The organism is Acidovorax sp. K2F (assembly GCF_025246485.1).
GTDB classification, from domain to species: Bacteria; Pseudomonadota; Gammaproteobacteria; order Burkholderiales; family Burkholderiaceae_C; genus Acidovorax; species Acidovorax delafieldii.
Genome location: NZ_JAOBSQ010000012.1, coordinates 56,164 through 111,962 on the forward strand (window position 1 = coordinate 56,164; position 55,799 = coordinate 111,962).

General features: G+C 62.8%; 56 protein-coding genes and 2 tRNA genes (1 of these 58 running past the window's edge). 34 read left to right on the forward strand and 24 right to left on the reverse strand.

Annotated elements, in window-relative coordinates; genetic code table 11:
• The 5 genes from N4G42_RS05015 to tatC all read left to right on the forward strand — a co-directional run.
• A protein-coding gene (locus tag N4G42_RS05015; RefSeq protein WP_116749031.1) for a patatin-like phospholipase family protein crosses the window boundary here: on the forward strand, positions 1-58 show its final stretch. 980 nt of this gene lie to the left of the window's left edge; 58 of the gene's 1,038 nt are visible here — the last part of the coding sequence; the start codon falls outside the window, past its left edge; the stop codon is at positions 56-58.
• Between the two features lie 236 nt (positions 59-294).
• Complete coding sequence (locus tag N4G42_RS05020) at positions 295-651, forward strand: histidine triad nucleotide-binding protein (protein WP_108497079.1); 357 nt, start codon at positions 295-297, stop codon at positions 649-651.
• 106 nt (positions 652-757) lie between these two features.
• Entirely contained in the window at positions 758-1,000 is a 243-nt protein-coding gene (gene tatA, locus N4G42_RS05025) for a Sec-independent protein translocase subunit TatA (protein WP_056060256.1), read from the forward strand.
• Between the two features lie 52 nt (positions 1,001-1,052).
• Positions 1,053-1,517: a Sec-independent protein translocase protein TatB gene (gene tatB / locus N4G42_RS05030; protein WP_056060260.1), complete on the forward strand. Its 465-nt coding sequence runs from the start codon at positions 1,053-1,055 to the stop codon at positions 1,515-1,517.
• A gap of 59 nt (positions 1,518-1,576) precedes the next feature.
• Positions 1,577-2,371, forward strand: a complete 795-nt coding sequence (tatC, locus tag N4G42_RS05035; protein WP_056060263.1) for a twin-arginine translocase subunit TatC — start codon at positions 1,577-1,579, stop codon at positions 2,369-2,371.
• Positions 2,372-2,726: 355 nt separating this feature from the next.
• On the opposite strand, the gene N4G42_RS05040 is transcribed toward tatC, so the two are convergent.
• Positions 2,727-3,875 carry a trypsin-like peptidase domain-containing protein gene (locus tag N4G42_RS05040; protein WP_056060267.1) on the reverse strand — a complete coding sequence of 383 codons (1,149 nt, stop codon included), beginning with the start codon at positions 3,873-3,875 and terminating at the stop codon, positions 2,727-2,729.
• Positions 3,876-4,015: 140 nt separating this feature from the next.
• Here N4G42_RS05040 and N4G42_RS05045 point away from each other — a divergent pair, with 140 nt between their 5' ends.
• Together N4G42_RS05045 and pdxA are read left to right on the forward strand one after the other, a co-directional pair.
• On the forward strand, positions 4,016-4,789 hold the full coding sequence (locus N4G42_RS05045) for a Nif3-like dinuclear metal center hexameric protein (RefSeq protein WP_099731104.1): 774 nt from the start codon (positions 4,016-4,018) through the stop codon (positions 4,787-4,789).
• 124 nt (positions 4,790-4,913) lie between these two features.
• A complete protein-coding gene (pdxA, locus tag N4G42_RS05050) occupies positions 4,914-5,942 on the forward strand; it encodes a 4-hydroxythreonine-4-phosphate dehydrogenase PdxA (RefSeq protein ID WP_260666399.1) in 1,029 nt (342 codons plus the stop codon).
• 184 nt (positions 5,943-6,126) lie between these two features.
• Here pdxA and mscL read toward each other — a convergent pair whose 3' ends face one another.
• Positions 6,127-6,555: a large conductance mechanosensitive channel protein MscL gene (mscL, locus tag N4G42_RS05055; RefSeq protein ID WP_056060276.1), complete on the reverse strand. Its 429-nt coding sequence runs from the start codon at positions 6,553-6,555 to the stop codon at positions 6,127-6,129.
• Between the two features lie 145 nt (positions 6,556-6,700).
• Between mscL and petA the strand changes: the two genes are divergently transcribed.
• The 6 genes from petA to N4G42_RS05085 all read left to right on the forward strand — a co-directional run bounded on the left by petA (position 6,701) and on the right by N4G42_RS05085 (position 10,933).
• Entirely contained in the window at positions 6,701-7,300 is a 600-nt protein-coding gene (gene petA, locus N4G42_RS05060; RefSeq protein ID WP_056060279.1) for a ubiquinol-cytochrome c reductase iron-sulfur subunit, read from the forward strand.
• 11 nt (positions 7,301-7,311) lie between these two features.
• Positions 7,312-8,727: a cytochrome b gene (locus N4G42_RS05065; protein ID WP_015012702.1), complete on the forward strand. Its 1,416-nt coding sequence runs from the start codon at positions 7,312-7,314 to the stop codon at positions 8,725-8,727.
• 17 nt (positions 8,728-8,744) lie between these two features.
• On the forward strand, positions 8,745-9,506 hold the full coding sequence (locus tag N4G42_RS05070; RefSeq protein ID WP_099731102.1) for a cytochrome c1: 762 nt from the start codon (positions 8,745-8,747) through the stop codon (positions 9,504-9,506).
• 101 nt (positions 9,507-9,607) lie between these two features.
• Entirely contained in the window at positions 9,608-10,219 is a 612-nt protein-coding gene (locus tag N4G42_RS05075) for a glutathione S-transferase N-terminal domain-containing protein (protein WP_005794209.1), read from the forward strand.
• A gap of 52 nt (positions 10,220-10,271) precedes the next feature.
• The gene (locus tag N4G42_RS05080; RefSeq protein WP_260666405.1) at positions 10,272-10,808 is read left to right on the forward strand and encodes a ClpXP protease specificity-enhancing factor; all 537 of its coding nucleotides are present in this window, start codon (positions 10,272-10,274) and stop codon (positions 10,806-10,808) included.
• A gap of 49 nt (positions 10,809-10,857) precedes the next feature.
• Positions 10,858-10,933 (forward strand) — tRNA-Thr (locus N4G42_RS05085).
• A gap of 43 nt (positions 10,934-10,976) precedes the next feature.
• Here the strand turns inward: N4G42_RS05085 and N4G42_RS05090 are convergent.
• Complete coding sequence (locus tag N4G42_RS05090) at positions 10,977-11,276, reverse strand: hypothetical protein (protein WP_056060290.1); 300 nt, start codon at positions 11,274-11,276, stop codon at positions 10,977-10,979.
• Between the two features lie 32 nt (positions 11,277-11,308).
• Between N4G42_RS05090 and N4G42_RS05095 the strand changes: the two genes are divergently transcribed.
• From N4G42_RS05095 to N4G42_RS05115, 5 genes are all read left to right on the forward strand, one after another.
• Positions 11,309-12,292, forward strand: coding sequence for a M23 family metallopeptidase (locus N4G42_RS05095; protein ID WP_108498321.1), 984 nt, complete (start codon positions 11,309-11,311; stop codon positions 12,290-12,292).
• A 137-nt stretch (positions 12,293-12,429) separates the two neighbouring features.
• On the forward strand, positions 12,430-15,186 hold the full coding sequence (secA, locus tag N4G42_RS05100) for a preprotein translocase subunit SecA (RefSeq protein ID WP_056747269.1): 2,757 nt from the start codon (positions 12,430-12,432) through the stop codon (positions 15,184-15,186).
• 96 nt (positions 15,187-15,282) lie between these two features.
• Complete coding sequence (argJ, locus tag N4G42_RS05105) at positions 15,283-16,512, forward strand: bifunctional glutamate N-acetyltransferase/amino-acid acetyltransferase ArgJ (RefSeq protein WP_260666407.1); 1,230 nt, start codon at positions 15,283-15,285, stop codon at positions 16,510-16,512.
• Between the two features lie 62 nt (positions 16,513-16,574).
• On the forward strand, positions 16,575-17,447 hold the full coding sequence (locus N4G42_RS05110; protein ID WP_192418211.1) for an ATP-binding protein: 873 nt from the start codon (positions 16,575-16,577) through the stop codon (positions 17,445-17,447).
• On the forward strand, positions 17,437-17,895 hold the full coding sequence (locus N4G42_RS05115; RefSeq protein WP_099732210.1) for an NUDIX domain-containing protein: 459 nt from the start codon (positions 17,437-17,439) through the stop codon (positions 17,893-17,895). Before N4G42_RS05110 ends, N4G42_RS05115 begins: the two co-directional genes overlap by 11 nt.
• Before the next feature lie 117 nt (positions 17,896-18,012).
• On the opposite strand, the gene N4G42_RS05120 is transcribed toward N4G42_RS05115, so the two are convergent.
• From N4G42_RS05120 to N4G42_RS05155, 8 genes are all read right to left on the reverse strand, one after another.
• Complete coding sequence (locus N4G42_RS05120; protein ID WP_082522383.1) at positions 18,013-18,231, reverse strand: DNA gyrase inhibitor YacG; 219 nt, start codon at positions 18,229-18,231, stop codon at positions 18,013-18,015.
• Positions 18,232-18,320: 89 nt separating this feature from the next.
• On the reverse strand, positions 18,321-19,076 hold the full coding sequence (zapD, locus tag N4G42_RS05125; protein WP_056060302.1) for a cell division protein ZapD: 756 nt from the start codon (positions 19,074-19,076) through the stop codon (positions 18,321-18,323).
• Between the two features lie 85 nt (positions 19,077-19,161).
• On the reverse strand, positions 19,162-19,782 hold the full coding sequence (coaE, locus tag N4G42_RS05130) for a dephospho-CoA kinase (protein ID WP_260666408.1): 621 nt from the start codon (positions 19,780-19,782) through the stop codon (positions 19,162-19,164).
• 9 nt (positions 19,783-19,791) lie between these two features.
• Entirely contained in the window at positions 19,792-20,664 is an 873-nt protein-coding gene (locus N4G42_RS05135; RefSeq protein WP_260666409.1) for an A24 family peptidase, read from the reverse strand.
• Entirely contained in the window at positions 20,664-21,884 is a 1,221-nt protein-coding gene (locus N4G42_RS05140; RefSeq protein WP_099731095.1) for a type II secretion system F family protein, read from the reverse strand. Before N4G42_RS05140 ends, N4G42_RS05135 begins: the two co-directional genes overlap by 1 nt.
• A gap of 20 nt (positions 21,885-21,904) precedes the next feature.
• The gene (pilB, locus tag N4G42_RS05145) at positions 21,905-23,644 is read right to left on the reverse strand and encodes a type IV-A pilus assembly ATPase PilB (RefSeq protein ID WP_260666410.1); all 1,740 of its coding nucleotides are present in this window, start codon (positions 23,642-23,644) and stop codon (positions 21,905-21,907) included.
• Positions 23,645-23,779: 135 nt separating this feature from the next.
• Positions 23,780-23,856, reverse strand: a tRNA-Pro gene (locus tag N4G42_RS05150).
• Positions 23,857-23,895: 39 nt separating this feature from the next.
• Positions 23,896-24,825: a polyprenyl synthetase family protein gene (locus N4G42_RS05155; RefSeq protein WP_260666429.1), complete on the reverse strand. Its 930-nt coding sequence runs from the start codon at positions 24,823-24,825 to the stop codon at positions 23,896-23,898.
• Between the two features lie 235 nt (positions 24,826-25,060).
• Here N4G42_RS05155 and rplU point away from each other — a divergent pair, with 235 nt between their 5' ends.
• The 4 genes from rplU (at position 25,061) to proB (ending at position 28,118) form a co-directional block, all read left to right on the forward strand.
• Entirely contained in the window at positions 25,061-25,372 is a 312-nt protein-coding gene (gene rplU, locus N4G42_RS05160; protein ID WP_005794184.1) for a 50S ribosomal protein L21, read from the forward strand.
• 15 nt (positions 25,373-25,387) lie between these two features.
• Entirely contained in the window at positions 25,388-25,645 is a 258-nt protein-coding gene (rpmA, locus tag N4G42_RS05165) for a 50S ribosomal protein L27 (RefSeq protein ID WP_005794180.1), read from the forward strand.
• A gap of 169 nt (positions 25,646-25,814) precedes the next feature.
• On the forward strand, positions 25,815-26,885 hold the full coding sequence (cgtA, locus tag N4G42_RS05170) for an Obg family GTPase CgtA (protein ID WP_056747278.1): 1,071 nt from the start codon (positions 25,815-25,817) through the stop codon (positions 26,883-26,885).
• A gap of 90 nt (positions 26,886-26,975) precedes the next feature.
• On the forward strand, positions 26,976-28,118 hold the full coding sequence (gene proB / locus N4G42_RS05175) for a glutamate 5-kinase (protein ID WP_056060322.1): 1,143 nt from the start codon (positions 26,976-26,978) through the stop codon (positions 28,116-28,118).
• 106 nt (positions 28,119-28,224) lie between these two features.
• Here the strand turns inward: proB and N4G42_RS05180 are convergent, their stop codons facing one another.
• Positions 28,225-28,902: an RNA pyrophosphohydrolase gene (locus N4G42_RS05180; RefSeq protein WP_108498332.1), complete on the reverse strand. Its 678-nt coding sequence runs from the start codon at positions 28,900-28,902 to the stop codon at positions 28,225-28,227.
• A 93-nt stretch (positions 28,903-28,995) separates the two neighbouring features.
• On the opposite strand from N4G42_RS05180, the gene N4G42_RS05185 reads away from it, so the two are divergent.
• The gene (locus tag N4G42_RS05185) at positions 28,996-30,738 is read left to right on the forward strand and encodes a proline--tRNA ligase (protein ID WP_260666412.1); all 1,743 of its coding nucleotides are present in this window, start codon (positions 28,996-28,998) and stop codon (positions 30,736-30,738) included.
• Positions 30,735-31,442: a lytic transglycosylase domain-containing protein gene (locus N4G42_RS05190; protein WP_121943689.1), complete on the forward strand. Its 708-nt coding sequence runs from the start codon at positions 30,735-30,737 to the stop codon at positions 31,440-31,442. The genes N4G42_RS05185 and N4G42_RS05190 overlap by 4 nt, the downstream gene beginning before the upstream one ends.
• A gap of 37 nt (positions 31,443-31,479) precedes the next feature.
• Here the strand turns inward: N4G42_RS05190 and N4G42_RS05195 are convergent, their stop codons facing one another.
• From N4G42_RS05195 to hemA, 6 genes are all read right to left on the reverse strand, one after another.
• Positions 31,480-32,823, reverse strand: coding sequence for a hemolysin family protein (locus N4G42_RS05195; protein ID WP_260666413.1), 1,344 nt, complete (start codon positions 32,821-32,823; stop codon positions 31,480-31,482).
• Between the two features lie 172 nt (positions 32,824-32,995).
• Positions 32,996-34,003, reverse strand: a complete 1,008-nt coding sequence (locus tag N4G42_RS05200) for an AAA family ATPase (protein ID WP_260666414.1) — start codon at positions 34,001-34,003, stop codon at positions 32,996-32,998.
• 156 nt (positions 34,004-34,159) lie between these two features.
• Positions 34,160-34,483: a Grx4 family monothiol glutaredoxin gene (gene grxD, locus N4G42_RS05205; protein ID WP_056060339.1), complete on the reverse strand. Its 324-nt coding sequence runs from the start codon at positions 34,481-34,483 to the stop codon at positions 34,160-34,162.
• A gap of 60 nt (positions 34,484-34,543) precedes the next feature.
• On the reverse strand, positions 34,544-35,389 hold the full coding sequence (prmC, locus tag N4G42_RS05210) for a peptide chain release factor N(5)-glutamine methyltransferase (RefSeq protein WP_260666417.1): 846 nt from the start codon (positions 35,387-35,389) through the stop codon (positions 34,544-34,546).
• A gap of 72 nt (positions 35,390-35,461) precedes the next feature.
• On the reverse strand, positions 35,462-36,550 hold the full coding sequence (gene prfA, locus N4G42_RS05215) for a peptide chain release factor 1 (protein WP_260666419.1): 1,089 nt from the start codon (positions 36,548-36,550) through the stop codon (positions 35,462-35,464).
• A gap of 113 nt (positions 36,551-36,663) precedes the next feature.
• Positions 36,664-37,995, reverse strand: a complete 1,332-nt coding sequence (gene hemA / locus N4G42_RS05220) for a glutamyl-tRNA reductase (RefSeq protein WP_260666420.1) — start codon at positions 37,993-37,995, stop codon at positions 36,664-36,666.
• A 72-nt stretch (positions 37,996-38,067) separates the two neighbouring features.
• Here hemA and N4G42_RS05225 point away from each other — a divergent pair, with 72 nt between their 5' ends.
• On the forward strand, positions 38,068-38,346 hold the full coding sequence (locus tag N4G42_RS05225) for a hypothetical protein (protein WP_056060351.1): 279 nt from the start codon (positions 38,068-38,070) through the stop codon (positions 38,344-38,346).
• A gap of 173 nt (positions 38,347-38,519) precedes the next feature.
• The gene (locus N4G42_RS05230) at positions 38,520-39,488 is read left to right on the forward strand and encodes a Bug family tripartite tricarboxylate transporter substrate binding protein (protein ID WP_260666421.1); all 969 of its coding nucleotides are present in this window, start codon (positions 38,520-38,522) and stop codon (positions 39,486-39,488) included.
• Positions 39,489-39,597: 109 nt separating this feature from the next.
• Here N4G42_RS05230 and ugpQ read toward each other — a convergent pair whose 3' ends face one another.
• From ugpQ to ugpB, 6 genes are all read right to left on the reverse strand, one after another.
• Entirely contained in the window at positions 39,598-40,359 is a 762-nt protein-coding gene (ugpQ, locus tag N4G42_RS05235) for a glycerophosphodiester phosphodiesterase (RefSeq protein WP_260666422.1), read from the reverse strand.
• Positions 40,356-40,724 carry a bleomycin resistance protein gene (locus tag N4G42_RS05240; RefSeq protein WP_146869849.1) on the reverse strand — a complete coding sequence of 123 codons (369 nt, stop codon included), beginning with the start codon at positions 40,722-40,724 and terminating at the stop codon, positions 40,356-40,358. Before N4G42_RS05240 ends, ugpQ begins: the two co-directional genes overlap by 4 nt.
• 4 nt (positions 40,725-40,728) lie before the next feature.
• Entirely contained in the window at positions 40,729-41,739 is a 1,011-nt protein-coding gene (locus N4G42_RS05245) for a sn-glycerol-3-phosphate import ATP-binding protein UgpC (protein ID WP_056060362.1), read from the reverse strand.
• A gap of 61 nt (positions 41,740-41,800) precedes the next feature.
• Positions 41,801-42,652, reverse strand: coding sequence for a sn-glycerol-3-phosphate ABC transporter permease UgpE (gene ugpE, locus N4G42_RS05250; protein ID WP_056060366.1), 852 nt, complete (start codon positions 42,650-42,652; stop codon positions 41,801-41,803).
• A gap of 2 nt (positions 42,653-42,654) precedes the next feature.
• Positions 42,655-43,536, reverse strand: a complete 882-nt coding sequence (ugpA, locus tag N4G42_RS05255) for a sn-glycerol-3-phosphate ABC transporter permease UgpA (RefSeq protein ID WP_015012736.1) — start codon at positions 43,534-43,536, stop codon at positions 42,655-42,657.
• Positions 43,537-43,656: 120 nt separating this feature from the next.
• Positions 43,657-44,970 carry a sn-glycerol-3-phosphate ABC transporter substrate-binding protein UgpB gene (gene ugpB / locus N4G42_RS05260; protein WP_056060369.1) on the reverse strand — a complete coding sequence of 438 codons (1,314 nt, stop codon included), beginning with the start codon at positions 44,968-44,970 and terminating at the stop codon, positions 43,657-43,659.
• 300 nt (positions 44,971-45,270) lie between these two features.
• Between ugpB and serA the strand changes: the two genes are divergently transcribed.
• From serA to ubiB, 8 genes are all read left to right on the forward strand, one after another.
• Entirely contained in the window at positions 45,271-46,500 is a 1,230-nt protein-coding gene (serA, locus tag N4G42_RS05265) for a phosphoglycerate dehydrogenase (protein WP_260666423.1), read from the forward strand.
• Positions 46,501-46,599: 99 nt separating this feature from the next.
• Positions 46,600-50,514 (forward strand): FAD/FMN-binding oxidoreductase, encoded by a 3,915-nt coding sequence (locus N4G42_RS05270; RefSeq protein ID WP_260666424.1) that lies wholly within the window; start codon positions 46,600-46,602, stop codon positions 50,512-50,514.
• Positions 50,514-50,945 (forward strand): HIT family protein, encoded by a 432-nt coding sequence (locus N4G42_RS05275; protein ID WP_108498343.1) that lies wholly within the window; start codon positions 50,514-50,516, stop codon positions 50,943-50,945. Before N4G42_RS05270 ends, N4G42_RS05275 begins: the two co-directional genes overlap by 1 nt.
• Before the next feature lie 79 nt (positions 50,946-51,024).
• On the forward strand, positions 51,025-51,447 hold the full coding sequence (locus N4G42_RS05280; protein ID WP_099731079.1) for a gamma-butyrobetaine hydroxylase-like domain-containing protein: 423 nt from the start codon (positions 51,025-51,027) through the stop codon (positions 51,445-51,447).
• A gap of 215 nt (positions 51,448-51,662) precedes the next feature.
• Positions 51,663-52,394 (forward strand): bifunctional demethylmenaquinone methyltransferase/2-methoxy-6-polyprenyl-1,4-benzoquinol methylase UbiE, encoded by a 732-nt coding sequence (ubiE, locus tag N4G42_RS05285; protein ID WP_056060384.1) that lies wholly within the window; start codon positions 51,663-51,665, stop codon positions 52,392-52,394.
• Between the two features lie 36 nt (positions 52,395-52,430).
• Positions 52,431-53,468 carry a Tim44 domain-containing protein gene (locus tag N4G42_RS05290; protein ID WP_056060388.1) on the forward strand — a complete coding sequence of 346 codons (1,038 nt, stop codon included), beginning with the start codon at positions 52,431-52,433 and terminating at the stop codon, positions 53,466-53,468.
• A gap of 61 nt (positions 53,469-53,529) precedes the next feature.
• The gene (locus tag N4G42_RS05295) at positions 53,530-54,168 is read left to right on the forward strand and encodes a hypothetical protein (RefSeq protein WP_056060391.1); all 639 of its coding nucleotides are present in this window, start codon (positions 53,530-53,532) and stop codon (positions 54,166-54,168) included.
• Positions 54,165-55,730 carry a ubiquinone biosynthesis regulatory protein kinase UbiB gene (gene ubiB / locus N4G42_RS05300; RefSeq protein ID WP_056060393.1) on the forward strand — a complete coding sequence of 522 codons (1,566 nt, stop codon included), beginning with the start codon at positions 54,165-54,167 and terminating at the stop codon, positions 55,728-55,730. Before N4G42_RS05295 ends, ubiB begins: the two co-directional genes overlap by 4 nt.
• Positions 55,731-55,799: the final 69 nt, after the last annotated feature.

The window sequence follows — 55,799 nt, forward strand, 5'->3', positions numbered from 1 at the left end:
CGCGCACCGCAAGGACGTGGGCGTGCGCCCCAGCATCAAGATCGCTGACAATGCCTAGGGATGTCCTGCATAACTCCCTGCGGTCTGTGATAGCGCGGTCTCGGGCGGTCCGCTGCGTTGTTTTTTTGGCCAATAGCACAGCTATTGGCTGCAAAAAGACGCCTTGTGGCCCATCCCTATCCGCACTCCCACCGACTCGCGAGGGTTATGCATGACATCCCTCGCTCACGCGCGAGGCGCCCTCAGGGTTGATCCGCGCCTGTACCCCTGATTCCTTTTGCTCCGATCCCTCCCATGCACGATCCCAACTGCCTTTTCTGCAAAATCATCGCGGGCCAGATCCCTTCCAAGAAGGTTTATGAGGACGAAGAAATTTTCGCCTTCCACGACATCCACCCGTGGGCGCCAGTGCATTTCTTGATGGTGCCCAAGCTGCATATCCCTTCCATGGCACAGGTCACCCCGGAGCATGCCGGGGTGTTGGGGCGCATGATGGCGCTGGCGCCAAAGCTGGCACTGGAGCAGGGCTGCAACCCGTACCCGGATGGTGGCTTTCGCGTCGTGGTAAACACGGGGCTTGAAGGTGGGCAGGAAATTCACCACCTGCATATCCATGTCATGGGCGGCGCCCGTCCGTGGCTCAAAGGCTGAACCAGGCTGACGATCGTGCCATGTTGAGAGGTGTCGGCTTGCCCCGGCACTGAACTCCTGTCACGCCCCCCGTCTAAAATGATTGCAATTCGTTAGGAGATATTTCATGGGCTCTTTTTCCATCTGGCACTGGCTGATCGTGCTGTTGATCGTTGTGATGGTGTTCGGTACCAAGAAGCTCAAGAACATGGGCTCTGACCTGGGCGGCGCCGTCAAGGGCTTCAAGGACGGCATGAAGGATGGCTCGTCTGACGCACCTGCTGCTGCCACGCCCCCCGCTGGCCAGGTGGCCAACAGCCAGGCCGCCGACAAGACCACCATCGATGTCGAAGCCAAGCAAAAGAGCTGAGCTGGTGCTGCTGACCCGCTGCCTTGGCCTGCATTGCGCTGGCGCCTGATCCATGATTGATATTGGCCTGTCCAAAATGGCGCTGATTGGCGCCGTGGCGTTGATCGTCATCGGCCCCGAGAAGCTGCCCCGTGTGGCCCGTACCGTTGGCACCTTGCTCGGCAAGGCGCAGCGTTACGTGTCCGATGTGAAAGCGGAGGTCAACCGGTCCATGGAGCTCGATGAGCTCAAGAAGATGAAGGACACGGTGGAGAACGCCGCGCGCGACGTGCACAACACCATCCAGACCAGCGCCAGCGAGTTCGAGAAAGACTGGACCGATGCCATCGATTCCAGCAACAACGCCGACCTGCGGGAGCAGGCGGCCGTGGTGCCTGCCTACAAGCACCCCGGCAAGAACTGGCGCCTCAAGCGTGGTGCGGTGCCCCAGTGGTACAAGGCCCGCAGTGGTGTGCGCACCAAGGCACAGTCTGGCGCAGCCCGCGTAGCACGTTACCGCCCCCAAAAATTCCACTGACGCAGCCTGCGGCGCCCCGTGCGCTGCATGGGCGGCCCTGACGCCCACGAAAACCCACCATGTCCGAAACCCCCACCAAAGAAGACGAACTGGCCGGCACTGAGCAGCCGTTCGTACAGCACCTCATGGAGCTGCGCGACCGGCTGGTCAAGGCCATGATCGCCATCGCCATTGCGGCAGCGATCCTGTTCTTCTTCCCGGGTCCCGGCGCGTTGTATGACTTTCTGGCCGCCCCTCTGGTAGCTCACCTGCCCAAGGGGGCCACGCTGATCGCCACTTCGGTGATTTCGCCGTTCATGGTGCCGCTCAAGATCTTGCTGATGTCGGCGTTCCTGCTCGCGCTGCCTTTTGTGCTGTGGCAGATCTGGGCTTTTGTGGCGCCCGGCCTGTATTCGCACGAGAAAAAGCTGGTGCTGCCGCTGGTGGTGTCCAGCACGCTGTTGTTCTTCATCGGGGTGGCGTTTTGCTACTACCTGGTGTTTGGCCAGGTGTTCGCGTTCATTCAGAGCTTTGCCCCCAAGAGCATCACGGCCGCCCCCGACATCGAGGCCTACCTGAGTTTTGTGCTGTCCATGTTCCTGGCGTTCGGCATGGCGTTTGAAGTGCCGATTGCCGTGGTGGTGCTGGCCCGCATGGGCATCGTGAGCGTGCAAAAGCTGCGCGAGTTTCGCGGCTACTTCATCGTGCTGGCCTTTGTGGTGGCCGCCGTCGTGACACCTCCCGATGTGGTGTCGCAGCTGTCGCTGGCCGTGCCCATGTGCCTGCTGTACGAGGTGGGCATCTGGGCCGCTCAGATCTTCATCAAGCACACCCAGGCGCCCGAAGAGCCCGGGGAATCCGCTTCCGCATCCTGACCTGCCAGCCCCGCAGGCTGGCGGGGTTGCCTGGGGGGTGATGCGCAGATCGCGTCCGTGAGACTCTGCCTGGGCGACGAGAGAGAAAAAACAATAAAAATAGCTGCAAGCGCTAGTGAGATATGCGCTGGCAGCTATGTTTTTTATAGTGCTGTGAGGGCTGCAGCCCTTCAGCGGAAGGGACACTCCTCACCCGCATCTGGCCCCTTCCGGTTGGCCTGTTCTTCACCCCGGCTTGGCCCTGCAGAGGGGCTCCAAAGCCGACGACCTTCGCCTGCTTCGCCCTCGATCGGCAATGGTGACGGCTTGTACCCGCCCGGCGATGACCGGGCAGGGCCGGGCTCGCTGAAGGTGCTCAGCGCCTCACATTGCGCTGTGGCCGGGGGCGCACGCCTGGGTTGATGCTCAGCTCCACGCGCTTATCGGCCCGTTGCACATCAAACGCCGCAGCCTGGCCCGGCTTGAGTGCCGCCACGGCCGTCAGCAGCTGCGACACATTGCCCACGCTCTTGCCGTCCACGCTCACGATCACATCCCCCGGGCGCATGCCAGCCTGGGCGGCGGGGCCGTCCTGCAGCACGCCGGTGATGATCACGCCCTCGGTGGCCTTTTTGACGCCAAAGGTTTCTGCCAGTTCGGGCGACAGCTCGTTGGGCTCCACGCCAATCCAGCCGCGTGTGACCTGGCCGTCCTTCACGATGCCATCGAGCACCATGCGGGCTGTGGACACCGGAATGGCAAACCCGATGCCCATGCTGCCGCCCGAGCGCGAGTAGATCGCGGTGTTGATGCCCATGAGGTTGCCGTTCACATCGACCAGCGCACCGCCCGAATTGCCGGGGTTGATGGCCGCGTCGGTCTGGATGAAGTTTTCAAACGTGTTGATGCCCAGCTGGCTGCGGCCCAGCGCGCTCACGATGCCGCTGGTCACGGTCTGCCCCACGCCGAAGGGGTTGCCGATGGCCAGCACCTGGTCGCCCACATCCAGGGCGTCGGAGTTGCCCAGCACGATCACGGGCAGCTTGTCCAGTTCGATCTTGAGGATGGCCAGGTCGGTGTCGGGGTCGGTGCCGATCACGCGCGCACGGGCGCGGCGGCTGTCGGTGAGGGTCACCTCGATCTCGTCAGCACCTTCCACCACATGGTTGTTGGTGAGGATGTAGCCCTCGGGGCTCACGATCACGCCGCTGCCCAGGCCGGCCTGCGCCTGGCTGCCTTGGTCACCAAAGAAAAACTGGAACCAGGGGTCGTTGCTGCGCGGGTGGCGCACTTCCTTGCTGGTGTTGATGCTGACCACGGCCGGTGCCGCCTTGCGCGCCGCACCGCTGAAGCTGCCCGCCGCGGGCTGCGAAGGCGGCGTGGCAGGGGCCTCCAGCAGTGCAATACCCGCCCCGGAGCGCGTGGTGCCCCGGCCCAGCCAGTCAGGCTGGAGCGTGGCGACAACAAAGTAGGCCGCAACGAGGACCGTCACGGACTGGGAAAACAACAGCCAGAGTCGCTTCATGAAAGGTGCTTGCCGGTGGTAGTACAGGGTGTGGGCGACGGAGGTGGACGCTGCAGGTTCGCCGTGGCGGCCTGGGCGCTCCCTCTCACACAGGATTGTCTCCGAATGTGGGGGCGCGAACGGCGCGCCACAATAGCGGCATGAGCATTCACCGCAGTCAACTTTTGCAGGCGTTTGACAGCCTGCTGCAACCCGAGCGCTTCAAGGACTACGGCCCCAACGGCCTGCAGGTCGAGGGCAAGGCCGAGATCCGGCGAGTGGTCAGTGGCGTCACTGCCAGCCGTGCACTGATCGAAGCCGCCATTGCCGCGCAGGCCGATGCTATTTTTGTGCACCACGGCCTGTTCTGGCGCGGGCAGGATGGCCGCATCACGGGCTGGATGAAGCAGCGGCTGCAGCTGCTGCTGGCGCACGACATCAACCTGTTTGCGTACCACCTGCCGCTCGATGCCCATGCCGAACTGGGCAACAACGCACAGCTGGGCCGGGTGCTGGGTTTTGCCGCCGATGCGCGGTTTGGCGAGCAGGACCTGGGCTTTGCAGCGCCAGCGGCGTTCGACAATGTCCAAGCCGTGGCCGACCATGTAGCCCAGGCGCTCGGACGCCCTGTGACCCTGGCGTCTCCGGGCGAGTGGGGCGGTAGTGCCGCTGCGCCGCGCCCTGTGCGCCGCGTGGCTTGGTGCACGGGCGGCGCGCAAGGGTATTTCGAGTCGGCCATCGCTGCAGGGGCGGATGTTTTCATCACCGGCGAAATCTCCGAGCCCCAGGCGCACCTGGCGCGCGAGACGGGGGTGGGCTTTATTGCCGCCGGGCATCATGCCACGGAGCGCTATGGCGCCCCCGCCGTGGCGGCGCATGTGGCAGCCCAGTGCGGGCTGAGCCACCAGTTCATCGAGATCGACAACCCCGCCTAGCCCATGGCAAGACACCGCACGGCAAGCAATCACATCGTGCGGATGTCCGGTCCATTTTGCTCATTTATTCATAGCTGATAGCGCATGAACAACTAGCGCTACAAGCACTTTTGGCTCCAAACCCATGCAACCCATCGCCATCACCCAGGGAGATCCCGCCGGCATCGGCCCCGAGATCGTGGCCAAGGCCTTTCGTGATGCGCCCGATGCGCTGCGCCACTGCTTTGTCGTCGGTGACCTGGCCACTGTGCGACGCGCTGCGGACGCCATCACGCGCCCCGGTGTGCCCGGTGTGCCTGTGGCGCAGATCGGGTCACCGGGCGAAGCAGCGGATGCTCCGCCCCGCTGCATCCCCGTGCTCCAACTGCCCGGGATCCCGGGGCCCCAGCCTTGGGGCGAGATCAGCGCCGCCGCCGGCCGTGCCGCGGCGAACAGCGTGGTCTGGGCGGCGCGTGCCGCATTGCGTGGGGAGGTGGCAGCGCTGGTGACAGCCCCTTTGCACAAGGAGGCCTTGTCGGCTGCAGGGGTGGACTTCCCGGGGCATACGGAGCTCTTGCAGGCAGAGGCTGCTGCGCACCAGGGGGTGCCGCTGGCGCGGATGCCCGTGCGCATGATGCTGGCCAATGACGAGCTGCGCACCGTGCTCGTCAGCATCCATGTGTCGCTGCGCGACGCGATTGCGGCGGTGACGCAGGACAACGTGATGCAGACGCTGCAAATCACCCACACCGCCTTGCAGCGCAGCCTGGGCCGTGTGCCCCGCGTGGGTGTGGCAGGGTTGAACCCCCATGCGGGCGAGGGCGGATTGTTCGGCCGCGAGGAGCTGGAGGTGATCGCCCCCGCCATCGCGGCCGCGCGCGCGCAGGGGCTCGATGTGCACGGCCCGTTTGCGCCTGACACGGTGTTCATGCGCGCGCGCAGCACCCCGCAGCGCGCGGGCGAGTTCGACGTGGTTATCGCCATGTACCACGACCAGGGCCTGATCCCTGTGAAATACCTGGGGGTGGAAAAGGGCGTGAACGTGACCCTGGGCCTGCCCCTGGTGCGAACCAGCCCCGACCATGGCACGGCGTTTGATATTGCAGGGCAGGGCGTTGCAGATGCCTCCAGTCTGATCGAGGCGGTGCGCATGGCGCGGGCGCTGTGTGGATGACGTCAGCCGCTGAAGCCTTGGGGCCCAGCGCTGATCGATATCAAACGAACCACTGAAAAATTGCGCCAGCCCGGACGCGGGCGTGCGGGCGGCGCGACCCCCAAAAGCCAACGCCACCGGTGGCTGGTGGAGGCAGCGCAGCGGTGGCGTTTTGTGCGGCCACTAAGGCCGCTGGCCCAAGGGTTTACTTCTTCAGGCTGTCGCGAATTTCGCGCAGCAACACAATGTCTTCGGGAGGGGCCACCGGCGCGGCGGGGGCGGCAGGGGCTTCGCGCTTGAGGCGGTTGATCTGCTTGATCATCATGAAGATGATGAAAGCCAGGATCACAAAGTTGACCGCCACGGTCAGGAAGTTGCCATAGGCAAACACTGGTACACCGGCTTTTTTGAGCGCGTCGAGTGTGGTGCCCGTGCCTGGAGGCACGTTGCCCAGCACGATGAACAGGTTGGAGAAATCGAGCTTGCCGAAGATGAGTCCCACGACCGGCATGATCAGGTCCGCTACCACCGAATCCACGATCTTGCCGAAGGCGCCGCCAATGATGACGCCCACCGCGAGGTCAATCACATTGCCCTTGACCGCGAACTCCCTGAACTCTTGCATCATCCCCATGTTGTTGCTCCTTGTAAAACGGTGATGGGGGAGTATTGCCCGGTTCGCACCCCTGTCAAGCCAGCAAACCACTTGGAAATAACCATTTTCACTCCGCTACAATTCGCGGTTGACCCCAATCTAGCGATGTTCATCGAGGATCCCCATGAGTGACACTCCAATCGACTCCAGCAAGCGGACGTGGATCATCACGTCAGCATGTGCTGGTGCGGTGGGCGGCGTGGCAACCGCCGTTCCTTTCGTGAGTACTTTCCAGCCCTCAGAGCGTGCCAAAGCCGCTGGTGCTGCTGTCGAGGTGGATATCTCCGCCCTCAAACCTGGAGAAAAGGTCACTGTGGAGTGGCGCGGCAAGCCCGTCTGGATCATCAAGCGCACGCCGGAGCAACTGGCAGAGCTGCCCAAGCTCGACGGCCAGCTCGCCGATCCCAAGTCGGAGCGCAAGCCCTCTGAACTCACGCCTGAGTACGCCCGCAACGAGGCGCGCTCGATCAAGCCGGAAATTTTTGTGGGTGTGGGCATTTGCTCGCACTTGGGTTGCTCGCCGTCGGACAAGTTCCAGACCGGTGCACAACCTTCACTGCCCGACGACTGGAAGGGCGGCTTCCTGTGCCCCTGCCACGGCTCCACGTTCGACATGGCGGGCCGCGTTTTCAAGAACAAGCCAGCCCCCGACAACCTCGAGGTGCCTCCGCACATGTACCTGTCCGATACGCGCCTGCTGATCGGTGAAGACAAGAAGGCTTGACGGAGAACGACATGGCCCACGAATTCAAAGAAATCTCGCCGAACGCCTCCGCAGGCGCCAAGGTCACCAACTGGTTCGAGAACCGGTTCCCGACGGCCTTTGACGCTTACAAGGTGCACATGTCGGAGTACTACGCTCCGAAGAACTTCAACTTCTGGTACATCTTCGGCTCGCTGGCGCTTGTCGTGCTGGTGATCCAGATCGTGACCGGCATCTTCCTGGTCATGCACTACAAGCCGGACGCCAACCTCGCGTTCGCGTCGGTCGAGTACATCATGCGCGATGTGCCCTGGGGCTGGCTGATCCGCTACATGCACTCCACGGGCGCTTCGGCGTTCTTTGTGGTGGTGTACCTGCACATGTTCCGTGGCCTCATCTACGGCAGCTACCGCAAGCCGCGCGAGCTGGTCTGGATCTTCGGTTGCGCGATCTTCCTGTGCCTGATGGCCGAAGCCTTCATGGGTTACCTGCTGCCCTGGGGACAGATGTCCTACTGGGGCGCCCAGGTGATCGTGAACCTGTTCGCTGCCATCCCCTTCATTGGTCCTGATCTGGCTCTGCTGATCCGTGGCGACTATGTGGTGGGCGATGCGACGCTGAATCGCTTCTTCAGCTTCCACGTGATTGCCGTGCCCCTGGTGCTGCTGGGCCTTGTGGTGGCGCACTTGCTGGCGCTGCACGACGTGGGCTCCAACAACCCAGATGGTGTGGAAATCAAGGGCCCCAAGGCTCCCAAGGATGCCAACGGCAAGCCGCTCGATGGCGTGCCCTTCCACCCCTACTACACGGTGCATGACATCTTCGCGCTGAGCATGTTCCTGATGGCATTCACGGCCGTGGTGTTCTTTGCTCCTGAGTTCGGTGGTTACTTCCTCGAATACAACAACTTCATCCCTGCGGATCCGCTCAAAACCCCTGCACACATTGCTCCGGTCTGGTACTTCACGCCGTTCTATTCGATGCTGCGTGCCATCACCACCGAGATGATGTACGTGCTCGTGCTGTGCGTGGTCGCTGGCGCCGGTTTTGGCGTGCTCAAGGCCAAGCTGCCCAGCTTCGTGAAGGCGGGTATCGCCGGTGCGGCCGTGGTGGTCATCGCCATGATGCTGTCCATCGATGCCAAGTTCTGGGGCGTGGTGGTGATGGGTGGCGCTGTGATCATCCTGTTCTTCCTGCCCTGGCTGGATCACAGCCCTGTCAAGTCGATCCGCTACCGTCCTGACTGGCACAAGTATTTGTACGGCGTGTTCGTGATCATCTTCCTGATCCTGGGCTACCTGGGTGTGCAGCCACCATCGCCGATCGGCGAGCGGGTGTCGCAAGTCGGAACGCTGTTCTACTTCGGCTTCTTCCTGCTGATGCCCTGGTGGAGCCGCATCGGTGAAACCAAGCCCGTGCCTGACCGCGTGACCTTTGTGGCGCACTGAGCCTGGAGATAACAACAATGAAGAAAATCATCCTCACGTTGATCGCCGCTGTGGGTCTGGTCGCCGGTGCTGCCCATGCGGCGGGTGGCGACACCATTGCCTGGGACAAGGCGCCCAACAAGACCAACGACCTGGCCTCGCTGCAAAATGGTGCCAAGGTGTTCGTGAACTACTGCCTGAGCTGCCACTCGGCAGCTTACATGCGGTTCAATCGCCTGCGCGACATCGGCCTGACCGAGCAGCAGATCAAGGACAACCTGCTGTTCACCACCGACAAGGTGGGTGAAACCATGAAGGCGTCGATCGATCCCAAGCAGGCCAAGGAATGGTTTGGTGCCAACCCGCCTGACCTCACCGTGATCGCACGTTCGCGTGCAGGCCACGGCGGCACGGGGGCTGACTATCTGTACACCTTCCTGCGCACCTTCTATCGTGACGACACCAAGGCCACCGGCTGGAACAACCTGGCTTTCCCCAGCGTCGGTATGCCCCATGTTCTGTGGCAGTTGCAGGGCGAACGTCGTCCCGTGTTTGAAGAACACGAGAGCCACGGCCACAAGACCCATGTGTTCAAGGGCTGGGAGCAGATCACGCCTGGCACGATGACGCCTTTGCAATTCGATCAGAATATTGGTGATCTGGTGAACTATCTGCAGTGGATGGGCGAGCCCGCGCAGAACACCCGTTGGCGCGTGGGCGTCTGGGTGCTGATGTTCCTGGGCGTGTTCACGATCATTGCTTGGCGCTTGAACGCTGCGTTCTGGAAGGACGTCAAGTAAACGCCAGATCCATCGCTAGCACCCTGCGGGGTGCCGTCGGATTTATTACAGAGTGGGCGCTTTTGGCGTCCCACTCTTTTGATTTTTAGGAGCCTCCCACCATGATGGTGCTTTACTCGGGTACGACCTGTCCCTTCTCCCACCGCTGCCGTTTTGTCCTGTTTGAAAAAGGCATGGACTTTGAAATCCGCGATGTGGACCTGTACAACAAGCCCGAAGACATCAGCGTGATGAACCCGTACGGCCAGGTGCCGATCCTGGTCGAGCGCGACCTGATCCTGTACGAGTCGAACATCATCAATGAGTACATCGATGAGCGTTTTCCTCACCCGCAACTGATGCCTGGTGACCCGGTGGACCGCGCCCGCGTGCGCCTGTTCCTGCTCAACTTCGAGAAGGAATTGTTCGTGCATGTGAACACGCTCGAATCGCGTGCGACCAAGGGCAATGAGAAAGCGTTGGAAAAGGCGCGCGCCCACATCCGTGACCGCCTGACGCAGCTGGCCCCGGTGTTCCTCAAGAACAAGTACATGCTGGGCGACAACTTCTCGATGCTGGACGTGGCCATCGCGCCGCTGCTGTGGCGCCTCGACTACTACGGCATTGATCTGTCCAAGAATGCGGCCCCGCTGCTCAAGTACGCTGAGCGCATCTTCTCGCGCCCGGCTTACATTGAAGCGCTGACGCCGTCCGAAAAGGTCATGCGCAAGTAAGCAGCGGCCTGCAGACTTCCCTCCCTCCATAGCAGCTGTAGTACCGCCATCCATGACCGCACCGGAATCGACCTCCACGCGCCCCTATCTCATTCGCGCCCTGTACGAATGGTGTACCGACAACGGGCTCACGCCTTACGTGGCGGTGCGTGTGGACGACTCCGTGCAGGTGCCGCGCGAGTATGTGAAGGATGGCGAGATCGTTCTGAACATCAGTTTTGATGCGACCAGCGCGCTGCAACTGGGCAATGAATTCATTGAATTCAAGGCGCGTTTTGGTGGCAAGCCCCGCGAAATCCTGGTGCCAGTCGGCCGTGTGATCGCCATCTATGCCCGTGAGAACGGTCAAGGTATGGCGTTCCCGCCACCGGTGGATCTGTTGACTTCTGCAGAGGGGGCTCCCTCTGCACTGTCTGCAGCTTCCCCCACGCCGATGCAAGCGGAAGAGGCGACGGCTGCCGTGCCTGCCGAAGACCGTGTCGTGCAGCTGGTGGGTGTGGAAGATGGCCACAAGGATGATGGGGGCGACGCTCCTCGGCCGCCGCCTGCTCAAGGTGGAGCACGCCCCTCGCTGAAGCGCATCAAATAGCTGCTGTTTCAAATTTCGGGCGGTTTTTACAGGATAAAATACTGCCTTCGCCGGTTTAGCTCAGTTGGTAGAGCACCCGCCTTGTAAGCGGTAGGTCGTCAGTTCGATTCCGACAACCGGCACCATTTCTCTTGCTTTTTGCATTCCCTGGCACTGACGCCCTGGTCGTCAGGTTTGAACTTTCAGGCGAATCGCGTTAACCTCCCACCCCCGACTGCGCAGATGCGCCTGCAAAGCAGGCAGCAGTTGGCGTATTTTTGCCGCCGCAGCGTTGCTCTTGACCAGCAGGCACCAGCTGTCCCCGTCAATGGGGCCTGCCTGCACCGCTGGGCGCAACGCGGCGGGAATCAGCAATTCAATGGCCTTGAGCCGATCACTGGAGTCGCGTGTCAGCGCTGTAAGCTTTGCCAGCGTGGGGGATTCCTCGCTGGCTTGCTGCAGGGTGACGGCGTAGTGGCGGCGATTCATGGTGTGGCGTCTTCGGGCGTGGAGTATTGGCAGTGCATTTGATTATCACGGACGCCAGACTGGCGCGCAGCCGGGCCATTCATTTGTCTGGCACGCGCTTGGTCCTGGCGGGGCTTGCTGTGTCGCTGTGCCTGATGGTGGTGGCTGCAGGGCTCTACCACTGGGTTTTTCTGAAAGGGGCGCGTGAAGGGTGGCCTATCGTGGGCTCGCTGGTGCGCCTTGTGGTCAAGGATGAGTTTGCCGAGCGTGACCGATTCATGCGCGCCAATCTCGATGCCATGGCCCGGCGTGTGGGTGAAATGCAAGCGCGCATGGTGCAGCTGGAGTCCCTCGGAGACCGTGTGCTGGGCTTGGCAGGCATGGCGCCTGCTGACATTCAGAAAGCGGATGCCCGCGGCGGCGCCCTCGTGAGCGCGCGCAACCTGTCCATGGAAGAGCTGCAAACCACCCTGGATGATCTGGAGCGCCTGACCAACCAGCGTGTGGATCTGATGACGGTGCTGGAGTCCCGTCTGTTTGACCAGCACATCCGCAAGAAGATGATTCCGACCCATGCGCCCGTCACGGGGCGTGTCGCAGGGTCGGGTTTTGGCTGGCGGGTCGATCCCATTACGGGGCAGTCGGCCTTGCACACCGGGCTGGATTTCCAGGCCGACACCGGCACACCCATCCTGGCGGCCGCCGGAGGCGTGGTTGTTACCCAGGAGTACCACCCCGCCTACGGCAACATGATCGAGGTAGACCATGGCAACCAGCTGGTGACGCGCTATGCCCATGCCTCGCGCGTCTTGATCAAGCAGGGCGACATCGTGCGCCGCGGGCAAAAGATTGCGGAGATCGGTACCACCGGCCGCTCGACGGGGCCGCATCTGCACTTTGAGGTGCTGGTGCAGGGGGTTTTCCAGGACCCACAGAAGTTCCTGAATGCGGGCGGTACGGCCACTGGCGCACAGGTAGCCGCCATTCAGCCCTCCACGTTGGCAGGACAGCCAGCCGCACCGGCACCGGGCAGGTAAAATCGCGGGTCCGGCGTTCTCTGCCCGCAGTTGCAATGCTTGCAATATCGGTCGCAGGACCCATCTGAACTCAATTCATCTTAGGGATTTCGGTCGCTTGGCGCGCTGATTGCAGCGGGGCAGGCGGTCCTGTTCGCATGGCCACCAACTTCCTCACCAAAATATTCGGCAGCCGCAATGACCGGCTCCTCAAGCAGTACCGCAAGACGGTGACCCGCATCAATGCGATGGAGCCCGATTACGAGAAGCTGTCGGACGAGCAGCTCCGGGCCAAGACGCAGGAGTTCAAGGACCGCGTGGCCAAGGGCGAGTCGCTGGACAGCATCCTCCCCGAAGCCTTTGCCGTGGTGCGCGAGGGCTCCAAGCGCATCATGAAGATGCGGCACTTTGATGTGCAGTTGCTCGGTGGCATGGCGCTGCATTTCGGCAAGATCGCCGAAATGCGCACTGGCGAGGGCAAGACCCTGACGGCCACGCTGCCGGTGTACCTCAATGCCCTCTCGGGCAAGGGTGTGCACGTGGTGACGGTGAATGACTACCTCGCCAACCGCGATGCGCAGTGGATGGGGCGCCTGTACAACTTCCTGGGCCTCACGGTGGGTATCAACCTGCCCAACATGCCCCGTGAAGAAAAGCAGGCTGCGTACCGTGCCGACATCACCTACGGCACCAACAACGAATACGGCTTTGACTACCTGCGCGACAACATGGTCTATGAAGCGCAGGACCGTGTGCAACAGGGCCTGAACTTTGCCATCGTGGACGAGGTGGACTCGATCCTGATCGACGAAGCCCGCACGCCGCTCATCATCAGTGGCCAGGCCGAAGACCACACGGCGATGTACATCGCGATGAACAAAGTGGTGCCCCTGCTGGTGCGTCAGGAAGGCGAGGCGGACCCCCGCACAGGCGAGGGTGTGACCAAGCCCGGCGACTTCACGCTGGACGAAAAAACCCACCAGGTGTTTCTGACCGAGCAAGGCCACGAAACTGCCGAACGCATTCTGGCGTCCCACGGCCTGATCGCCGAAGGCGCCTCGGTGTACGACCCGGCCAACATCACGCTGATGCACCACCTGTATGCAGCGCTGCGGGCCAATCACTTGTACCACCGCGATCAGCACTACGTGGTGCAAAACGGCGAGATCGTGATCGTGGACGAGTTCACCGGCCGCCTGATGTCGGGCCGCCGCTGGAGTGAAGGTCTGCACCAGGCCGTGGAAGCCAAGGAAGGCGTGAACATCCAGGCCGAGAACCAGACACTGGCCTCCATCACGTTCCAGAACTATTTCCGCCTGTACAACAAGCTCGCCGGCATGACCGGTACGGCCGATACCGAAGCCTACGAGTTCCAGGAAATCTACGGCCTGGAAACCACGGTCATCCCGCCCAACCGGCCCAGCAAGCGCGACGACCAGCTGGACCGCGTCTACAAGACCACGCGCGAGAAGTACGAAGCCGCCATCAAGGACATTCGCGAATGCCATGAGCGCGGCCAGCCCGTGCTGGTGGGTACGACGTCGATCGAGAACTCCGAAATCATCGACCAGCTGCTGAACAAGGAAGGCCTGCCCCACCAAGTGCTCAATGCCAAGCAGCACGCCCGTGAGGCCGACATCGTGGCCCAGGCCGGTCGCGAGGGCATGATCACCATCGCCACCAACATGGCCGGTCGTGGTACCGACATCGTGCTGGGCGGCAATATCGAGAAGGATGTGGCGGCCATCGAAGCCGACGAATCCCTGTCCGAGTCCGACCGTGCCGCCAAGGTGGCCGCGCTGCGTGAGCAGTGGAAGGTTGACCACGAGAAGGTCAAGGCGCTGGGCGGCCTGCGCATCATCGCCACCGAGCGCCATGAGTCGCGCCGCATCGACAACCAGCTGCGTGGCCGTTCGGGCCGCCAGGGCGACCCAGGTTCGTCGCGTTTCTATCTGAGCCTGGACGATTCGCTCATGCGCATCTTCGCGGGCGACCGCGTGAAGGCGATCATGGACCGCCTGAAGATGCCTGATGGCGAAGCCATTGAAGCGGGCATCGTGACGCGCAGCATCGAGTCGGCCCAGCGCAAGGTGGAGGCCCGCAACTTCGACATCCGCAAGCAGTTGCTGGAGTATGACGATGTGGCCAACGACCAGCGCAAGGTGATCTACCAGCAGCGCAACGACATCCTCGACGCGTCTGACCTGTCGGATGTGATTGCGGCCATGCGCGAAGACTGCATGACCGATCTGGTGCGCCAGTACGTGCCCGCCGAATCGGTGGAAGAGCAGTGGGATCTGGCCGCGCTGGAAAAGGCGCTCGCAGAAGAATGGCAGGTGCCGATCGCGCTGCAGCAGGAAGTGCAGGGCGCCAATGCAATCACCGACGACGAGATCCTGGACAAGGTCTTGCAGGCCGCGCACGCTGCCTTCAATGCCAAGGTCGAGCAGGTGGGCCGCGAAAACTTCACGCAGTTTGAGCGTGTGGTGCTGCTGCAGAACTTTGACTCCAATTGGCGCGATCACCTGAGCGCACTCGATTACCTGCGCCAGGGCATCCACTTGCGCGGCTATGCGCAAAAGCAGCCCAAGCAGGAGTACAAGCGCGAGGCTTTCGAACTGTTCCGCCAGCTCATCGACCAGGTCAAGAACGAGGTCACCAAGATCCTCATGACCGTGCAGGTGCAGTCGCAGGCGCAGCTCGACCAGGCCGCGCAGGACATGGAGCAGCGCGCCGAGAGCATTGCCAACGTGACCTATACCGCGCCCACCGAAACCGGCGAAGTGGAAACCACGGTGGATGCACAGACCGTGGCCCAGCAAGCGCTGCCCGAAGGTATGCGTGTGGGCCGCAACGACCCCTGCCCCTGTGGCAGCGGCAAGAAATACAAGCAGTGCCACGGCAAGCTGGCTTGATTTCCTGATCCAGACAACACGGGCTTCGGCCCGTGTTTTCATTGGCGCGCCACGGTTTTCCGGATAATCGGCCGCAGTTTTTTCAGAAAGACCTTCATGCCCGTCAATCTAGTCGCCCCCGTTGCTGCCGATCTGCACCCCATCGCCGGTGTGCGCATCGGTGTTGCCGAAGCTGGTGTCCGCAAGGCCCACCGCAAGGACCTCACCGTGTTCCTGCTGGACGAGGGCGCCAGCGTGGCTGGCGTGTTCACGCAGAACCGCTTTTGCGCAGCGCCGGTGCAGATCAGCCGCGAGCATTTGAGCAGCGGCCAGTCCATTCGCGCCATGGTCATCAACACGGGCAACGCCAATGCGGGCACCGGGGCTGACGGCCTGGCGCGTGCGCGCGCCACCTGCATTGCGCTCGCTCGTCAGCTGAGTGTGGCGCCCGAGCAGATCCTGCCGTTCTCGACCGGCGTGATCATGGAGCCGCTGCCCAGCGACCGCATCGAAGCGGGACTGCCCACCGCCATCGCCGATGCGCAGCCCGGCCATTGGGCCCGTGCCGCCGAGGGCATCATGACCACCGACACACTGCCCAAGGCGTTCTCTGCGCAGGTGCAGATCGGTGGCGCCACAGTGTCCATCACGGGCATCAGCAAGGGCGCGGGCATGATCCGCCCCAACATGGCCACCATGCTGGGCTTCCTGGCCACGGACGCTTGCGTGGCGCCCGCCGTCATGCAGCAACTGGCGCGTGATCTGGCTGACGGCTCTTTCAATCGCGTCACCATTGACGGTGACACATCGACCAACGATTCCTTTGTGGTCGTTGCCACCAACAAAGCAGCGCATGCGCCCGTGACCTCGCTCGACAGCGCGGACGGCCAGGCCCTCAAGGCTGCGATGCTCTCGGTGTCACAAAAGCTGGCGCAGGCGATCGTGCGGGACGGCGAGGGGGCGACCAAGTTCATCACAGTGCGGGTCGAAGGCGGCAAGACTGGCGACGAGTGCCGCAAGGTGGCGTACGCCATTGCCCATTCGCCGTTGGTCAAGACGGCCTTTTTTGCCAGCGACCCCAACCTGGGCCGCATCCTGGCGGCCGTGGGCTACGCCGGCATTGACGACCTGGACCAGACCGGCATCGACCTGTACCTGGACGATGTGCATGTGGCGCTGCAAGGGGGGCGCAATCCTGCCTATCGCGAAGAAGACGGTCAGCGGGTGATGAAGCAGAGCGAGATCACCGTGAGGGTGCTACTAGGGCGCGGTACCGCAGCGGACACGGTGTGGACCTGCGACTTCAGCCACGAGTACGTGACCATCAACGCCGACTACCGCTCGTGAGTTGGTTTTTGCTATCTTTGTGATAGCTGTTGAGGCATATTTCACTAGCGCATGTCGCCACAATGAACGAAAAATTTGAACGCTTGGTCGAACGTGCCGAGCAGCTCATCGCCCGCATCGAGTCGGTGCTGCCCCAGCCGCTGGGAGCACCCGACTGGTCAGCATCCATTGCCTGGCGCTACCGCAAGCGCAGCAGTGGGCATGGCGCGCTGGAACCTGTGCGCCACGTGGGGGCGATGCAGCTGGCAGACCTTAAGGAAATCGATCCGCAAAAAGAAAAGATCGAGCGCAATACGCAGCAGTTTGTGCAGGGCAAGCCCGCCAACAACGTGCTGCTTACCGGTGCGCGTGGTACCGGCAAGTCGTCGCTGATCAAGGCCTGCTTGAACGCTTACGCAGCCGAAGGCCTGCGCCTGATAGAGGTGGACAAGGCCGACCTGACCGACCTGCCGGACATCGTGGACGTAGTGTCTGACCGGCCCGAGAAATTCATCGTCTTCTGCGATGACCTGAGTTTTGAGGACGGTGAGCCAGGCTACAAGGCGCTCAAGTCGATCCTGGACGGCTCGGTGGCGGCCGCCACGCCGAACGTGCTGATCTACGCCACCAGCAACCGGCGCCACCTGCTGCCGGAGTACATGGCCGACAACCTCACGTACACCCACACCGAAGACGGCGAGGTGCACCCGGGCGAGGTGGTGGAGGAGAAGATTTCGCTGTCGGAGCGTTTTGGCCTGTGGGTCAGCTTCTACCCGTTCAGCCAGCAGGAGTATCTGACCATCGTGGCGCAGTGGTTGTCGTCGTTCGGTGTGCCCGCACAGGCCATTGAGGAGGCGCGGCCTGAGGCCCTGGTCTGGGCGCTGGAGCGTGGCTCGCGCAGCGGCCGTGTGGCGTACCAGTTTGCGCGTGACTATGCGGGGCGACATGGCGGCTGAACATCTCGCTCCAGACAGCGTCCCGGCCACTGCCGAACGCAAACACACCGAAGTGGCCGTGGGCATCCTGCTGCGCGCAGACGGCGCGATGCTGCTATCCACCCGCCCGCCGGGCAAGCCCTACGCGGGGTACTGGGAGTTTCCGGGTGGCAAGCTGGAGGCGGGCGAGACCGTGGAGCAGGCGCTGCGCCGCGAACTGATCGAGGAGCTGGGCGTGACCATCGGCCCGGCCAGCGTCTGGAAAGTGACCGAACACGATTACCCCCACGCACTGGTGCGGCTGCACTGGTGCAAGGTCTGGGAGTGGACTGGCGAATTCGAGATGCGTGAAGGCCAGGCCATGGCCTGGCAGCAAATGCCGATCACGGTGTCCCCGGTGCTGCCCGGTGCCTATCCGGTGTTGCAATGGCTGGCTGAGGAGCGGGGTCTGCAGTCTGCGGTGGAGTGAGACTCCCGCCTGTGTGGGACTGATTTGCTATTGAATTAGTAGCTCTTCAGGCATGCAGCACTGGCGCTACCGCTGGTTTTTGGCGAAATCGCTCTTGAAAGGCGCCTATGACCTTGGTCAATGCTGCTGGCGCGGGTCGCCATGGGGGGCGTCGTCTGGCGGCGCTTCGGTGGGCATGCGAAAGCTTTCGCTGGCCCACGCGCCAAGGTCTATCTGCTTGCAACGCTCGCTGCAAAACGGACGGTACACATTCGCGGCGCTGTACACGCTATCTCCGCCGCAGCTGGGGCAGGTGACGATGCGCGCCTGCGAGGAAGGGGCTGGTGAGTGGGGCATCCTGGGGTGATCCTCTTGCTCAAGTCGGCCCGCCCGATCTTTAGCGGGCTTTGGCGCGATTCAGTCTCTGGGCTAGGGCTGGCTAAGGCCTACGCGCACAGGGTCAGTTCAAACGCCGCATCTTCGTTGCAGGCGTGCAGGCGTCCATCGCCTTCCAGCCGCATGAGCCGCACCGAGACAATCAGACGGTTGCCACTGATTTCCGGGATCAGGTTCAGCGCTGGGTCGATGCGAAGCCGCAGCAGCTGGAAGGTGCGGCCCTGGGGCAGGTTCTGCTGAAACTGTCCGCGTTCTGCCGCGACCTTTTGGGGCACGCCTGAATCGCGCAGCAGCTTGAGCAGCACATAGATCGACTCGGCGAGGGGCGCCAGCGTGGAGGCCCATTCTTCCAGTGCCTGCTGACGCACCGCCGGGGGATGGTGTTGCCACGCGTAATAGGCTGGCAGGTCAAAGCCACAGGTTCCGCCCGGAATGCCGATGCGGCTGCGAATGCTCATCAGCCAGTCGTTTTCCGTCAGCGCATGGCCCGACTTGCCGCTTTGGGTGTTGAGTGCCACGAAGCACCGGTCCAACTGGCTGATCACCGCGTCCAGTGCGGCTTCAGAAATGGAGGGATTGCCTCGGTACGTGTCGAGCTGGTGCTTGTGCTTTTCGATGTCCTTGAGCACATCCGACTTCAGATCGGCCCGGGCGGCCACATCCATGATCTCGAAAATCGTCACCAAGGCGAAATGGTGGTCCAGCGCGTGAGGCCGGGGGATCAACTCCCCCAAGCGGCGGAACAGCTGCTCCAGCCGCAGATAGGTTCTGAGACGCTCGTTAAAGGGGTATTCGTAAAGGATCACGCTGGCGGGTTCCTGGAGGCTCAGGGAGTATTCTGACGCCGGTGGCGCACGGCATGGGGTGAAAGCACAAACGGTTTCGTACGCATCATAGCCCGAACAGTGTGGCCACTTGCCGCACCTCAGCCTGTAACTGCTCCAGTGAGCAACGTGCTTCGTTGGCAATCACCACATCGGCCACCGCCCTGCGCGCTGGGCGCGTAGCTTGTGAGGCAATGATGCCTTGTACGGCTTCGGCAGACAGACCGCTGCGCTGCATGACTCGCGCGATCTGGGTCTGCTCTGTGCAGTCCACCACGACCACGGCGTCGAGTTGGCGCGCCCACCGCCCGGACTCCGTCAGCAGCGGGATGTCGTGCACGATCCATCGGCAGCCAGACTGTAGGGCTTGTTGAATCCTTTGCTGGCTTTGCAAGGCCACCAAGGGGTGCACGATGGCCTCCAGCTGGCTGCGCGCCTGCGGTTGGCTGAAGGCCAGTTGCCTCATGCGCGCACGATCCAGCGCACCCGATGCATCAACATATGCTTCACCAAAGGTAGTTCGAATGGCAGGCATGGCCGCACCGCCCGGCCCAGTCACCTCCCTGGAGATCTGGTCGGCGTCGATGAGGCTTGCACCCAAGGACGCCATCATCTGGCCTACGGTGCTCTTGCCGCTACCGATGCCGCCGGTCAGACCCAGGCGCAAGGGCTGTCGGTGGGTTGCCATGAGAGTTCGTCAGAGCCCCAGAAGACTGAGCACTGTACCCAAAATGGCGTTGGGGCCGAACACCATCGCGGTGAGCCCTGCACCCACCAGGAAGGGGCCGAACGGAATGTAGCCACCCTCACGCAAGCTGCTGAAAATTTTCATTGCGATCCCGACGATGGCGCCAATCACCGAAGACATCAAAATGATCGGCACCAGCGCCTGCCAGCCAAACCATGCGCCCAATGCGGCAAACAGCTTGAAGTCGCCGTAGCCCATGCCTTCTTTGCCTGTCGCCAATTTGAAGCCCCAGTAGACCAGCCAGAGCGACAGGTACCCTGCCGCAGCGCCCATGACGGAAGCAAATAACGGTACGCTAGTCCATTGCAGGGCAGACGCCAGCAACCCTGCCCAGAGCAAAGGCAAGGTGATGTCATCAGGCAAAAGCGTGGTGTCCCAGTCAATGAACGCCAGAGCAATCAGGGCCGCCGAAAAGCCGCACCATGCCAACCCCGCAGGCGTCGCGCCCCAGCGGTGGATGCAGAAAAAGAACAGCGCTCCCGTTGCCAGTTCGACCATCGGGTAGCGAGGGCTGATGCGTGTTTTGCAGGACGAGCACCGCCCGCGCAAAAACAGATAACTTAAGACAGGAATGTTTTCATGCCACCGCACCACATGCCCACAAGCCGGGCAGCGGGACCGAGGTGTCATGAGGTTAAAGGTGGGCTGCGTGTCCTCGGGCAGCTCTTTGCCCTGGTTGGATGCCTCGACTTGCGCGACCTCTGCCGCCCATTGCCTCTCCATCATTTTGGGAAGGCGGTAAATAACTACATTCAGAAAACTGCCGAAAAGCAACCCAATCACGCCGCCGAAAACGGCGTCCCACCACGCGTCCAACACCATTACACGACCTGACCGAGCTTGAAGATGGGAAGGTACATGGATACCACGATACCGCCGATGAGCGTACCCAGAAATACGATGATGATGGGCTCCATCAGGCTGGACAGGCCAGCCACCATGTCATCCACCTCGGCTTCATAGAAGTCGGCAGCCTTGCCAAGCATGTGGTCGATAGAGCCGGATTCTTCGCCAATCGCGCACATCTGCAGCACCATGGAAGGGAAAATATTGGCATTGCCCATGGCTGCCGTGAGGCTGGTGCCTGTGGAGACTTCCTGCTGGATCTTGTCCGTGGCTAAGGAATACACAGAATTGCCAGCGGCTCCACCCACCGAGTCAAGCGCCTCCACCAGCGGCACGCCCGCAGCGAACATGGTGGACAACGTCCGGGTCCAGCGCGCGACACAGGATTTGTCGATCAAGGCACCAAACACAGGAAGCCGCAACAGAAGCCGATCCATGAACATCTGTACCTTTTCACTGCGGCGCCATGCCTGCATGAAAAAGTAGAAGCCACCACCGATGACACCGAAAATCAGCCACCACCATTTGACAAATACCTCGCTGATGGCCATCACAAACAACGTAGGTGCTGGGAGGTCAGCTCCGAAAGACGTGAAGACCTCCTTGAACGCTGGAATCACGAAGATCATGATGACCGTCACCACCACGAAAGCCACAATCACCACGGAAATGGGGTACATCAGGGCCGACTTGATCTTCGATTTGATCGCCTCGGTTTTCTCCATGTACGTAGCCAGCCGATCCAGCAGGGCTTCCAAAATACCCGCAGCCTCGCCCGCCTCTACCAAGTTGCAGTAGAGACTGTCAAAGTACATCGGGTACTTTCTGAAAGCGCCGTTGAGCGATGTCCCTGTCTCGATATCGGACCGGATGTCGTTGAGCAGCTTGGTAACGCTGGCATTGGTATTGCCTCGACCCACAATGTCGAAGGACTGCAACAGAGGTACGCCAGCCTTCATCATGGTTGCTAGCTGACGGGTAAACAGCGCAATATCCTTGGGCTTGATTTTTTTGCCCGAACGCATACGGCGCTTCTTGATTTTGGTGGGGAAAACCCCTTGGCGACGTAGCGTCGCCTGCACCTGGTTTTCTCCGACCGCGCGGATTTCGCCACGAACTATCTTTCCGTTACGGTCCTTGCCCTCCCACTCGAAGACAAAATCCTTGATATCTTTGGTTGATGCTGCGGTCGCCATGGTGCTCTCGTCCGTGGATGCTATTCGTTGGTGACGGCCAGAACTTCCTCAAGGGAAGTCAGACCCAATTTGGCTTTGTAGAGCCCGGATTCGCGCAGCGAACGAACACCCTCGGCGCGTGCCTGCTCTGCAATCTCCAGTGCGCTCCCGTCGCGCAAAATGATGCGCTGGATCTCCTCGGAAATAGGCATTACTTGATAGATGCCGAGTCGGCCCTTGTAGCCGTTATTGCAGGCCGAGCAACCCACAGGTCGATAGGTCACCCAGGAACCGTCAATGTCGTGTTCCTCGTATCCCGCCTCCACCAAAGTCTCATGGGGGATATCGGCGGGAACCTTGCACACCGGACACAATCGACGCGCCAAACGTTGCGCCGTGATCAAAATCACGCTGGAAGCGATGTTGAACGGCGCTATACCCATGTTGCGCATCCGCGTGAGCGTCGTGGGCGCGTCGTTCGTGTGCAGCGTGGAAAGCACCAAGTGACCTGTCTGCGCCGCCTTGATGGAAATATCTGCAGTTTCCAGATCCCGGATTTCACCCACCATGATGATGTCGGGATCCTGGCGCAGAAACGACTTCAGTGCCACGGCAAAGGTCATACCGGCTTTTTCATTCACGTTCACCTGATTGACGCCAGGCAAATTGATTTCAGAAGGGTCTTCGGCGGTTGCGATATTGACCCCCGGCTTGTTCAGCAGATTCAGACAGGTGTACAAAGACACTGTCTTGCCAGAGCCCGTAGGGCCGGTGACCAGAATCATTCCGTAAGGACGACCAATCGCCTGGAGCAATCGTTCTTTCTCCACGGGTTCATAGCCGAGCGCATCGATCCCAAGCTTGGCGCTGCTCGGATCCAAAATACGGATCACGATTTTTTCGCCAAACAGGGTGGGCAAGGTGCTTACCCGAAAATCGATCACGCGATCCGGCCCCACCTTGAGCTTCATGCGGCCATCTTGGGGAACGCGCTTCTCGGAAATATCTAATCGCGAAATCACCTTGATACGGGACGCGAGCTTGTCCTTGATAGCGATCGGTGGGGATGCTATTTCGCGCAGCTCTCCGTCAATGCGGAAACGGACTCGGTATTGGTGTTCGTAAGGCTCAAAATGCAAATCGGAGGCGCGCATATTGAAGGCGTCGAGCAGCATTTTGTGCAGGAACTTGACGATAGGCGCATCTTCAACTTCCGTTGTTCCTGTATCCGCTTCTTCAGGCGCATCTTCAATAGCAACGTCATCGAAAGCGAAGTCACCCCCTCCACTGATTAGCGTATCCATGGATTCGCTTGCGGATTTGGTGGTGGCTTCTACGAGTCGGCTGAGTTTGTCATATTCCGCAATAATCCAATCCACACCCATTTGGGTGGTGAATTTGATTTTCTCTGCAGCTTCCTGGTCAGTCGGATCAGCCGTTGCGACGATCAGCCGGTTGTTACGCTTGCTCAGGACGACCACGCGATATGCTTGACATATCTTGTTATCCAGGAGCTCCTTTGGCAGACGCAAAGGATCAATGGCGTCCAAGTCGAGCAGTGGTGCGCCGAAAACTGCAGATACCGTGTGCGCCAGATCCGCTGCAGAAACAGCTCCAGAGCCCGTCAGCTCGGCAATGAAACTAGTTCGGCTTATTTGTGATTTTTTGTAAATGTCTTCTGCTGACTTTTGGGTCAGTTTGCCCGCAGACATCAGGGCGCGGCCGAGCCCGGGCAGGGCTACTGCAGAGGCTTCTTTGAGGGCAGTATCAACAGCGGCCATGTAACCGGAAATGTGTTAGGTGTGGAAAAGAAACCATCCTATCATCACCGATCAACCACGGGCTGTACAGCGGCGCATATTGGCAACGGCGCCACAAACAAGTGGGATTTTGGTAGGTGACCATACTGCGATATATGGTCGGGGTGAGAGGATTCGAACCTCCGGCCTCTACGTCCCGAACGTAGCGCTCTACCAGGCTAAGCTACACCCCGCAGCTTGTAGAAGCACTCGCGAGTGATCTAGTGCCTCTTTCAATTTCGCCGCCCCAGCAATTGAGCTGCCAATTCTAGCAAACCCTCCGAATAGGCATTTGCGGGTAATCGTCGGGCGGCAGCCATGGCGCGGTGCGCTTCAGCGAAGGCTGCGGCGCGGGTAACGTCCAGGGCGCCTGTCGAGCGGACGATGCCCACGACTTCTTCTAATCGTTCGGTCGAACCTTGTTCGATGGCTTGGCGAACGATTTCCGTCTGGCTGGGGGTGCCTCGTTCCATGGCGGCGATCAGGGGGAGGGTGGATTTGCCTTCTCTCAAGTCGTCACCCAGATTTTTGCCCATCTCTGCGGTGTCGCCGTCGTAGTCCAGCACATCGTCAATGATCTGGAATGCGGTACCCAGTGCCTGTCCATAAGTTGCGCATGCCTCTTCCACATCGGGGGGGCTGTTGGCCAGAACGGCGCCGAGGCGGGCGCTGGCTTCAAAAAGTTTGGCTGTTTTGGAGCGGATGACACGCAGATAGCCCGCTTCATCCAGTGAGGCGTCGTGCATGTTCATCAGCTGGAGCACTTCGCCTTCTGCAATCACGTTCGTAGCCTCGGAGAGGATTTCCATGATGCGCATGCTTCCAGCCTCGACCATCATCTGAAATGACCGGGTGTGCAGAAAGTCGCCCACCAGGACGCTGGCAGGGTTGCCAAAGGTTTCGTTCGCTGTGGGGCGGCCGCGGCGCAGGGTGGATGCGTCCACCACATCGTCATGCAGCAATGTCGCTGTGTGAATCAGTTCAACCACCGCAGCCAGGCTGTGCCGATGGGCGCCACGGTAACCTAAGGCTCCGCATACCATCAGTAACAGGGCGGGGCGCAGACGCTTGCCGCCAGCTGCAATGATGTATTGCGAGATCTGGGCCACCAAGGGGACGCTCGATGTCAGACGCTGACCGATGACCTTGTCGACCTCGTGCATGTCTTGTGCAACGAGCGTGAGGGGGGAAGCTGCAGGGGCGGTATGGTCAGTCAAGATGGTGGTCACAGAAAGTGACTGAATTATAGGAAGGCCCGCTACATGCCTGACGAGTGCGGTGGCGTGTTGGTCACGCCGAATTGACTGATGCTTGTGGGGCTGGCGAGGTGATGCCAGATGCGCTATAATCGCGAGCTCTGCGGAAATTCGTCTGCAGAACTCATATCAAGAGGTCAACATGTACGCGGTCATAAAAACCGGCGGCAAGCAGTATCGCGTTGCTTCCGGCGAAAAAATTAAAGTAGAACAGATTGCTGCGGACGTAGGCCAGGAAATTGTGATCGACCAGGTTCTGGCTGTCGGCAACGGCGCTGAACTGAAGGTTGGTACGCCCCTGGTGTCCGGCGCAACCGTGAAAGCCACCGTCGTGGCCCACGGCAAGCACGACAAAGTGCACATCTTCAAGATGCGCCGTCGCAAGCACTATCAAAAACGCCAAGGCCATCGCCAGCAGTTCACTGAGCTGCAAATCGGTGCGATTGCTGCTTAATCGAAGGAGCTAGTCATGGCACAGAAAAAAGGCGGCGGCTCTACGCGAAACGGGCGTGATTCCAAGCCAAAAATGCTGGGTGTCAAGGCCTTCGGTGGTGAACTGATCAGCGCTGGTTCGATTATCGTGCGCCAGCGTGGCACACGTTTCCATCCCGGCACCAATGTCGGCGTTGGCAAGGATCACACCTTGTTTGCCCTGGTGGACGGCCACGTGTCGTTCGGTACCAAGGGTGCATTGTCCAAGTCCACGGTCAATGTGACTCCCGCCTGAGGATCGCTCCTCCGGCAACCATCGAAGCCCCGCTTTGCCGGGGCTTTGTTGTTTGGTCTGCACGCGTCGCTGGTACGCCTTTGGCCTGTGGTGCCTGGAATGGCCCCTGCTGTTCCGCCACAATTGGCAGCAGCCGACAGTACGGCCTCTTTTGTAAACTGGATACCCCATGAAGTTCGTCGACGAAGCCTTTATTGACATTGCCGCAGGTGATGGTGGCAATGGCTGCGTGTCGTTCCGGCACGAAAAATACAAGGAGTTCGGCGGTCCCAATGGTGGTGACGGTGGACGCGGGGGGCATGTGTTTGCTGTGGCCGATCCCAACCTGAATACCCTGGTGGACTATCGCTACTCGCGCCGTCACGAGGCCAAACGCGGTGAGCATGGCATGGGCTCCGATATGTTCGGCGCAGCGGGTACGGACATCACACTCAAGATGCCGGTCGGGACCATCATCACCGACGCCGAGACGGGTGAAGTTCTGTATGAGCTGCTGACCCCGGGCGAGGTCATTACCATCGCCAAAGGCGGTGACGGCGGCTTCGGCAACATGCGTTTCAAGAGCGCGATCAACCGGGCCCCGCGTCAAAAAACACCGGGCTGGCCCGGCGAGAAAAAGAATTTAAAGCTGGAGCTGAAGGTGCTGGCCGATGTGGGGCTGCTGGGCATGCCGAACGCCGGCAAGTCCACTTTCATCACGGCCGTGTCCAATGCGCGACCAAAGATTGCGGATTACCCGTTCACCACGCTGCACCCCAACCTGGGCGTCGTGCGGGTGGGGCCTGAGCAGAGCTTTGTTGTAGCCGACATCCCCGGTCTGATCGAGGGAGCTTCTGAGGGCGCTGGCTTGGGCCACCAGTTCCTGCGCCATCTGCAACGCACGCGTTTGCTGTTGCACATCGTGGACTTGGCACCGTTTGACGACGCTGTGGACCCGGTGGCTCAGGCCAAGGCCATCGTGAACGAGCTCAAGAAATACGACCAGCAGCTTTACAACAAGCCGCGTTGGCTGGTGCTGAACAAGCTGGACATGGTTCCCGCTGATGAGCGTGAGGCGCGCGTGAAGGATTTTGTGAAGCGCTTCAAATGGAAGGGGCCGGTGTTTGAGATCTCGGCCCTCACGCGTGAGGGCTGCGAGCCGCTGATTCACGCCATCTTCCGCCATGTGCAGTCCGAGCAGCGCACGGAGAACGAGCCGGTGGAGGTGGATCCCCGTTTCGCCGGCGATGCGCCAGCCTGACGCTTCGGCGCTCAGAGGATAGGAATTGCTATGTTTTTAATAGCTACTCAGGCATGAAGCAGTAGCGCTATCGGCATCAAAGACATCAAAATGGTTTCCAGCGTATTGAGAGATGCCCGCCGTATCGTGGTGAAGGTGGGCTCCAGCCTTGTGACCAACGAAGGGCGTGGACTGGATGAAACCGCCATCGGTGAGTGGAGTCGCCAACTGGCCGCGCTGGTGCGCGGTGTTGGGGGTGCCCCACGCGAGGTGGTGATGGTGTCCAGCGGTGCCATTGCCGAAGGCATGAAGCGCCTGGGCTGGACCACAAGACCCCAGGAAATCCACGAGTTGCAGGCTGCTGCAGCGGTGGGGCAGATGGGGCTGGCGCAGATGTACGAAACCAAGCTGCGCGAGCAGGGGATGGGCAGCGCGCAGGTGCTGCTCACCCATGCCGATCTGGCGGACCGTGAGCGCTATCTCAATGCGCGCTCCACCTTGCTCACGCTGCTGCGTTTGGGTGTTGTGCCGGTGATCAACGAAAACGACACGGTGGTCAATGACGAGATCAAGTTTGGCGACAACGACACGCTGGGTGCGCTGGTGGCCAACCTTGTGGAAGCGGACGCCCTGATCATCCTCACAGACCAGAAGGGGCTCTACACCGCCGACCCACGCCGTGATCCGTCTGCGCAGTTTGTGCATGAGGCCAAAGCGGGTGATCTTGCTCTGGAAGCGATGGCGGGCGGTGCGGGCTCCAGCATTGGCAAAGGCGGCATGATCACCAAGATTCTGGCGGCCAAGCGCGCTGCAGGCTCTGGCGCATCGACCGTGATTGCCTGGGGACGCGAATCCGACGTATTGGTCCGTTTGGTGAGTGGTGAGGCGTTGGGTACTTTGCTGGTTGCCCAGACACAGAAAAAGCAGGCCCGCAAGCAGTGGATGGCGGACCATTTGCAACTGCGTGGGTCTGTGGTGGTGGACGCTGGGGCTGCTGCCAAGGTGCGCGACGAAGGCAAAAGCCTGCTGCCCATCGGCATGACGGCAGTGGAGGGGGACTTTTCGCGCGGCGACGTGATTGCCGTGCGCGACGGGTCTGGGGCAGAGATTGCACGCGGCTTGGCCAACTATGCAGCGGCGGAAGCCCGCCTTCTGTGCCGCAAGCCGTCGACGGAGTTTGAGAAACTGCTGGGCTACATGGCTGAGCCGGAAATGGTGCACCGCGACAATCTCGTGTTGGCGCAGGGCGCATAGGGACTGGCTGCGCGCATTGATCATTGCCGACTCATGACTGAGCGGATTCGCCCATCAAAACAAAACGCCTGCATCTGCAGGCGTTTTTCATGGTGCGATGCTGGGGTCAGCGCGGTGTGTCCGATATCGATGGCATGCCGTCGAGTTCTCCCGGCATGCTGTTTTGAGGATCGGGATCAAAACTGGCACCTGGGGGGAGTTCCATGCCAGGGTTGACCAGCATGGAGCCTGTGCGGAACATGTTGGCGACGCCCGCATGTTCACCCTCGCGGGTGCGTAAACCGCTGCGCAAATAGCGGTTGCGCTGCTCGTGTCGCGGCAGATAGCGGGCCAGTTCGGTGAGCGCCATCTCATAGACACCGCGTTTGAACTCGACCACCACATCCAGCGGAACCCAGTAGTCGTTCCACCGCCAAGCGTCAAACTCCGGGTGATTGGTCGCACGCAGGTTCAGATCCCAGTCGTGCCCCATCAATTGCAACAGGTACCAGATCTGCTTCTGGCCCTTGTAGTGGCCGCGCGCATCGCGGCGGATGTACCGGTCAGGCACCTCATAGCGCAACCAGTCCCGGGTGCGGGCCACCACGCGAACGTGGTTGGGCAATAATCCCACCTCCTCATGCAGTTCACGGAACATGGCTTGCTCGGGGGTCTCGCCCCGGTCAATGCCACCCTGCGGGAACTGCCAGCTGTGGGTGCGTATGCGCTTGCCCCAAAACACCTGGTTTTTCTGGTTGAGCAGGATGATGCCGACGTTCGGCCGAAAGCCGTCCCGGTCAAGCATAATCAAACCCCAAATTTTTAAACTGTGTCCATTATGCACGGCGCCTAGCGCGCAGCAAGTGGACGGCCCCGTTCTGCCTGCAATCGACTCCCGATGAAAGCCTCCCAATTCTTCATTTCCACCCTCAAGGAAGCTCCGGCGGACGCCGAAGTGGTCAGCCACAAACTCATGACGCGGGCCGGGCTGATCAAGAAGCTGGGCGCTGGCATCTATAACTACATGCCTCTGGGCCTGCGCGTGATCCGCAAGGTGGAAGCCATCGTGCGTGAAGAGATGAACCGCGCGGGTGCTGTCGAGCTGACCATGCCCGTGGTGCAGCCCGCTGAGCTCTGGCAGGAAACGGGGCGCTTTGAGAAAATGGGCCCCGAGCTGCTGCGCATCCAGGATCGCCATGGTCGCGACTTCGTGGTGCAGCCGACCAGCGAAGAAGTGATCACTGACATCGCCCGTCAAGAACTCAAGAGTTACAAGCAGCTGCCGAAGAACTTTTACCAGATCCAGACCAAGTTCCGCGACGAGCGCCGCCCCCGTTTTGGCCTCATGCGCGGACGTGAGTTCATCATGAAGGATGCCTACAGCTTTGACCGCGACCAAGTGGCCGCCAAGGCCAGCTACCAGGTGATGGCCGCAGCCTACCGGCGGATTTTCGATCGCTTCGGCCTGACCTACCGTGCCGTGGCCGCTGACAGCGGCGCCATCGGGGGGGACCTGTCGGAAGAATTCCAGGTGATTGCCGCCACGGGCGAAGACGCCATCGTCTACTGCCCGCAGAGCGACTACGCCGCTAATATGGAAAAGGCGGAGGCGCTGGCCCCCACCGGACCACGCGGCGCAGCCACCCAGGCGCTGACCAAAACAGCCACCCCAGGCAAGAGCACCTGTGCCGATGTGGCAGAACTGCTGGGTGTTCCGCTGAACACCACGGTCAAGTCACTGGTGCTGGCCACGGACGAAACCAACGAAGCGGGTGAGATCGTCAAGAGCCAGGTGTGGCTGCTGCTGCTGCGCGGCGACCACGACATGAACGAGATCAAGGTTGGCAAGGTGCCCGGACTGGCGGGCTTCCGCTTCGCGACGCTGGGCGAAATTGAGTACCACTTTGGCTGCAAGCCGGGTTACCTGGGCCCCATCGGCCTGAAGAGGCCTTTGAAGATCGTGGCAGACCGCGAAGTCGCTGTGATGGCCGACTGGATCTGCGGCGCCAACGAGGTGGACTTTCACATCACCGGCGTCAACTGGGGCCGCGATCTGCCCGAGCCCGACATGGTGGCCGACCTGCGCAACGTGGTGGCGGGCGACCGCTCCCCCGACGGCAAGGGCGAGCTGGCGATTGAGCGCGGCATTGAAGTGGGCCATGTGTTCTACCTGGGTACCAAGTACAGCAAGGGTATGAACGCGACCTTCCTGGGCGACGACGGCAAGCCCGCGTTCTTCGAAATGGGTTGCTATGGCATTGGCGTGACACGCCTGCCTGCCGCCGCCATTGAACAAAACCATGACGAGCGCGGCATCATCTGGCCGGACGCGATTGCGCCGTTCACCGTGGTGGTCTGCCCCGTGGGTATGGACCGCAGCGAGGCCGTCAAGGCCACTGCCGAGCAACTGTATGCCGACCTGCTGGCTGCGGGCGTGGACGTGATCCTGGACGACCGTGGCGAGCGCCCCGGCGCGATGTTTGCCGACTGGGAATTGATCGGCGTGCCACACCGCGTGACCATTGGCGACAAGAGCCTGAAAGAGGGTGTTGTCGAGTACCAGCACCGCCGGGACGCCGCCGCCACCAAGGTGGCCGTGGCCGACATCCTGGCCCATGTGAAGGGTCATATGGCTGTATGAGCAAGAGCGGCGTCACTCTGAGCGCTCCGTGGGCTGCGACTTCTGGCGGCCCCGTGGGGATGTCGCGCCGCGGCTGTCTGGTGTCGCTGGCTTCGCTGGCAGCGCCCGCTGCCTGGCTGGGTGCTCCGCAGGTGGCGCACGCCGGCGGGCAGCTGGAGGAGCCCCTGATGGACTCGGTGCGCACCGCACTCAGCTCTGCCATTGCCAACCAGGCGCCGCCCGAGCCGGAGTTTTTTACCACCGAAGCGCGCCTGCACTACCTGCGGTGGCTGGGTACGCAGAGTGATCGCCTGCGGCCGCGCAAACCGGACCTGGAAGTACGCCGCGACTTTTTGCAGACGGTCTGGTACGAATCCAAGCGCGCCGGGCTCGATGTGTCCTTGGTCCTGGGGCTGATCCAGGTAGAAAGTGGGTTCCGCAAATTTGCCGTGTCCAGCGTTGGAGCGCGGGGCTATATGCAGGTCATGCCTTTCTGGACGCGCGTGATTGGCGACGGCGACCCGGGCAAGCTGTTTCACATGCAGACCAACCTGCGTTTTGGCTGCGTCATCCTGCGTCACTACATCGATCGTGAGCAGGGCGATTTGTTCATGGCCCTGGGCCGCTACAACGGCAGCCGCGGCCGGTCGCCTTACCCGGATGCGGTCTTTGGAGCGCAGCGCAAGTGGCTTTTTGCCGATCGGCCACAGTCGCCGGCCGCGTAGAGCGATCAGCGCGGCGGTGACACGGGCCGCGCCTTGGTCACTCCACGGCGTTTCCCGTCGGTGCTGACGGGCTCGGGGCCGATGCACCAGGGGCTCCGCCCAGCCTGGAGACCATGACCTGATCGATCCGGTAGCTGTCCACGTCCAGCACCTCAAACTTGTAGCCACCCCAGCTCACGCTGTCCGTCCGGCGCGGAACGCGCCGCAGCATCACCATCAGGAACCCGGCCAGGGTTTCGTAGTCGCCCGCGTGGGGCAGCTCGTCCAGCGACAGTGCGCGCAGCACGTCCTCGACCGGTGTGACGCCGTCGATGAGCCACGAGTTTTCATCGCGCCGCACAATCTGCTCTTCATCCGCCGGGCCCACCAGGTCGCCCATCACGGTGCTCATCACATCGTTCAGCGTGACCACGCCCACCACCAGGCTGTATTCGTTCACGATGACGGCAAAGTCCTCGTGCACCTGTCGGAACTGCTCCAGCACCTCCGACAGCGTGAGCCGGTCTGGGACGATCAGCACCTTGCGCACCAGACTGTCATCGGCCAGCGAAATGGGCTGGTTGTTCAGCACGCGCTGGAACAGGTCCTTGGCATCCACATAGCCCACCACATGGTCGATGTCCCCCTCGCACACGGGGTAGGTTGAGAAAGGCTCGGCCGCAATGCGCAGGCGGATCACGGAGTCCGGCTCGTCGCGCAAGAAAAAAGCCACACGGTCGCGCGGCGACATGGCGCTGGACACCATGCGCGTGTCCAGCTCGAACACATTTGTGATGACCTGCTGCTCGCGGGCGGCCAGCACGCCGGCACGCGCACCCGCTTCCATCATCGCCAGGATGTCGTCCGAGGTGATGCGGTCGTCCCGCAGCGACGACATACCCAGCACCCGGAACAGCGCATCCGCCCCCCGGCTGTAGAACCACACCACAGGGCGCAGCAGCGCCATGCACCAGGCCATGGGCTGCGCCAGCCGCACCACCAGCCGCTCGGGTTCGGCCATGCCCAGGCGTTTTGGGAACAGGTCGGCAAACAGGATGAAAAGGGAGGTGATGACCAGGAACGAGGCGAGAAAGCCCGCCTTCTGCGCGGCTGATTCCGACAGCCACAGGCCGAACAGCGTGGTGAAGTGGGGGCTCAGCGCACCTTCGCCCACGATACCGCCCAGGATGGCCACGGCGTTCTGCCCCACCTGCACCACGGTGAAGTAGTCGCCCGGCTGCTCCTGCATGCGCAGCACCTGGTCCGCCCTGGCATCCCCTTCGTCGGCCATCTGCCGCAGGCGCAGGCGGCGCGCTGCGGCGAGCGAGATCTCGGCCATGGAAAAAAAGGCGCTGGCTGCAATTAGCAGCCCGATGACAAAGAGGCTTTGGGAGAGGGTCATGAATGGCGACGGAGCGTGGCGCTGCGGCACACCGGATGACTGAGTGTATCTGGGCGTTCCGCAGGCACCTACCCCAGGTGTGCACACATCGGGGGGGCCTGGTGGGCCTTCGGGGGGGGGGCCCCGAAGGCCAGTCCTGCAGGCGAGCGCAGGACTGGCGGCGGGTGCCTTGTTATTGCACGAAACCGATGCGGCTGCGCCCTGACGCCGCCTTGGGCAGATCAGCAATCTCCACGGTGGACCGGCGGTCCAGCCGCGCATTGCCGAAACCTGTCATCAGCGCCCGCCGCATTTCGCGCGGGGGCATCTGTGCCAGGTGGTCCAGCACGTCGTCCGTCGGCTCCGGGTCCAGCAGGCGGCCCCAGTCGTGCCCCGCGCGGATGTCCTGGTACAGGTTGCGCGCAATGGTGCGGGCCTGCTCCAGCGTGGGCGCCTCCACCTCGAACACGTTCATGCGGTTCAGGATGGGATCGGGAATGCCGCGTGTGTCGTTCGCGGTGGTAATCCAGATGACCTGGCTCGCGTCGATGGCCACCTCGGCAAACTCGTCGGTAAAGCTCTGGGCGGTGTCGTACTCCAGCAAGCTGTACAGCGCACCCAGCGGGTCGTACTGCGCATCGCTGCTGGCCTTGTCGATCTCGTCCACCACGATGACCGGGTTGGCATATTCGCCCTCCACCAGTGCCTCGAACACCTTGCCAGGGCGCGCGCCCTTCCACTGCGCCGACGAGCCCGACAGCAGCCAGCCTGCGGTCATGGAACTCATCGGCAGCAGATTCATGCCCGTGCCCAGCAGCTCGGCCAGGTGGCGCGCGAAGTGGGTCTTGCCGATGCCGGGTGGGCCCAGCAGCAGCATGGGCGTGACCTCCAGGCCATCGCTGCTGTCCTGCGCCAGCGCCACGTGGCGCTTCACGTCGTCCAGCACCTCGGTGAAGTTGGGCAACTGCTCGTACAGGCTGGCCATGTCGGGGATGCCCGATGGCTTGACCTGAAAACGCTCCGGGCCGCGCTCCAGCATGCGTTCGTACACGGTGCGCAGGGTTTCGTATTCCCTCTGGTTGCCGGACTCCTGCAGGCGAGCGAGCTTGCGCTCTACATCGCCCGGGTGGAACACGTTACGCATCTGGGCCACCGGCAAGCGCAGGGCAGGTGGCTGGGGAACAAGGCTATGGCTGGTCATTGCATGCTCCTGTGAGGGTTACGTCACGCAATCATTCAAGCACACAACATGCCCGCTGCTCCATCGGAAAAGCCCCTGATTGGTGCCTCTGTTGCGGGCAAACAAAAAGGCCGCCCGAAGGCGGCCTGATGGCGGGTGAGGCAAGGGTCGCTTCGATCAGCCCTCGGTGCCCAGCACTTGCTTGAGTTCGCCCGACTCATACATCTCCATCATGATGTCCGAGCCGCCGATGAACTCGCCCTTCACATACAGCTGCGGGATCGTGGGCCAGTTGCTGTATTCCTTGATGCCCTGGCGAATTTCGTCGTCCTCAAGCACGTTGACGGTGACCACGCTCTTCGGGTCCACGCCACAGGCCTTGAGGATCTGGATGGCGCGGCCGGAGAAGCCACACATGGGGAAGCTGGCGCTGCCCTTCATGAACAGCAGGATGTCGCTGGATTTGACGAGGCCGTCGATGCGTTGTTGGGTGTCGCTCATGGGAAAACTCCTTGAAAGAGGCTGCGGGCGAATGGATGCTGAGGGCCCGCGATGTAGGGATTATTTCACTGTCGGCCATTGCCCGCCTGTGCAGCGTGCGATGTCGGCAAGGTCATTGCGGCTTTGTACTCGCACAAAGCCCTGGGCGGCAAGCAGCACCTGCACGGCGTCTGCCTGGTCGTAGCCATGCTCCAGCAGCAGCCAGCCGCCCGGCCGCAGGTGGGTGGGCGCCTGGGCGACGATGGCGCGGATGTCTTCGAGGCCGTCCGCTCCGCTGGCCAGGGCTTGCAGGGGCTCGTGCGTCAGCGCGGCCAGGTGTGGGTCGGCGCTGGCGATGTAGGGCGGGTTGGAGACGATGGCGTCGAACGGCCCCTCCACTCCCACCAGCCAGTTGGCCTGCCGAAACTGCACGGGCAGGCCCAGCCGCGCTGCGTTGGCTTGTGCCACGGCCAGTGCATCGGCACTGGCATCTACCGCCAGCATCTGGGCGTCGGCGCGCTGGCTTTGCAGTGCCAGCGCAATCGCGCCGCTGCCGGTGCCCAGGTCCACCACGCGGGGCGATGCCAGCGGGGCGATCACCTCCAGCGCCCAGTCCACCAGGGTTTCGGTGTCGGGGCGCGGGTCCAGCACGCGCGCGTCCACCTGCAGCGGCAGGCCGTAGAACTCCTTGCGGCCGGTGAGGTAGGCCACCGGCTCGCCCGCCAAGCGGCGCTGGCACAGGGCGATGAACTGGGCGTGCATGGCTTCGTCCATGGCGTCGGTGTCGTGCGCCAGCAGCCAGGCGCGGCCGGCATCAGGCCGACCGACGGCGTGCAGCAGCAGCAGTTGCGCGTCGATACGCGCCAGGCCCAGGGTGTGTGCCTGCGCCAAAGCCTGGGCGAGGGTGGGAGAGGTGGTGTGGTTCACTATTGTTTTGATAGCTGGTCAGGCATATGAATCTAGCGCTACCAGGCAATTTGTCTCAAATTCTGGCCTGGCTCACCCGGTGGCGCCCATCTCCAGCTCTTCCAGCTGCTCGGCCTCGCGGGCATACTGCAGGGCCTGCAGCACATCGCCCAGGTCGCCTTCCATCACGTACAGCAGCTTGTACAGCGTGAGGTTGATGCGGTGGTCCGTGAGCCGCCCCTGCGGGAAGTTGTAGGTGCGGATGCGGTCGCTGCGGTCGCCGCTGCCGATCAGGCCCTTGCGCAGCGCGGCCTCCTTGGCGGCGCGCTCGCTGCGCTCCTTCTCCTGGATGCGGGCCTGCAGCACCTGCAGCGCCTTGGCCTTGTTGCTGTGCTGGCTGCGGCCGTCCTGGCATTCGGCCACGATGCCGGTGGGCAAGTGCACCACGCGCACGGCCGAGTCGGTCTTGTTGATGTGCTGGCCACCGGCGCCGCTGGCGCGAAAGGTGTCAATGCGCAGGTCTGCCGGGTTGAGCTTGATGGCCTCGTGCTCGTCGGGCTCGGGCATCACGGCCACGGTGCAGGCGCTGGTATGGATGCGGCCCTGGGTCTCGGTGGCGGGCACGCGCTGCACGCGGTGGCCGCCGGATTCGAATTTGAGAGCCCCGTAAACATGGTCACCCTCTATGCGCAGCACGATTTCCTTGTAGCCGCCGAGCTCGGCCGCGTTCTCGCTCACCACCTCCACCTTCCAGCCCACGTTGGCGGCGTAGCGGGTGTACATGCGCGTGAGATCGCCTGCGAACAGCGCCGATTCGTCACCACCCGTGCCCGCGCGGATTTCCACAAACGCGTTGCGCGCGTCGTCGGGGTCCTTCGGTAAAAGCAGGCGCTGCAGTTCGTCTTCGAGTTGCAGCAGCTCGGCCTCGGCACTGGTGATTTCTTCCTGTGCCATCTCGGCCATGTCGGGGTCGGCCAGCATCTCGCGCGCACCCGCCAGGTCGGCCTCGCGCTGCTGGTAGCGGGCGTAGCGGCCGGCGACCTGCGTGACCTCGGCATGCTCGACGGAGATGCGCCGGTACTGCGCCATGTCGCTCATGATGTCTTCGCGCGAGAGCAGGAAGTCGAGTTCGCCCAGGCGCTGTGCGTAGCGCTCCAGCTGGCTTCGGAGAAAGGGTTTCATGGAATTCTGGAAAAAGGATTTGCTACAGATTTGGTAGCTGGTGGTGCATGTAAATCATGCGCCTGGGGCCGATTTGGCTCAAATCGGGACGGCTGTGGAGCGGGCGAGCACCGCTACAGTCCGTTGTTGTTGGGCGTCTTGCTTTGCGAGCGCAGGAACAGGCGCGAGACGGTTTGGGCCGTCTGGGCGCGCATCTCTGCGTCGCCCGCGCGCAGCTCGGCCAGGGTGCCGTGCAGCATTTTCTGTGTGAGGCCGCGCGAGAGCGCTTCGAGCACGGCGTCCACGTCCTCGCCCTTGGCCAGCAGCTTCTTGGCGCGGGCGATTTCCAGCGCGCGCCATTCGTCCGTCTGGGCGTTGAGCTGCTGGATCAGCGGCACCACGCCACCCTCGGCCGCGGCGGGGCTGCGCAGCTCCATCCAGTGCATGAAGCTTTGCACGCCTGCGTCGATGATGGCCTCGGCCTGCGCCACGGCGGCCTGGCGGTTGGCCTGCGCGGTCTGCACCACGGTGGCCAAGTCGTCCACGGTGTACAGGTACACGTCGCCCAGGGCCTTGACCTCGGGCTCGATGTCGCGCGGCACGGCCAGATCGACCATGAACATGGGGCGGTGGCGGCGCTTCTTGAGTGCGCGCTCCACGGCACCCAGGCCGATGATGGGCAGGCTGCTCGCGGTGCAGCTGATGACGGCGTCGAACTCGTGCAGGCGCTCGGGCAGGTCGGCCAGGCGCATCACCTCGCCGCCAAAGCGGGTGGCGAGCTTTTCGCCGCGTTCCAGCGTGCGGTTGGCAATGGCGATCTGCTTGGGGTTCTTGGCGGCGAAGTGCGTGGCGCACAGCTCGATCATCTCGCCCGCGCCGACGAACAGCACGCGGATCTTGGAGAGGTCTTCAAACAGCTGGCTGGCCAGGCGCACGGCGGCGGCGGCCATGCTGATGCTGTGTGCGCCGATCTCGGTGCTGGTGCGCACCTCCTTGGCCACGGCAAAGCTGCGCTGGAACAGCTGGTTGAGCGTGGTGCCTAAAGCGCCGGCCGTCTCGGCGGCGCGCACCGCGTCTTTCATCTGGCCCAGGATCTGGGCCTCGCCCAGCACCATGGAATCGAGCCCACTGGCTACGCGGAAGGCGTGGCGTGCGACGAGACTGTCTTCCAGCGTGTAGGAGTGCGAGCGCAGCAGCGCGGGGCTCACGCCGCCGCTGTGGGCCAGCCAGCCCAGCGTGTGGTCCACTGCGGGCTGGTCGCCGGCACAGTAAACTTCGGTGCGATTGCAGGTGGAGATGATGGCGGTTTCCACCCCGGGGTGGCGGCTGGCAGCGCCGCCAGAGTTGCCCAGCGACTGGCGCAAACCGTGCAGCGTGGGGGCGATCTGATCGAGCGCAAACGCAAACCGGCCGCGCAGATCGAGCGGCGCGGTGGTGTGGTTGATGCCGAGGGCCCAGACTGCCATAAGCTGCAATTATAAAATTGTTGGCCCGAACAGGCGGCCTTGCTTGTTCAAGCCTTGATTTGGGTCAATTCCATGGGTCCGCTGGACATCGTCAACCACCTCCTCAACTTTGTCGCACCCGCTGCCGCCATGGCGCTGGTGTTGGTGCTTTCGGGCCGTCTGGTGGGCTCCCGCAGTGCCTCTGCGATGTCTGTGTGGCTGCGTTGGGCGATTCTGTTTGCCGTGGGGGTGGCGGTGCTCGCGGCAGGGCTGGTGCTGTGGGGACGTGACGGCAAGATGCTCACCTATGCCGCGCTGGTGGTGGCCTGCGCCACCTGCCAGTGGGTGCTGGTGCGGGGCTGGAAGGCTTGAAGCTTTCAGCAAGCCGTCACGTGTTTTGAGGGTTTGCGAGAGGTGATCTGGAGGGCTGTCGCGCCCTAGTGTCTGATAGCCTCTTTACACCTTCCAGGACGGTTGCCATGGCCCGCTCTGACGGAACTAGCGAACACCCCCGTACACCCACAACCAATGCTGGAGACAACCTCATGAAGCTGCTGCGTACCTGCATCACCTTGGCCGCAGGCCTGGCCTTTGCTGCCGCCGTGCAAGCGCAGGCGTTTCCGTCCAAGCCTGTTCGTATCGTGGTGGGTTTCCCCGCCGGCGGGCCTCTGGACCAGCATGCGCGCCTGCTGTCCGACAAGCTGCAGACCGTGCTGGGCCAGCCGGTGGTGATGGACTACAAGGCCGGAGCCGGTGGCACCGTGGGCGCGCAGGAGGTGATGAAAGCGCCCCCTGACGGCCACACCATCATGCTGGCCAACACGGGGGTGATGGTCATCAACCCCGCGCTGTACAGCCGCCTGCCCTATGCCACCCTCAAGGACTTTGTGCCCGTGGCGCGCACGGCCATGCAGCCGCTGGCCTTGCTGGTCAACGCCAGCGTGCCCGCCAAGAATCTGCAGGAGTTCATGGCCTATGCCAAGTCGCGGCCCGGTCAGGTCAACTTTGGCTCGGCGGGCAATGGCGGCATCAGCCACCTGGTGCCCGAGATGTTCAAGACCGCCACGGGCCTGTTCATGGTGCACATCCCCTACCGGGGCAGCGCGCCGGCATTCACCGACCTTATGGGCGGGCAGGTGCAATTCATGGCCGAGAGCATTCCGCAGGCTGCGTCCTACCACAAGCAGGGTAAGGTGCGCGCCCTGGCCGTGACCAGCAAGGAGCGCAACCCCGCGCTGCCCGAAGTGCCCACGGTGATCGAGAGCGGCATCAAGGGCTTTGAGGTGGTGGGCTTCTATGGCTTTCTGGCCCCTGCAGGCACGCCCAAGGACGTGGTCAACAAGCTCAGTGACGCCTTTGGCCAGGTGTTGCAGATGCCCGATGTGCGCAACCGCATGGTGAGCCAGGGGGCGGATCCGGCGTTTCTGGGCGCGGACGACTTTGCCAAGTTCCTGGCCTCGGAGATGCCCCGCTGGGCCGACGCCGTCAAGAAGTCTGGCGCGAAACTCGATTGACCCCCTGAGGCGCTGTGCGCCTTCCCCCTGCAGGGGACTCCACCGGTGGCCCGGCAAACCCGGTCCCCGGTGGCGCTGGCTTGGGGCGGGGTTGGTTGGACGGTGCGCCCTACGGCGTGGCGGGCGAGAAGAAGTCGACGCGGTCGGTGATGATGCCGTCCGTGCCCAGCGCGATGAGGCGCTGCGCCGCCCAGTCGTCGTTCACCGTGTAGCTCAGCGTGCGCATGCCCATGCCGTGGACTTGCGCCACAAGGGCCGGGTCCCACAGCGCGTGGTTGCACACGATGGCCACACAGCCGAGCGCCTGCGCCTTGTCAAAGCATCCGTCCCACAGCGCGTCGATGAGCAGCGCGCGGGGCAGGTGGGGCGCGGTGGCCATGGCGCCCGCCAGCGCCTCGGGCTTGAACGACGAGAACAAGGGCGGCACGGCCTGCCCTTGCCACAGCCGTGCGGCATATTCGCCCACCACGCGGCCGGTAACTTCTTCCTGGCCTGGTGTGGGCTTGATCTCGATGTTCAAAAAAAACCCGTTGGCGATGCAGTAGCGCGCCAGGTTCTCCAGTGTGGGAAGGGGCTCGCCCGCGTAGCTGCGGGAATGCCAGCCACCTGCATCCAGCTGGGCGAGCTGGGTCCAGGGCAGGTCGCCGCCGGTGCCGAGGCCGTTGGTCGTGCGCTCCAGCGTGGCGTCGTGCATCAGAAAAGGCACGCCGTCGCTGCTGAGCTTGGCGTCGCACTCGAACATGCGGTAGCCGTATTGGGCACCCAGCCGGAAGGCGGCCAAGGTGTTCTCAGGGGCCAGCTTGCCCGCGCCGCGGTGGGCGATCCAGCGGGGGTAGGGCCAGGGGGCGAGGGTAGACGAGGGTGCGCTCATGCGGGTTCACCAAATTTCAGCAGGTTGCCATGGGGGTCGATGACATACATCTCCTTCATGCCCCAGGGCTGGACAGTGGGAGGTGCCAGTTGCAGGCCGCGTGCCGTGAAATCCGCATGCAGCAACCCGGTGTCTGCACGCACGTAGCACGAAGTGTTTTCTGCAATGTGGCGCTCGGTGCAGGGCCAGAAGTGCAGCTCGCAGCCATCGCGCTGCAGGATCAGGTAGTTATCCATCTCCAGCAGTGCGGTGAACCCCAGTCGCTCGACGTAGAACTGCCGGGTCTCCGCCAGGTGCAGCGAGGCCAGCACCGGCACGGTGGCCAGAACCCCACGCCCGGCGCGGGCGGCTTCAGGCGGCTGCACGGGCTCAGTCAGGGATGCGTTTACCGGTGGTGGCATCGAAAGCGTGCAGGCGGTCGGGACGGGGCACGACGTGGATCACCGCATCCGGCTGTGGCGCGTGGGTGCCTTCTTCTACCCGCACGATGATCTGTTCGCCGTTGATGCGGCCGTAGATCAGGCGCTCGGCACCCAGCAACTCCACAGTTTCGACGGTAACGGCCCAACCCTCGCTGCGCACATCCAGATGCTCCGGGCGGATGCCCAGAATGGTGCCCGGTTTGGCGCCTGGTGCGTTTTTGAGCAGGTTCATCGGCGGCGAGCCGATGAAACTGGCCACGAAGGTGGAGGCGGGCGTGTGGTAGACCTCTTCGGGCGTGCCGAACTGCTCCATATTGCCCGCGTTCATCACGATCATGCGCTGGGCCAGCGTCATGGCCTCGACCTGGTCGTGTGTCACGAACAGGCTGGTGATGCCCAGTTCGCGGTGCAGCTTCTGGATTTCGAGGCGGGTCTGGGCGCGCAGCTTGGCGTCCAGGTTGGACAGCGGCTCGTCAAACAGGAACACCTGGGGCTGGCGCACGATGGCGCGGCCCATGGCCACGCGCTGGCGCTGGCCGCCCGACAGCTCGCGGGGCTTGCGCTCCAGCAGGTGGCCCAGTTCGAGGATCTTGGCGGCCTTGTCGACGCGCGCCTTGATCTCTTCCTTGGGTACCTTGGCGATCTTCAGGCCATAGGCCATGTTCTCGAAGTTCGTCATGTGCGGGTACAGCGCGTAGTTCTGGAACACCATCGCGATGTCGCGCTGGGCGGGTTCCAGGTCGTTGACCACACGGTCGCCAATGCGCAGTTCGCCGCCGGAGATTTCCTCCAGGCCCGCCACCATGCGCAGCAGGGTGGACTTGCCGCAGCCCGAGGGGCCGACGATGACGACGAACTCGCCGTCCTTGACCTCGGCGTTCACGCCGTGGATGACCTGGTTGGCCTTGGGGCCCACGCCGTAGCGCTTGACGATGTTACGAAGAGAGAGGGATGCCATATGTGCAATGAATTTGATAGCTACAGGGGCTTATTGAACAAGCGCTTGCAGGAGTTTTGTCTTATTTTTCGGTGTCCACCAGGCCCTTGACGAACCAGCGTTGCATGACCACCACCACAAAGGCAGGCGGCAGCATGGCCAGGAGGGCCGTGGCCATCACGATGTTCCATTCGTTGCCCGCGTCGCCACCGGCCAGCATGCGCTTGATGCCGATGACCACCGGGTACATGTCTTCGGACGTGGTCACCAAGAGCGGCCACAGGTACTGGTTCCAGCCGTAGATGAACTGAATCACGAACAGTGCGGCAACCGAAGTGCGCGACAGCGGCACCAGGATGTCCTTGAAAAAGCGCATCGGACCGGCGCCGTCCACGCGTGCGGCCTCCACCAGCTCATCGGGCACCGTCAGGAAGAACTGGCGGAACAGGAAGGTGGCGGTGGCCGAAGCGATCAGCGGCACCGTGAGGCCTGCGTAGGTGTTGAGCATGCCCAGGTTGGATACGACCTGGTAGGTAGGCCCGATGCGCACTTCCACGGGCAGCATCAGAGTAATGAAGATCAGCCAGAAGCAGATGCCCTTGAAGGGGAAGCGGAAGTACACGATGGCAAACGCCGACAGCAGCGAGATGGCGATCTTGCCCACCGTGATGACCATGGCGGTGACAAAACTCACCCACATCATGCGGGCCACAGGCGCGGTGGAGCCCGCACCCGCGCCGCCGCCAAACAGCGCGTCGTGGTAGGTCTGCCAGAAGTTGCTGCCGGGCACCATGGGCATGGGCACCTGAACGATGTCCTGTGCGGTATGGGTGGAGGCCACGAAGGCCAGGTACAGCGGGAAGCCGACGATGATCACGCCCAGCACCATGATGAGGTGCGAGAACGCGGTGAGATAGGGGCTGCGTTCGACCATTTTTAGTATTGAACCTTTTTCTCAACGTAGCGGAACTGAATGACGGTGAGCACCACCACGATGGCCATCAGCACCACCGATTGCGCGGCAGAGCCGCCCATGTCCATGGCCTTGAAACCATCGTGGTAGACCTTGTAGACCAGGATGGAGGTATCGCGCCCGGGACCGCCCTGGGTGGTCGAGTCCACGATGGCAAAGGTGTCGAAGAACGCGTACACGACGTTGATCACCAGCAGGAAGAACGTGGTGGGCGACAGCAGCGGGAACTGAATGCTCCAGAACCGGCGCCAGGGGCCCGCACCGTCGATGGCGGCGGCTTCGATCAGCGACTTGGGGATGGACTGCAAACCTGCGAGGAAAAACAGGAAGTTGTAGGAGATCTGCTTCCACACCGCTGCAATCACGATCAGCGTCATCGCGTGGTCGGAGTTGAGCATGTGGTTCCAGTCAAAGCCCGACTGGCGCAGCATGTAGGCCACCACACCCAGCGAGGGCGAGAACATGAACATCCACAGCACACCTGCCACCGCAGGGGCGACGGCGTAGGGCAGCAGCAGGGCGGTCTTGTAGACGATGGCGCCCTTGATGATGCGGTCGGCGAAGATCGCGAGGATCAGCGACAGGCCGATGCCCACCACCGCCACCAGGATCGAGAAGAAGGCCGTGGTCTTGAACGAGGCGAGATAGCCCGGGTCTTCAAACAGTGCCTTGAAGTTGTCCAGCCCCACCCATTCGGTGGACATGCCAAAGCTGTCCTGCATCTGGAACGACTGCACCAGGGCCTGGCCTGCGGGCCAGAAGAAGAACACGCTGATGATGACCAGCTGGGGAGCCAGAAGCACCCAGGGTAGCCACGCAGAGCGGAAAAGTACGCGTTTTTCCATGACGAAACTCTCAAAAAGAAAACCCCGCCGCCCCGTGAACCAGGTTGGTTGACGGGGCGGCGGGCTTTCGATGCCGCCCAGCCGGGTGGCCAGGTGACATCGACAGATGGTGGACCGTGCTTACTTGTTGGCGCGTGCGAAGCGGGCCAGCTGCTCGTTGCCACGTGTCACGGCGGTGTCCAGGGCTTCCTTGGGCGACTTCTTGCCCGACCAGATCTGTTCGGTTTCCTCGTCGATGATCGAGCGGATCTGCACGAAGTTGCCCAGGCGGATGCCACGCGACTTGTCAGTGGCCTTGCGGATCATCTGCGTCACGGCCACGTCGGTGCCGGGGTTCTTGTCATAGAAGCCAGACGCCTCGGTGAGCTTGTAGGCGCCCATGGTCACAGGCAGGTAGCCCGTGCGCTGGTGGCTGGCAGCCTGCACCTTGGTGTCGTTCAGGAAGTTCAGGAAGCTGGCCACGCCCTTGTATTCCTCGGGCTTCTTGCCGGCCATCACCCACAGGCTGGCGCCGCCGATGGCGGTGTTCTGTGGGGCACCCTTCACATCGGGGTAGTAAGGCAGGGTGGAGATGCCGTAGGCGAACTTGGCTTCCTTGGCCACGCGGGCGTACAGGCCCGACGAGCCGGTGATCATGGCGCATTCACCCGAGGGGAAGGACGCATCGGCCGTGTTGTTGCGGCCCTTGTAGACAAAGCTGCCTTCCTTGGAGGCCTTGGCCAGGTTCTCGAAGTGGCGAACGTGCAGCGGGGTGTTGATCTGCAGTTGCGCGTCGTTGCCGTCAAAGCCGTTGTTCTTGGAGGCGAACAGGGTGTTGTGCCACAGCGAGAAGCTCTCCAGCTGCGTCCAGCTCACCCAGCTGGTGGTGAACGGGCAGCTGTGGCCGCTGGCCTTGAGCTTGGAGGCGGCGGCAAACACTTCGGGCCAGGTCTTGGGCGGCTTGTCGGCGTCCAGACCAGCCTTCTTGAAGGCGTCCTTGTTGTAATAGAAGATCGTGGTCGAGCTGTTGAGCGGGTAGCTCAGCATCTGGCCGTTGGGGGCGGTGTAGTAACCGGCCACTGCGGACACATACTCGGTGGGTTCAAACTTGAAGCCCGCGTCGTTCAGCACCTTGGCCGCAGGCACGATGGCGCCCTTGCTGGCCATCATGGTGGCGGTGCCCACTTCGAACACCTGCAGGATGTGGGGGGCATTGCCAGCGCGGAAGGCGGCAATGGCGCCGGTCATCGATTCGTCATACTGGCCCTTGTACGTGGGCACGACCTTGTACTGGGATTGGCTGGCGTTGTATTGCTTGGCCAGGTCATTGACCCAGTCGCCCAGCGCTGCACTCATCGAGTGCCACCATTGGATCTCAATGGGCGCCTGTGCTTGCGCAGGTGCGCAGACCGACATGGCAACAGCAGCGCAGACCGCCAGAAGCTTCGTTTTCATGAATATTTCCTCCGAGGATGACGAAATGCACAAGGGCCGGATGCTATGCAGCCTCTGTGACATTGATATGTCGTTGTCGCATGAGCCCGCGCCCTGCAACAACCGGGGAAACCCCTTGGGGTACCCGTGAGGGGTGCGATTGTGACCTTTTTGTGACAAGGTGTGGCGCATTTGCCGAGGCTTGCAAGGTTTTGTGCAATGCACCATGCTGGTGACTGTTCACATGCGTGGGCACCCTCGGTTCGTTCGCGCCGTCGCGCGCCGGATGTTTCCTTCTCCTATCCCTTCTCCTTCATCGCCATGGCCACCAATTCGCTCGACAAGAACAAGATCAAGTTTCTGCTGCTCGAAGGCATCCACTCCTCCGCAGTGGATGTGATCCGGGCGGCGGGCTATACGCAGATCGAGACGGTGTCCGGTGCGCTGCCGGACGAGGAACTGAAGCGCAAGATCGCCGATGTGCACTTTGTGGGCATTCGCTCGCGCACCCAGCTCACCGAAGAGGTGTTTGCCCAGGCCCACAAGCTGGTGGCTGTGGGCTGCTTTTGTATTGGCACCAACCAGGTGGACCTGAACGCGGCGCGCGAGCGCGGCATTGCGGTGTTCAACGCGCCGTACTCCAACACCCGCTCGGTGGCCGAGCTGGTGCTGGCCGAAGCCATCCTGCTGCTGCGTGGCGTGCCCGAGAAAAACGCGGTGGCCCACCGGGGCGGCTGGCTCAAGAGCGCCGACAACGCGTATGAGATCCGTGGCAAGACCCTGGGTATCGTGGGCTACGGCTCCATCGGCACCCAGCTGTCGGTACTGGCCGAGGCCATGGGCATGCACGTGGCCTTCTTTGATGTGGTCAACAAGCTGCCCCTGGGCAATGCCCGCCAGGTACAGCATCTGCACGACCTGTTGTCGCAAAGCGACATCGTGAGCCTGCATGTGCCCGAGCTGCCTTCCACCGAAGGCATGATCGGCGCCGCCGAGATCGCCGCCATGAAGCCCGGCGGCATCCTCATCAACGCCGCGCGGGGCACGGTGGTGGATATTGAAGCGCTGGCTGCAGCGCTCCAAGCCAAGAAGCTGCTGGGCGCCGCCATCGACGTGTTCCCTGTCGAGCCGCGCACCAACAAGGATGAGTTTGTGTCGCCCCTGCGCGGGCTGGACAACGTGATCCTGACTCCCCACATCGGCGGCTCCACCATGGAGGCACAGGCCAACATCGGCCTCGAAGTGGCGGAAAAGCTGGTGAAATACAGCGACAACGGCACCAGCACCTCGTCGGTTAACTTTCCCGAGGTGGCGCTACCGGCCCACCCCGGCAAGCACCGTCTGCTGCACATCCACCGCAACGTGCCGGGCGTGCTGTCGGAGATCAACCGCATCTTCTCGGACAACCAGATCAACATCTCGGCCCAATACCTGCAGACCAACGAGAAGATCGGCTACGTGGTCATCGACATCGACGCCGCCTCGTCCGACCTGGCGCTGGACAAGCTGGCCCAGGTCAGCGGCACCCTGCGCAGCCGCGTGCTGTTCTGACACTGTTGCGGGGCCGGTTCCGGCTCTGTCAGACAGCCCCGGCCCGGCAAGCCGCAGGCCGGTGGCTTAAAATCGCGCCCCCACCCCAGGTAGACCCCCATGAATGTACCGATCGCGTTGGCGGCCTTGCAGACGCAGGCCGCCGAGCCTGCCCGACTGCGTGAAATTCCCTATAACTACACCTCGTTTTCCGACCGGGAGATCGTGATCCGGCTGCTGGGGTCCTCATCCTGGGAGGTGCTGGACCAGCTGCGCAAAGAGCGCCGCACGGGCCGTTCGGCCCGCATGCTGTATGAGGTGCTGGGCGATATCTGGGTCGTGCAGCGCAACCCCTACCTGCAGGACGACCTGCTGGACAACCCCTCGCGTCGCAAGCTGCTGGTGGATGCCCTGCAGCACCGCCTGGGCGAGATCGAAAAACGCCGCACCCCCGCAGACGATGCCGAGCGCGACCGTCTCGTCGGTGAGCTGGTCGTCGCCGCGCGACGCGCTGTGGCCGAATTCAACGCCACGTTCGAGCAGGCCGCGCAACTGCGCCGCCAGATCCAGAAAACCCTGGGCCGCCTCACGGCCAAGGACAACATCAAGTTCGACGGCCTCTCCCGCGTGAGCCATGTGACCGACGCGACCGACTGGCGCGTCGAATACCCGTTCGTCGTGCTCACCCCCGACACCGAGGTCGAGATGGCGGGCCTGGTGAAGGGCTGCATCGAACTGGGCCTGACCATCATCCCGCGCGGGGGCGGCACCGGCTACACCGGCGGCGCCATTCCGTTGACGTGGAAGAGCGTGGTCATCAACACCGAAAAGCTCGAAGCCATGACCGAGGTGGAGATGCGCCGCCTGCCGGGCCTGGACCGCGAGGTGGGCACGGTGTGGACCGAAGCCGGCGTGGTCACCCAGCGCGTGGCCGATGCGGCCGAGCGTGCAGGTTTTGTGTTTGCGGTGGACCCGACCAGTGCCGAGGCTTCCTGCATTGGCGGCAACATCGCCATGAACGCGGGCGGCAAGAAGGCCGTGCTCTGGGGCACGGCGCTGGACAACCTGGCCAGCTGGCGCATGGTCACGCCTGACGCCCAGTGGCTCGAAGTGACGCGCATGGACCACAACATGGGCAAGATCCACGACGTGGAGACGGCCACCTTCGAGCTGCAGTATTTCGAGGCCGATGGCAAGACGCCCGTGCGCACCGAGCGCCTGAGCATTCCAGGCAAGACTTTCCGCAAGGAAGGCCTGGGCAAGGACGTGACGGACAAGTTCCTGGCGGGCCTGCCCGGCATCCAGAAGGAAGGCTGCGACGGCCTCATCACCAGCGCGCGCTGGGTGGTGCACCGCATGCCCGAGCATACGCGCACCGTATGCCTGGAGTTCTTCGGCAACGCCAAGGACGCCGTGCCCAGCATCGTCGAGATCAAGGACTTCATGTTCGCCGAGCAAAAGCGCAGTGGCGTGCTGCTGGCGGGCCTGGAGCACCTGGACGACCGCTACCTGAAGGCTGTGGGCTATGCCACCAAGAGCAAAAAGGGCAACGGCGGCCTGCCCAAGATGGTGCTGATTGGCGACATTGCCGGTGACAACGCCGACGACGTGGCCCGCGTGACCAGCGAAGTGGTGCGCCTGGCCAACACCCGCAGCGGCGAAGGCTTTGTGGCCATCACGGCCGATGCGCGCAAGAAGTTCTGGGCCGACCGCAAGAAGACGGCGGCCATCAGCCGCCACACCAACGCGTTCAAGATCAACGAAGACGTGGTGATCCCGCTGCCGCGCATGGCCGAGTACACCGACGGCATCGAGCGCATCAACATCGAGCTCTCCCTGCGCAACAAGCTCAAGCTGTGCGACGCGCTGACCGAGTTCTTCGAGCGTGGCAACCTGCCCCTGGGCAAGCACGACGCCGACGACGAAGTGCCTTCGCCCGAGCTGCTGCAAGACCGCGTGGCCCAGGCCATCGCCCTGGTGGAAGAGGTGCGCGCCCTGTGGCAGGGCTGGCTGCACGATGTGGAAACGCTGTTCCCCCAACTGCAGGACCACACCCTGCGCGCCAGCTGGAAGACCCAGCTGCGGGCGCCGCTGCAAGGCATCTTCACTGGCGCGGCGTTCAAGCCCATCCTGGACGAGGCCGTGGCCATCCACAAGCGCGTGCTCAAGGGCCGCGTGTGGGTGGCGCTGCACATGCACGCAGGCGACGGCAATGTGCACACCAACATCCCGGTCAACAGCGACGACTACGAGATGCTGCAAACGGCCCACGAGGCCGTGGCGCGCATCATGGTGCTGGCGCGCAGCTTGAACGGCGTGATCTCGGGCGAACACGGCATTGGCATCACCAAGCTGGAGTTTTTGACCGATGAAGAGCTGCGCCCCTTTGCCGAGTACAAGCGCAAGGTGGACCCGGAAGGCCGCTTCAACAAAGGCAAATTGCTCCGAAATCAGGAGCATTCAGGGCATATTCAACCAGCGCTTGGTGCCGATTTGGCTTCAAAACCTGCGCTGCATGCCGATTTGACCAACGCCTACACACCCAGCTTCGGCCTGATGGGGCATGAGTCGCTGATCATGCAGCAGAGCGACATCGGCGCCATTGCCGATTCGGTCAAGGACTGCCTGCGCTGCGGCAAGTGCAAGCCCGTGTGCTCCACGCACGTGCCACGCGCCAACCTGCTGTACAGCCCACGCAACAAGATCCTGGCCACCTCGCTGCTGGTCGAGGCGTTCCTGTATGAAGAGCAGACCCGCCGGGGCGTGAGCATCAAGCATTGGCAGGAGTTTGAGGACGTCGCCGACCACTGCACGGTGTGCCACAAATGCGAGAGCCCTTGCCCGGTGAAGATCGACTTCGGCGACGTCACCATGAACATGCGCAACCTGCTGCGCAAGATGGGCAAGAAGACCTTCCGCCCCGGCAACGCATTGGCCATGACCATGCTCAACGCCACCAACCCGGACACTATCAAGCTGATGCGCTCGGCCATGGTGGACGTGGGTTTCAAGGCCCAGCGCCTGGCCGTGGACCTGCTGCGCAAGGTGGGCCGCAAGCAAACGGCCAAGCCGCCCGCGACGGTGGGCACGGCTCCGATCAAGGAGCAGGTGATCCACTTCATCAACAAGAAGCTGCCGGGCGGCCTGCCCAAGAAGACGGCGCGCGCGCTGCTCGACATCGAGGACAAGGACTACGTGCCGATCATCCGCAACCCGCAGGCCACCACGGCCGAGACGGAGGCGGTGTTCTACTTCCCTGGCTGCGGGTCAGAGCGCTTGTTCTCGCAGGTCGGTTTGGCGACCCAGGCCATGCTGTGGCACGCGGGCGTGCAGACGGTGCTGCCGCCTGGGTACCTGTGCTGCGGCTATCCGCAGCGCGGTTCGGGCCAGTTCGACAAGGCCGAAAAGATGATCACGGACAACCGCGTGCTCTTTCACCGCGTGGCCAACACGCTCAACTACCTCGATATCAAGACCGTGGTGGTGAGTTGCGGCACCTGCTACGACCAGCTGCAGGGCTACGAGTTTGACAAGATCTTCCCGGGCAGCCGCATCATCGACATCCACGAGTACCTGCTGGAAAAGGGCATTCAGCTGCAAGGCAAGGGCGCCTACCTGTACCACGAGCCCTGCCACAACCCCATGAAGCTGCAGGACTCGATGAAGACCGTGAAGGCGCTGGTGGGCGAGCAGGTCTTGAAGAGCGAGCGTTGCTGCGGCGAGTCGGGCACGCTGGGTGTGACCCGGCCCGACGTGTCCACGCAGGTGCGCTTCCGCAAGGAAGAAGAGATCAAGAAGGGCGAAGCCCAGCTGCGTGCCAGCGGTGCTGTCGGCGCTCAGGACAACGTGAAGATCCTCACCAGCTGCCCCAGCTGCCTGCAGGGCCTGAACCGCTACGAAGGCGACCTGAACAACGGCTTGCTCGAAGCCGACTACATCGTGGTCGAGATGGCGCGCGAGATCCTGGGCGAGAACTGGATGCCTGAGTACGTACACCGTGCCAACAACGGCGGCATTGAGCGGGTGCTGGTCTGATGACCTGCCCCTTGTGCGCTGAAGACGGCGGCGCATTGGTCTGGCGTGGCGAGCGCCTGCGTGTCATCCGTGCGCAGGAGGCGGGGTTCCCTGCCTTTTACCGCGTGGTCTGGAACGCGCATGTGGCCGAGTTCTCGGACCTGGCCGCCGCTGACCGTGCGCATTGCATGGAAGCCGTGACCCTGGTGGAGCAGGCGCTGCGTCAGCACCTGTCGCCCACCAAGGTCAACATCGCAGCGCTGGGCAACATGGTGCCGCACCTGCACTGGCATGTGATTGCGCGGTTTGACTGGGACAGTCACTTTCCATCGCCCGTATGGGCCGCGGCACAGCGGCCGAGCCCCGCAGCGCAAGAGGCCGCCGTGCGGGCCTTGTTGCCCGCGCTGGAAGCGCAGCTGCAGTCCCAGCTAGCGCTGTGGGCCGCCCGGTAACCTTGCTGGCAGCGTGTGCCTGGGCGGGTGGGACAATGGCAGCCGTCGTTCCTGACAACAGTTTTCTCAAGGTGATTCCATGGCAGGTTTGAAAGCGGGCGCTCCCACGCCGCAGGCCCTGACGGTGCATGAACAGTCGCGCGTGCTGGAGGTGGGTTTTTCGGATGGCGCCACGTTCCGCATCCCGTTCGAGCTGATGCGCGTGTACTCGCCCTCGGCCGAGGTGCAAGGCCACGGCCCGGGGCAGGAGGTGCTGCAGACGGGCAAGCGCAATGTGGCGCTCATCAACCTGGAGCCTGTGGGCAACTACGCCGTCAAGCCCACGTTCTCCGACGGCCACGACAGCGGCATCTTCACCTGGGACTATCTCTACGAGCTGGGCCAGAAGCAGGACGCACTGTGGGCCCAGTACACCGAGCGGCTGGCTGCGGCGGGGGCCGACCGTGATGCACCCATGGCGCCCAAGGGTGGTGCAGGGGGCCACGCCTGCGGCAGTCACTGACGCCCTTGGCAGGCCTGTTCAGGGGGGCCGCCGCCAAAAGCCGCACAAGTCCCTGTGCGTCAAGGTGCTATTGAAAATATAGCTATCAGCGCAATATTTGCTTGCGCTAGCGGCTGGTTTTGTTTCAATAGCGTTCTCCAAATTGCGACAGATGCCCCAATTCAGTGCGGGGTTGTCGCTGTACCTCTGGCGTTCACGCGCCTAGCATGATTCTTATGAGCACCACGCATTTCGGTTTTCAGTCGGTGGACGAGCAGGAAAAGGCACGCCGCGTGCGCGGTGTGTTTGACTCCGTGGCCTCCAAGTACGACGTGATGAACGACCTCATGTCGGCGGGCCTGCACCGTGCCTGGAAGGCCTACACCGTGATGGTGGCCAACCTGCGCGAAGGCAGCCAGGTGCTGGACATTGCGGGGGGCACCGGCGACCTGGCACTGGCGTTTTCCAAGAAGGTGGGGGCATCGGGCCGTGTGGTGCACACCGACATCAACGAGGCCATGCTGCGTGTGGGCCGTGACCGTCTCATCAACGAGGGCGTGGTGCTGCCTACGCTGGTCTGCGACGCTGAAAAGCTGCCGTTCCCCGACGCGCATTTCGACGTGGTGAGCGTGGCTTTTGGCTTGCGCAACATGACCCACAAGGACCAGGCCATTGCCGAAATGTGCCGTGTGCTCAAGCCCGGCGGCAAGCTGCTGGTGCTGGAGTTTTCCAAAGTGGCGCAGCCGCTGACCAAGGTGTACGACTGGTACTCGTTCAAGGTGCTGCCCCAGCTGGGCAAGCTGGTAGCGGGCGACGACGCGAGCTACCGGTATCTGGCGGAGTCCATCCGCATGCACCCGGGGCAGGAAGAACTCAAAAGCCTCATGCAGAAAAATGGTTTTGGGCATGTGGACTATCACAACATGACGGGGGGCATTGTGGCCCTCCATGTTGGAATCAAGTGCTGAGCGGTTTGCTCGGTCGATAACGGAGACGGAGAAGTCATGATGAAACTGTGGTCTGTGGTGTTGGTCGCGATGCTGGCGTTTGCGCACGCCGATGCCGACGCCGCGCGGCGACTGGGTGGTGGCAAATCGGTGGGCAAGCAGTCCAGCAATGTGACGCAGCGCGAGTCGGCCACGCCGCCCGCCACGCCGGGCGCACCGGCACAAAGCGCGACCAACACGGCTGCGGCAGCCAAGCCTGCTACCGCCACGCCGGCAGCGGCTCCGGCCGCGCCGGCCAAGAAGCCCTGGGGTGCCATGTTGGGCGGCCTGGCGGCGGGTCTGGGCCTGGCCTGGCTGGCGCACTCGCTGGGCCTGGGCGCGGGCTTTGGCAACATCCTGATGATTGCGCTGCTGGCGCTGGCGGCGTTTGCCATCTTCAAGATGGTCATGCGGTCGCGCAACGGCGGTAGCAATGGCTCGGGCAATGCTGCAGGTGGTGCCCCGTTCGCCTTCCAGGGCGCAGGGGCTGCAACGCCCGCTGCTGCCCAGGTGCCGCCGCAGTACAGCCCCAACAACGTGGGCAACGACGCATCGGCCCGCCCCTGGGAGCGCAGCAGCATGGCATTTGATGCCTCGCGTGCCGGGCAGGGTGGCGTGGGTTCGGGTGTGGTGATCGGTTCGGGCCTGTCGGGTTCGCAGAACTGGGGTGTGCCCGCCGATTTCGACACCGAGGGTTTCCTGGCGGCCGCCAAGCGCAACTTCGTGACCTTGCAGGGTGCGTGGGACCGCTCGGACATCGCCACCCTGCGGTCCATGATGACGGACAACATGCTCGATGAGATCCGCACCCAGCTGACCGAGCGCGAAGCCCACCGGGGCACGCAGCCCAATCACACCGATGTGGTCATGATCGAAGCGCAGCTGCTGGGCATCGAAGACCTGGGCGACGGCTACATGGCCAGCGTCGAGTTCTCGGGCATGATCCGCGAAGAACCCTCGGCCGGGCCCAGCCCCTTCCGTGAGGTCTGGAACATGACCAAGCCCAAGGCGGGCAACACCGGCTGGCTGGTGGCAGGCGTGCAAGCCCTGCAGTAAACACCGCCCACGGGGCCCCTGCGTGCCAGGGGCATTCCAGTTCAGGGAATAATCGGGGACTATGGCAACACCACAGTCCCCTTTTCCTTTTCTGGACGGCCTCTTCGAGCGCCTGGCAGCCGGCCCGCAGCCCCCGCAATGGCTGGTCCACGAGGTGCAGCAGCGCCTGGTGCTGTTTCTCAACCATGTGCTGATGCAGGAGAAAGAGGCCACGGACCGGCTGGTGCGCCAAAAGGGCCGCATCGCCAGGGTGCAGTGGCGGGCCTATTCCCTGTCGCTGGTGATCACCCCTGCGGGCCTGTTCAACCTGGCGCCCGAATCCGCGGTGCCAGACCTGCGGCTGGAAGTGACCGATACCTCCCCCATCACCCTGGCCCAGGCTGCGTTGCGGGGCGACAAGCCCTCCATCCGCATTGAGGGCGACGTACAACTGGCGGCCGAGATCAACTGGCTGGTGGACCATGTGCGCTGGGATGTGGAGGAAGACCTGGCCCGCGTGATTGGCGATGCCCCTGCGCATACGCTGGCGCAGTTCGCCAGCCGGGCTGCGCAGGCGCTGCGCCAGTTTGTGGGTTCGCGCATGGCAGCCGCCAGCGCGGCGTCTTCTGCAGTGGTCGTTGCGACGGCACCGGTGGCGCCCAGTGCGCCGGCGGCGGCGCCGCTGTCACCTTCGGCTGGTTCGGACCGGGCCGACGCATGAAGCGCTTCTTGCGGGGGGCGGCCATCCTGTGGGTGGTGTTCCGGTTCGGCCTGGATGGCTTGCTGCTCGACAGCTTTCAAAAGCCCTGGCTGCGCATGATCTCGCGCATCGTGTCCATCGGGCGCAATCTGGATGCGCCGCGTGGGCAACGCCTGCGCGAGGCGCTGGAAAGCCTGGGACCTATCTTCGTCAAGTTCGGCCAGGTGCTGTCCACCCGCCGCGACCTGCTTCCGCCCGACATAGCCGACGAACTGGCCCGCCTTCAGGACCGCGTGCCGCCATTCGACCCCGACATCGCCATCGCCACCATCGAGCGTGCCTTCCGTCGTCCGGTGGACGAGGTGTTCACCTCTTTCGACCGCACACCGGTGGCCAGCGCGTCCATCGCCCAGGTGCATTTCGCCACGCTGCGCGACCGCCAGGGCATTGAGCGCGAGGTAGCCGTCAAGGTACTGCGGCCTGGCATGCTGCCGGTGATCGAAAAGGACCTGAGCCTCATGCGCATGATGGCGGGATGGGTGGAGAGCCTGTCTGCCGATGGCAAGCGCCTGAAGCCCCGTGAGGTGGTGGCAGAGTTTGACAACTACCTGCATGACGAACTGGACCTGGTGCGCGAGGCTGCCAACGCTGCGCAGCTGCGCCGCAACATGACCGGGCTGGACCTGGTGCTGATCCCCGAGATCTTCTGGGACTTCTGCCACCCCGAGGTCATGGTGATGCAGCGCATGAACGGTGTGCCCATCAGCCAGATCGACCGCCTGCGGGAGGCCGGTGTGGACATCCCCAAGCTGGCGCGCGACGGCGTCACCATCTTCTTCACCCAGGTGTTTCGCGACGGTTTTTTTCACGCCGATATGCACCCGGGCAACATCCAGGTGAGTCTGGAGCCTGCCACGTTCGGCCGCTACATCTCGCTGGACTTCGGCATCGTGGGCACGCTGACCGAAGTGGACAAGGAATACCTGGCGCAGAACTTTGTGGCGTTCTTCCGGCGCGACTACAAGCGGGTGGCAGAGCTGCACATCGAAAGCGGCTGGGTGCCGCCCGAAACGCGGGTCAATGACCTCGAGTCGGCCATCCGCGCCGTGTGCGAGCCATATTTTGACCGCCCACTCAAGGAAATCTCGCTGGGCCTGGTGCTGATGCGGCTGTTCCAGACCTCGCGCCGCTTCCATGTCGAGATTCAGCCCCAGCTGGTGCTGCTGCAAAAGACCCTGCTCAACATTGAGGGCCTGGGCCGCGAGCTGGACCCGGACCTGGACCTGTGGAGCACGGCCAAGCCCTTCCTTGAAAAGTGGATGCTGGAGCAGATGGGCCCCCAGCGCCTGTGGCGCGAGCTGCGGGCCGAGGCGCCGCACTATGCCAAGCTGCTGCCCGAGCTGCCACGACTCATCTACGACGCGCTGCGCCAGCGCCCGGCAGACCACGAGTCTGCACTGCGTGAACTGCTGGAAGCGCAAAAACGCACCAACCGGCTGCTGCAAGGCATCATTTTTGCTGGGGTCGGGTTTGTGCTGGGCTTGCTGCTCATCCAACTGCTGATCAGAATCCGGCTTTTCTGACGATCTGCATGCCCGGTGCCCCGGTGTGGGGAGCGCCGGAGCGCAGGTCGGATTTCTTCACCCTGGACC

Coding starts and splice junctions, on each gene's coding strand:
- N4G42_RS05190 (WP_121943689.1), top strand. CDS start 30,735: ATGAGCAAGAGCGGCGTCACTCTGAGCGCTCCGTGGGCTGCGACTTCT.
- mscL (WP_056060276.1), bottom strand. CDS start 6,555: ATGGGGATGATGCAAGAGTTCAGGGAGTTCGCGGTCAAGGGCAATGTG.
- N4G42_RS05230 (WP_260666421.1), top strand. CDS start 38,520: ATGAAGCTGCTGCGTACCTGCATCACCTTGGCCGCAGGCCTGGCCTTT.
- N4G42_RS05275 (WP_108498343.1), top strand. CDS start 50,514: ATGACCTGCCCCTTGTGCGCTGAAGACGGCGGCGCATTGGTCTGGCGT.
- petA (WP_056060279.1), top strand. CDS start 6,701: ATGAGTGACACTCCAATCGACTCCAGCAAGCGGACGTGGATCATCACG.
- prfA (WP_260666419.1), bottom strand. CDS start 36,550: ATGAAACCCTTTCTCCGAAGCCAGCTGGAGCGCTACGCACAGCGCCTG.
- ubiB (WP_056060393.1), top strand. CDS start 54,165: ATGAAGCGCTTCTTGCGGGGGGCGGCCATCCTGTGGGTGGTGTTCCGG.
- N4G42_RS05065 (WP_015012702.1), top strand. CDS start 7,312: ATGGCCCACGAATTCAAAGAAATCTCGCCGAACGCCTCCGCAGGCGCC.
- N4G42_RS05270 (WP_260666424.1), top strand. CDS start 46,600: ATGAATGTACCGATCGCGTTGGCGGCCTTGCAGACGCAGGCCGCCGAG.
- ugpQ (WP_260666422.1), bottom strand. CDS start 40,359: ATGAGCGCACCCTCGTCTACCCTCGCCCCCTGGCCCTACCCCCGCTGG.
- N4G42_RS05090 (WP_056060290.1), bottom strand. CDS start 11,276: ATGAATCGCCGCCACTACGCCGTCACCCTGCAGCAAGCCAGCGAGGAA.
- tatB (WP_056060260.1), top strand. CDS start 1,053: ATGATTGATATTGGCCTGTCCAAAATGGCGCTGATTGGCGCCGTGGCG.
- N4G42_RS05120 (WP_082522383.1), bottom strand. CDS start 18,231: ATGCCCCACTCACCAGCCCCTTCCTCGCAGGCGCGCATCGTCACCTGC.
- tatC (WP_056060263.1), top strand. CDS start 1,577: ATGTCCGAAACCCCCACCAAAGAAGACGAACTGGCCGGCACTGAGCAG.
- N4G42_RS05075 (WP_005794209.1), top strand. CDS start 9,608: ATGATGGTGCTTTACTCGGGTACGACCTGTCCCTTCTCCCACCGCTGC.
- N4G42_RS05290 (WP_056060388.1), top strand. CDS start 52,431: ATGATGAAACTGTGGTCTGTGGTGTTGGTCGCGATGCTGGCGTTTGCG.
- ugpB (WP_056060369.1), bottom strand. CDS start 44,970: ATGAAAACGAAGCTTCTGGCGGTCTGCGCTGCTGTTGCCATGTCGGTC.
- N4G42_RS05140 (WP_099731095.1), bottom strand. CDS start 21,884: ATGGCGACCGCAGCATCAACCAAAGATATCAAGGATTTTGTCTTCGAG.
- grxD (WP_056060339.1), bottom strand. CDS start 34,483: ATGAGCGACACCCAACAACGCATCGACGGCCTCGTCAAATCCAGCGAC.
- N4G42_RS05115 (WP_099732210.1), top strand. CDS start 17,437: ATGGCGGCTGAACATCTCGCTCCAGACAGCGTCCCGGCCACTGCCGAA.
- N4G42_RS05295 (WP_056060391.1), top strand. CDS start 53,530: ATGGCAACACCACAGTCCCCTTTTCCTTTTCTGGACGGCCTCTTCGAG.
- serA (WP_260666423.1), top strand. CDS start 45,271: ATGGCCACCAATTCGCTCGACAAGAACAAGATCAAGTTTCTGCTGCTC.
- N4G42_RS05180 (WP_108498332.1), bottom strand. CDS start 28,902: ATGCTTGACCGGGACGGCTTTCGGCCGAACGTCGGCATCATCCTGCTC.
- N4G42_RS05280 (WP_099731079.1), top strand. CDS start 51,025: ATGGCAGGTTTGAAAGCGGGCGCTCCCACGCCGCAGGCCCTGACGGTG.
- pdxA (WP_260666399.1), top strand. CDS start 4,914: ATGCAACCCATCGCCATCACCCAGGGAGATCCCGCCGGCATCGGCCCC.
- N4G42_RS05155 (WP_260666429.1), bottom strand. CDS start 24,825: ATGCACGAGGTCGACAAGGTCATCGGTCAGCGTCTGACATCGAGCGTC.
- N4G42_RS05245 (WP_056060362.1), bottom strand. CDS start 41,739: ATGGCATCCCTCTCTCTTCGTAACATCGTCAAGCGCTACGGCGTGGGC.
- secA (WP_056747269.1), top strand. CDS start 12,430: ATGGCCACCAACTTCCTCACCAAAATATTCGGCAGCCGCAATGACCGG.
- N4G42_RS05045 (WP_099731104.1), top strand. CDS start 4,016: ATGAGCATTCACCGCAGTCAACTTTTGCAGGCGTTTGACAGCCTGCTG.
- argJ (WP_260666407.1), top strand. CDS start 15,283: ATGCCCGTCAATCTAGTCGCCCCCGTTGCTGCCGATCTGCACCCCATC.
- N4G42_RS05110 (WP_192418211.1), top strand. CDS start 16,575: ATGAACGAAAAATTTGAACGCTTGGTCGAACGTGCCGAGCAGCTCATC.
- pilB (WP_260666410.1), bottom strand. CDS start 23,644: ATGGCCGCTGTTGATACTGCCCTCAAAGAAGCCTCTGCAGTAGCCCTG.
- N4G42_RS05195 (WP_260666413.1), bottom strand. CDS start 32,823: ATGACCCTCTCCCAAAGCCTCTTTGTCATCGGGCTGCTAATTGCAGCC.
- N4G42_RS05070 (WP_099731102.1), top strand. CDS start 8,745: ATGAAGAAAATCATCCTCACGTTGATCGCCGCTGTGGGTCTGGTCGCC.
- ugpE (WP_056060366.1), bottom strand. CDS start 42,652: ATGGTCGAACGCAGCCCCTATCTCACCGCGTTCTCGCACCTCATCATG.
- N4G42_RS05020 (WP_108497079.1), top strand. CDS start 295: ATGCACGATCCCAACTGCCTTTTCTGCAAAATCATCGCGGGCCAGATC.
- ugpA (WP_015012736.1), bottom strand. CDS start 43,536: ATGGAAAAACGCGTACTTTTCCGCTCTGCGTGGCTACCCTGGGTGCTT.
- N4G42_RS05200 (WP_260666414.1), bottom strand. CDS start 34,003: ATGACCAGCCATAGCCTTGTTCCCCAGCCACCTGCCCTGCGCTTGCCG.
- ubiE (WP_056060384.1), top strand. CDS start 51,663: ATGAGCACCACGCATTTCGGTTTTCAGTCGGTGGACGAGCAGGAAAAG.
- rplU (WP_005794184.1), top strand. CDS start 25,061: ATGTACGCGGTCATAAAAACCGGCGGCAAGCAGTATCGCGTTGCTTCC.
- N4G42_RS05225 (WP_056060351.1), top strand. CDS start 38,068: ATGGGTCCGCTGGACATCGTCAACCACCTCCTCAACTTTGTCGCACCC.
- N4G42_RS05185 (WP_260666412.1), top strand. CDS start 28,996: ATGAAAGCCTCCCAATTCTTCATTTCCACCCTCAAGGAAGCTCCGGCG.
- hemA (WP_260666420.1), bottom strand. CDS start 37,995: ATGGCAGTCTGGGCCCTCGGCATCAACCACACCACCGCGCCGCTCGAT.
- proB (WP_056060322.1), top strand. CDS start 26,976: ATGGTTTCCAGCGTATTGAGAGATGCCCGCCGTATCGTGGTGAAGGTG.
- N4G42_RS05080 (WP_260666405.1), top strand. CDS start 10,272: ATGACCGCACCGGAATCGACCTCCACGCGCCCCTATCTCATTCGCGCC.
- N4G42_RS05135 (WP_260666409.1), bottom strand. CDS start 20,664: ATGGTGTTGGACGCGTGGTGGGACGCCGTTTTCGGCGGCGTGATTGGG.
- rpmA (WP_005794180.1), top strand. CDS start 25,388: ATGGCACAGAAAAAAGGCGGCGGCTCTACGCGAAACGGGCGTGATTCC.
- tatA (WP_056060256.1), top strand. CDS start 758: ATGGGCTCTTTTTCCATCTGGCACTGGCTGATCGTGCTGTTGATCGTT.
- N4G42_RS05040 (WP_056060267.1), bottom strand. CDS start 3,875: ATGAAGCGACTCTGGCTGTTGTTTTCCCAGTCCGTGACGGTCCTCGTT.
- coaE (WP_260666408.1), bottom strand. CDS start 19,782: ATGGCAACCCACCGACAGCCCTTGCGCCTGGGTCTGACCGGCGGCATC.
- cgtA (WP_056747278.1), top strand. CDS start 25,815: ATGAAGTTCGTCGACGAAGCCTTTATTGACATTGCCGCAGGTGATGGT.